This window comes from Natronorubrum amylolyticum (assembly GCF_052040145.1).
GTDB lineage: Archaea > Halobacteriota > Halobacteria > Halobacteriales > Natrialbaceae > Natronorubrum.
This window is the reverse complement of the sequence record NZ_JBPPFW010000003.1, coordinates 1-54,952: the sequence shown is the minus strand read 5'-3', so window position 1 is coordinate 54,952 and position 54,952 is coordinate 1. Positions and strand designations below refer to the sequence as shown.

General features: G+C 64.7%; 57 protein-coding genes and 1 rRNA gene (1 of these 58 cut by a window edge). 28 read left to right on the top strand and 30 right to left on the bottom strand.

The annotated features are described in order from the left end of the window. Window positions 1-1,204, top strand: the 3' portion of a protein-coding gene (locus tag ACSFDB_RS11625; protein WP_440771155.1) for an amidase. It extends 224 nt beyond the left edge of the window; the window shows 1,204 of its 1,428 coding nt (coding positions 225-1,428); its start codon lies beyond the left edge, outside the window; it ends in the stop codon at window positions 1,202-1,204. Between the two features lie 21 nt (window positions 1,205-1,225). Here ACSFDB_RS11625 and ACSFDB_RS11620 read toward each other — a convergent pair whose 3' ends face one another. Then, entirely contained in the window at window positions 1,226-1,852 is a 627-nt protein-coding gene (locus ACSFDB_RS11620) for a trimeric intracellular cation channel family protein (RefSeq protein ID WP_440771844.1), read from the bottom strand. A gap of 206 nt (window positions 1,853-2,058) precedes the next feature. Here ACSFDB_RS11620 and ACSFDB_RS11615 point away from each other — a divergent pair, with 206 nt between their 5' ends. From ACSFDB_RS11615 to ACSFDB_RS11605, 3 genes are all read left to right on the top strand, one after another. After that, entirely contained in the window at window positions 2,059-2,901 is an 843-nt protein-coding gene (locus ACSFDB_RS11615) for an aldo/keto reductase (protein ID WP_440771154.1), read from the top strand. Window positions 2,902-3,014: 113 nt separating this feature from the next. After that, entirely contained in the window at window positions 3,015-3,785 is a 771-nt protein-coding gene (locus tag ACSFDB_RS11610; RefSeq protein WP_090310669.1) for a hypothetical protein, read from the top strand. 85 nt (window positions 3,786-3,870) lie between these two features. Beyond that, window positions 3,871-4,062 (top strand): DUF7333 family protein, encoded by a 192-nt coding sequence (locus tag ACSFDB_RS11605; protein WP_440771153.1) that lies wholly within the window; start codon window positions 3,871-3,873, stop codon window positions 4,060-4,062. A gap of 138 nt (window positions 4,063-4,200) precedes the next feature. Here the strand turns inward: ACSFDB_RS11605 and ACSFDB_RS11600 are convergent, their stop codons facing one another. From ACSFDB_RS11600 to ACSFDB_RS11580, 5 genes are read right to left on the bottom strand one after another with little or no spacing between them, the layout of a single operon-like run. Then, a complete protein-coding gene (locus ACSFDB_RS11600; protein WP_440771152.1) occupies window positions 4,201-5,346 on the bottom strand; it encodes an ABC transporter ATP-binding protein in 1,146 nt (381 codons plus the stop codon). Next, a complete protein-coding gene (locus ACSFDB_RS11595) occupies window positions 5,339-5,482 on the bottom strand; it encodes a hypothetical protein (RefSeq protein WP_440771151.1) in 144 nt (47 codons plus the stop codon). The genes ACSFDB_RS11600 and ACSFDB_RS11595 overlap by 8 nt, the downstream gene beginning before the upstream one ends. Then, window positions 5,479-6,426, bottom strand: coding sequence for a carbohydrate ABC transporter permease (locus ACSFDB_RS11590; protein WP_440771150.1), 948 nt, complete (start codon window positions 6,424-6,426; stop codon window positions 5,479-5,481). Before ACSFDB_RS11590 ends, ACSFDB_RS11595 begins: the two co-directional genes overlap by 4 nt. Before the next feature lie 58 nt (window positions 6,427-6,484). Then, window positions 6,485-7,507: a carbohydrate ABC transporter permease gene (locus ACSFDB_RS11585; protein ID WP_440771149.1), complete on the bottom strand. Its 1,023-nt coding sequence runs from the start codon at window positions 7,505-7,507 to the stop codon at window positions 6,485-6,487. A 21-nt stretch (window positions 7,508-7,528) separates the two neighbouring features. Beyond that, on the bottom strand, window positions 7,529-8,803 hold the full coding sequence (locus ACSFDB_RS11580) for an ABC transporter substrate-binding protein (protein WP_440771148.1): 1,275 nt from the start codon (window positions 8,801-8,803) through the stop codon (window positions 7,529-7,531). Window positions 8,804-9,039: 236 nt separating this feature from the next. Between ACSFDB_RS11580 and ACSFDB_RS11575 the strand changes: the two genes are divergently transcribed. Beyond that, the gene (locus tag ACSFDB_RS11575; protein ID WP_440771147.1) at window positions 9,040-9,672 is read left to right on the top strand and encodes a DUF4013 domain-containing protein; all 633 of its coding nucleotides are present in this window, start codon (window positions 9,040-9,042) and stop codon (window positions 9,670-9,672) included. On the opposite strand, the gene ACSFDB_RS11570 is transcribed toward ACSFDB_RS11575, so the two are convergent. From ACSFDB_RS11570 to ACSFDB_RS11540, 7 genes are all read right to left on the bottom strand, one after another. After that, the gene (locus tag ACSFDB_RS11570; protein WP_440771146.1) at window positions 9,669-10,874 is read right to left on the bottom strand and encodes an AGE family epimerase/isomerase; all 1,206 of its coding nucleotides are present in this window, start codon (window positions 10,872-10,874) and stop codon (window positions 9,669-9,671) included. The genes ACSFDB_RS11575 and ACSFDB_RS11570 overlap by 4 nt on opposite strands. A 187-nt stretch (window positions 10,875-11,061) precedes the next feature. Further along, the gene (locus ACSFDB_RS11565) at window positions 11,062-12,033 is read right to left on the bottom strand and encodes a phosphoadenosine phosphosulfate reductase family protein (protein WP_440771145.1); all 972 of its coding nucleotides are present in this window, start codon (window positions 12,031-12,033) and stop codon (window positions 11,062-11,064) included. A gap of 501 nt (window positions 12,034-12,534) precedes the next feature. After that, a complete protein-coding gene (locus ACSFDB_RS11560; RefSeq protein ID WP_440771144.1) occupies window positions 12,535-13,113 on the bottom strand; it encodes a DUF2150 family protein in 579 nt (192 codons plus the stop codon). Window positions 13,114-13,196: 83 nt separating this feature from the next. Next, window positions 13,197-14,039: a TatD family hydrolase gene (locus ACSFDB_RS11555; RefSeq protein ID WP_440771143.1), complete on the bottom strand. Its 843-nt coding sequence runs from the start codon at window positions 14,037-14,039 to the stop codon at window positions 13,197-13,199. Between the two features lie 72 nt (window positions 14,040-14,111). Beyond that, the gene (locus ACSFDB_RS11550; protein ID WP_440771142.1) at window positions 14,112-15,596 is read right to left on the bottom strand and encodes a sensor histidine kinase; all 1,485 of its coding nucleotides are present in this window, start codon (window positions 15,594-15,596) and stop codon (window positions 14,112-14,114) included. 91 nt (window positions 15,597-15,687) lie between these two features. Continuing rightward, complete coding sequence (locus ACSFDB_RS11545; RefSeq protein WP_440771141.1) at window positions 15,688-18,417, bottom strand: PAS domain-containing protein; 2,730 nt, start codon at window positions 18,415-18,417, stop codon at window positions 15,688-15,690. Between the two features lie 122 nt (window positions 18,418-18,539). Continuing rightward, the gene (locus ACSFDB_RS11540) at window positions 18,540-19,016 is read right to left on the bottom strand and encodes an NYN domain-containing protein (RefSeq protein WP_440771140.1); all 477 of its coding nucleotides are present in this window, start codon (window positions 19,014-19,016) and stop codon (window positions 18,540-18,542) included. Between the two features lie 319 nt (window positions 19,017-19,335). Between ACSFDB_RS11540 and ACSFDB_RS11535 the strand changes: the two genes are divergently transcribed. From ACSFDB_RS11535 to ACSFDB_RS11520, 4 genes are all read left to right on the top strand, one after another. Further along, window positions 19,336-21,450, top strand: a complete 2,115-nt coding sequence (locus ACSFDB_RS11535) for a S8 family peptidase (protein WP_440771139.1) — start codon at window positions 19,336-19,338, stop codon at window positions 21,448-21,450. A gap of 429 nt (window positions 21,451-21,879) precedes the next feature. Next, window positions 21,880-22,983 carry a glycine cleavage system aminomethyltransferase GcvT gene (gene gcvT, locus ACSFDB_RS11530; RefSeq protein WP_440771138.1) on the top strand — a complete coding sequence of 368 codons (1,104 nt, stop codon included), beginning with the start codon at window positions 21,880-21,882 and terminating at the stop codon, window positions 22,981-22,983. Between the two features lie 2 nt (window positions 22,984-22,985). Next, on the top strand, window positions 22,986-23,369 hold the full coding sequence (gene gcvH, locus ACSFDB_RS11525) for a glycine cleavage system protein GcvH (RefSeq protein WP_440771137.1): 384 nt from the start codon (window positions 22,986-22,988) through the stop codon (window positions 23,367-23,369). A 92-nt stretch (window positions 23,370-23,461) separates the two neighbouring features. Further along, window positions 23,462-24,610 carry a GIDE domain-containing protein gene (locus ACSFDB_RS11520; RefSeq protein WP_440771136.1) on the top strand — a complete coding sequence of 383 codons (1,149 nt, stop codon included), beginning with the start codon at window positions 23,462-23,464 and terminating at the stop codon, window positions 24,608-24,610. A gap of 9 nt (window positions 24,611-24,619) precedes the next feature. Here ACSFDB_RS11520 and ACSFDB_RS11515 read toward each other — a convergent pair whose 3' ends face one another. The 3 genes from ACSFDB_RS11515 to ACSFDB_RS11505 all read right to left on the bottom strand — a co-directional run bounded on the left by ACSFDB_RS11515 (window position 24,620) and on the right by ACSFDB_RS11505 (window position 25,865). After that, a complete protein-coding gene (locus tag ACSFDB_RS11515) occupies window positions 24,620-24,817 on the bottom strand; it encodes a hypothetical protein (RefSeq protein WP_440771135.1) in 198 nt (65 codons plus the stop codon). Window positions 24,818-24,822: 5 nt separating this feature from the next. Continuing rightward, window positions 24,823-25,533, bottom strand: a complete 711-nt coding sequence (locus ACSFDB_RS11510; RefSeq protein WP_090310694.1) for a helix-turn-helix domain-containing protein — start codon at window positions 25,531-25,533, stop codon at window positions 24,823-24,825. A gap of 131 nt (window positions 25,534-25,664) precedes the next feature. Continuing rightward, the gene (locus tag ACSFDB_RS11505; RefSeq protein WP_440771134.1) at window positions 25,665-25,865 is read right to left on the bottom strand and encodes a DUF7835 family putative zinc beta-ribbon protein; all 201 of its coding nucleotides are present in this window, start codon (window positions 25,863-25,865) and stop codon (window positions 25,665-25,667) included. A 293-nt stretch (window positions 25,866-26,158) separates the two neighbouring features. Here ACSFDB_RS11505 and ACSFDB_RS11500 point away from each other — a divergent pair, with 293 nt between their 5' ends. Continuing rightward, window positions 26,159-26,509, top strand: coding sequence for an ArsR/SmtB family transcription factor (locus tag ACSFDB_RS11500; protein WP_090310698.1), 351 nt, complete (start codon window positions 26,159-26,161; stop codon window positions 26,507-26,509). Window positions 26,510-26,582: 73 nt separating this feature from the next. Then, on the top strand, window positions 26,583-26,855 hold the full coding sequence (locus ACSFDB_RS11495) for a DUF7521 family protein (protein ID WP_090310700.1): 273 nt from the start codon (window positions 26,583-26,585) through the stop codon (window positions 26,853-26,855). An 18-nt stretch (window positions 26,856-26,873) separates the two neighbouring features. On the opposite strand, the gene ACSFDB_RS11490 is transcribed toward ACSFDB_RS11495, so the two are convergent. The 4 genes from ACSFDB_RS11490 to ligA form a co-directional block, all read right to left on the bottom strand. Beyond that, entirely contained in the window at window positions 26,874-27,620 is a 747-nt protein-coding gene (locus ACSFDB_RS11490) for a competence/damage-inducible protein A (RefSeq protein WP_440771133.1), read from the bottom strand. 70 nt (window positions 27,621-27,690) lie between these two features. Further along, window positions 27,691-28,863 carry a hypothetical protein gene (locus ACSFDB_RS11485; protein ID WP_440771132.1) on the bottom strand — a complete coding sequence of 391 codons (1,173 nt, stop codon included), beginning with the start codon at window positions 28,861-28,863 and terminating at the stop codon, window positions 27,691-27,693. Window positions 28,864-29,393: 530 nt separating this feature from the next. Next, window positions 29,394-29,624 (bottom strand): hypothetical protein, encoded by a 231-nt coding sequence (locus ACSFDB_RS11480; RefSeq protein WP_440771131.1) that lies wholly within the window; start codon window positions 29,622-29,624, stop codon window positions 29,394-29,396. A 50-nt stretch (window positions 29,625-29,674) separates the two neighbouring features. Then, the gene (ligA, locus tag ACSFDB_RS11475; protein WP_440771130.1) at window positions 29,675-31,450 is read right to left on the bottom strand and encodes an ATP-dependent DNA ligase LigA; all 1,776 of its coding nucleotides are present in this window, start codon (window positions 31,448-31,450) and stop codon (window positions 29,675-29,677) included. A 147-nt stretch (window positions 31,451-31,597) separates the two neighbouring features. Here ligA and ACSFDB_RS11470 point away from each other — a divergent pair, with 147 nt between their 5' ends. Next, window positions 31,598-33,151, top strand: a complete 1,554-nt coding sequence (locus ACSFDB_RS11470; RefSeq protein WP_440771129.1) for a glutamate-cysteine ligase family protein — start codon at window positions 31,598-31,600, stop codon at window positions 33,149-33,151. A gap of 59 nt (window positions 33,152-33,210) precedes the next feature. On the opposite strand, the gene ACSFDB_RS11465 is transcribed toward ACSFDB_RS11470, so the two are convergent. Together ACSFDB_RS11465 and ACSFDB_RS11460 are read right to left on the bottom strand one after the other, a co-directional pair. Continuing rightward, window positions 33,211-33,894, bottom strand: a complete 684-nt coding sequence (locus tag ACSFDB_RS11465; RefSeq protein ID WP_440771128.1) for a cupin domain-containing protein — start codon at window positions 33,892-33,894, stop codon at window positions 33,211-33,213. 14 nt (window positions 33,895-33,908) lie between these two features. Beyond that, entirely contained in the window at window positions 33,909-34,676 is a 768-nt protein-coding gene (locus tag ACSFDB_RS11460; protein WP_440771127.1) for a methyltransferase domain-containing protein, read from the bottom strand. A 313-nt stretch (window positions 34,677-34,989) separates the two neighbouring features. Between ACSFDB_RS11460 and cofD the strand changes: the two genes are divergently transcribed. The 13 genes from cofD to ACSFDB_RS11395 all read left to right on the top strand — a co-directional run bounded on the left by cofD (window position 34,990) and on the right by ACSFDB_RS11395 (window position 44,597). Then, entirely contained in the window at window positions 34,990-35,982 is a 993-nt protein-coding gene (gene cofD / locus ACSFDB_RS11455; RefSeq protein ID WP_440771126.1) for a 2-phospho-L-lactate transferase, read from the top strand. Between the two features lie 2 nt (window positions 35,983-35,984). Beyond that, complete coding sequence (locus tag ACSFDB_RS11450; RefSeq protein ID WP_440771125.1) at window positions 35,985-36,746, top strand: tRNA-dihydrouridine synthase; 762 nt, start codon at window positions 35,985-35,987, stop codon at window positions 36,744-36,746. 103 nt (window positions 36,747-36,849) lie between these two features. Continuing rightward, window positions 36,850-37,542, top strand: coding sequence for a nitrile hydratase subunit beta (gene nthB, locus ACSFDB_RS11445; RefSeq protein WP_440771124.1), 693 nt, complete (start codon window positions 36,850-36,852; stop codon window positions 37,540-37,542). Then, entirely contained in the window at window positions 37,535-38,194 is a 660-nt protein-coding gene (nthA, locus tag ACSFDB_RS11440) for a nitrile hydratase subunit alpha (protein WP_440771123.1), read from the top strand. The genes nthB and nthA overlap by 8 nt, the downstream gene beginning before the upstream one ends. Further along, the gene (locus ACSFDB_RS11435) at window positions 38,187-38,612 is read left to right on the top strand and encodes a nitrile hydratase accessory protein (RefSeq protein ID WP_440771122.1); all 426 of its coding nucleotides are present in this window, start codon (window positions 38,187-38,189) and stop codon (window positions 38,610-38,612) included. The genes nthA and ACSFDB_RS11435 overlap by 8 nt, the downstream gene beginning before the upstream one ends. Window positions 38,613-38,849: 237 nt before the next feature. Continuing rightward, a complete protein-coding gene (locus tag ACSFDB_RS11430; RefSeq protein ID WP_440771121.1) occupies window positions 38,850-39,071 on the top strand; it encodes a hypothetical protein in 222 nt (73 codons plus the stop codon). An 86-nt stretch (window positions 39,072-39,157) separates the two neighbouring features. After that, window positions 39,158-40,009, top strand: a complete 852-nt coding sequence (locus ACSFDB_RS11425) for a triphosphoribosyl-dephospho-CoA synthase (RefSeq protein WP_440771120.1) — start codon at window positions 39,158-39,160, stop codon at window positions 40,007-40,009. Beyond that, the gene (locus ACSFDB_RS11420) at window positions 40,006-40,629 is read left to right on the top strand and encodes a DUF447 domain-containing protein (protein WP_440771119.1); all 624 of its coding nucleotides are present in this window, start codon (window positions 40,006-40,008) and stop codon (window positions 40,627-40,629) included. Before ACSFDB_RS11425 ends, ACSFDB_RS11420 begins: the two co-directional genes overlap by 4 nt. A 93-nt stretch (window positions 40,630-40,722) precedes the next feature. Next, window positions 40,723-41,706: a hypothetical protein gene (locus ACSFDB_RS11415; protein ID WP_440771118.1), complete on the top strand. Its 984-nt coding sequence runs from the start codon at window positions 40,723-40,725 to the stop codon at window positions 41,704-41,706. 160 nt (window positions 41,707-41,866) lie between these two features. Continuing rightward, entirely contained in the window at window positions 41,867-42,061 is a 195-nt protein-coding gene (locus ACSFDB_RS11410) for a 30S ribosomal protein S17e (protein ID WP_006087882.1), read from the top strand. A gap of 160 nt (window positions 42,062-42,221) precedes the next feature. Beyond that, window positions 42,222-43,256 carry an aspartate-semialdehyde dehydrogenase gene (gene asd, locus ACSFDB_RS11405; RefSeq protein WP_440771117.1) on the top strand — a complete coding sequence of 345 codons (1,035 nt, stop codon included), beginning with the start codon at window positions 42,222-42,224 and terminating at the stop codon, window positions 43,254-43,256. Window positions 43,257-43,347: 91 nt separating this feature from the next. Further along, the gene (locus ACSFDB_RS11400) at window positions 43,348-43,746 is read left to right on the top strand and encodes a DUF7344 domain-containing protein (RefSeq protein WP_440771116.1); all 399 of its coding nucleotides are present in this window, start codon (window positions 43,348-43,350) and stop codon (window positions 43,744-43,746) included. Between the two features lie 53 nt (window positions 43,747-43,799). After that, window positions 43,800-44,597 carry a TrmB family transcriptional regulator gene (locus tag ACSFDB_RS11395; protein ID WP_440771115.1) on the top strand — a complete coding sequence of 266 codons (798 nt, stop codon included), beginning with the start codon at window positions 43,800-43,802 and terminating at the stop codon, window positions 44,595-44,597. Between the two features lie 37 nt (window positions 44,598-44,634). On the opposite strand, the gene ACSFDB_RS11390 is transcribed toward ACSFDB_RS11395, so the two are convergent. Both ACSFDB_RS11390 and ACSFDB_RS11385 read right to left on the bottom strand, forming a co-directional pair. Next, the gene (locus ACSFDB_RS11390) at window positions 44,635-45,066 is read right to left on the bottom strand and encodes a universal stress protein (RefSeq protein WP_440771114.1); all 432 of its coding nucleotides are present in this window, start codon (window positions 45,064-45,066) and stop codon (window positions 44,635-44,637) included. A gap of 138 nt (window positions 45,067-45,204) precedes the next feature. Next, window positions 45,205-46,176 (bottom strand): D-2-hydroxyacid dehydrogenase, encoded by a 972-nt coding sequence (locus ACSFDB_RS11385; protein ID WP_440771113.1) that lies wholly within the window; start codon window positions 46,174-46,176, stop codon window positions 45,205-45,207. Window positions 46,177-46,370: 194 nt separating this feature from the next. Here ACSFDB_RS11385 and ACSFDB_RS11380 point away from each other — a divergent pair, with 194 nt between their 5' ends. After that, window positions 46,371-47,762, top strand: coding sequence for an NAD(P)/FAD-dependent oxidoreductase (locus ACSFDB_RS11380; protein ID WP_440771112.1), 1,392 nt, complete (start codon window positions 46,371-46,373; stop codon window positions 47,760-47,762). A gap of 172 nt (window positions 47,763-47,934) precedes the next feature. Here the strand turns inward: ACSFDB_RS11380 and ACSFDB_RS11375 are convergent, their stop codons facing one another. After that, window positions 47,935-48,204 carry a DUF7571 family protein gene (locus ACSFDB_RS11375; RefSeq protein ID WP_440771111.1) on the bottom strand — a complete coding sequence of 90 codons (270 nt, stop codon included), beginning with the start codon at window positions 48,202-48,204 and terminating at the stop codon, window positions 47,935-47,937. 201 nt (window positions 48,205-48,405) lie between these two features. Between ACSFDB_RS11375 and ACSFDB_RS11370 the strand changes: the two genes are divergently transcribed. Next, entirely contained in the window at window positions 48,406-49,359 is a 954-nt protein-coding gene (locus ACSFDB_RS11370) for a cytochrome c oxidase subunit 3 (RefSeq protein WP_440771110.1), read from the top strand. A 30-nt stretch (window positions 49,360-49,389) separates the two neighbouring features. Here ACSFDB_RS11370 and ACSFDB_RS11365 read toward each other — a convergent pair whose 3' ends face one another. From ACSFDB_RS11365 to ACSFDB_RS11355, 3 genes are all read right to left on the bottom strand, one after another. Beyond that, window positions 49,390-49,581, bottom strand: a complete 192-nt coding sequence (locus ACSFDB_RS11365) for a hypothetical protein (RefSeq protein WP_440771109.1) — start codon at window positions 49,579-49,581, stop codon at window positions 49,390-49,392. Between the two features lie 286 nt (window positions 49,582-49,867). After that, window positions 49,868-50,479: a DUF7979 domain-containing protein gene (locus ACSFDB_RS11360; protein WP_440771108.1), complete on the bottom strand. Its 612-nt coding sequence runs from the start codon at window positions 50,477-50,479 to the stop codon at window positions 49,868-49,870. Next, on the bottom strand, window positions 50,476-52,758 hold the full coding sequence (locus ACSFDB_RS11355) for a DUF6789 family protein (protein WP_440771107.1): 2,283 nt from the start codon (window positions 52,756-52,758) through the stop codon (window positions 50,476-50,478). The genes ACSFDB_RS11360 and ACSFDB_RS11355 overlap by 4 nt, the downstream gene beginning before the upstream one ends. Before the next feature lie 227 nt (window positions 52,759-52,985). Here ACSFDB_RS11355 and coxB point away from each other — a divergent pair, with 227 nt between their 5' ends. Further along, on the top strand, window positions 52,986-53,765 hold the full coding sequence (gene coxB, locus ACSFDB_RS11350; RefSeq protein ID WP_440771106.1) for a cytochrome c oxidase subunit II: 780 nt from the start codon (window positions 52,986-52,988) through the stop codon (window positions 53,763-53,765). 398 nt (window positions 53,766-54,163) lie between these two features. Here the strand turns inward: coxB and ACSFDB_RS11345 are convergent, their stop codons facing one another. Then, on the bottom strand, window positions 54,164-54,535 hold the full coding sequence (locus ACSFDB_RS11345; RefSeq protein WP_440771843.1) for a DUF7344 domain-containing protein: 372 nt from the start codon (window positions 54,533-54,535) through the stop codon (window positions 54,164-54,166). A gap of 237 nt (window positions 54,536-54,772) precedes the next feature. Next, window positions 54,773-54,894, bottom strand: a 5S ribosomal RNA gene (rrf, locus tag ACSFDB_RS11340). Window positions 54,895-54,952: the final 58 nt, after the last annotated feature.

Genomic DNA, 54,952 nt, shown 5'->3' with positions numbered 1-54,952 from the left:
CCACGGCGTCCCGCTGGCGCTGAAGGACCTCGGGGCGCTCAAGGAGGGTGTTCGCCACACCTACGGCTCGGCACTCTTTTCGGACAACGTGGCTGAAGAGACGTCGGCGATCGTCGAGCGACTCGAGGACGCGGGCGCGATCGTGATCGGGAAGACGAACACGCCGGAGTTCGGCCACAAGGGAACGACGACCAACGAACTCGTGGGGCCAACGGCGTCGCCGATCGACACCGATCTCAACGCCGGCGGCTCCTCGGGCGGCTCCGCGGCGGCCCTCGCGGCGGGAATGGCCCCGCTCGCGACGGGCAGCGACGCTGGCGGCTCGCTTCGGATTCCCGCGGCGGCATGCGGCATCTACAGCATCAAGCCGACGTTCGGCCTCGTGCCCGACGACGGCCGACCGAGCGCGTTCGGTCGGACGACCCAGCACGTCACGAAGGGACCGATGGCCCGCACCGTCGAGGACGCTGCAGTGATGCTCGAGGCGATGGCCGGGCCGCACTCGGCGGACCCCTCGAGCGTCCCCGTCGATATCGACTACCGAGGGGCGGTCGAGACCCCGATCGACGACTATCGGATCGCCTACAGCCCGGATCTGGACGTGTTCCCGGTCGACGAGGCAGTGGATGAAGTCGTCGAGGAGGGCGTCGGCGCGCTCGAGTCGGCGGGCGCGACCGTCGATGAAGTCTCGATCGGCCACGGCTACTCGATGGCCGAGCTACAGGAGGCGACGATGGCGACGTACATGACCTCGATCCTCGAGACCGCGACGATCGTCGAGGAGGCACACGGCGTCGATTTCCGCGACCATCCCGACGAGGTCACCGACAGCCTGCTCGCGATGATCCACATCGGCGAGGGGTTCGGTCCCGAGGAACTCGCCCGATCGGGCGTCGTTCGCACGGGCTTTTTCGACGCCGTCCAGGACGTGCTGGCCGACTACGACCTCATCGTGACGCCGACGCTCTCGCGGGCCGACGTCGGGCTGGAGGAGGACCTCGAGTCCAGCGCGTGGGACTGGCCGCTGACCTGGCCGTTCAACTGGACGGGCCATCCGGTCGGCGCTGCTCCAGCGGGCCTGACGGACGCGGGCCACCCCGTCGGTCTACAGCTGATCGGCTCCCGATTCGAGGACGATCGAGTGCTCGCGGCGAGCGGGGCACTCGAACGGGAGCGGCTCTGGGAGTCACTGTACGACTGGTGAGTAGCCTGGCGTTCCGACCGCTCACCGATCTTTTCCGAACTTCTTGCGCATCGGGCGGAGCGTCTGTGCCGTCGGGAGCGTCCAGCCGTAGGTGACCGCCGCGAGCCGCGTCCCGACCGTGACGGCTGCGCACGCGGCTGCGGCGACGCTGCCGGAGGCGCCGAGAGCCAACACGAGCCAGTAGGTGGCCCCGCCCAGCACGGCACAGCTCGCGTAGAAATCCTCGAAGAGGATGAACGGCGTCCGATCAAGCAGGACGTCCGCGATTGCCCCGCCGCCGACCGCGTTGATCGTCGCGATGGCTACGACGCCGAAACTCGAGACGCCGGCTTCGGTCGCGACGATCGCGCCGGCGGTCGCGAAGGCCGCGAGTCCGACGGCGTCCGAGACGAGCGTGATCGGGTGATCGTCCGGCGACTCGAGCGCGATCGACAGGCCGATCGCTAGCCCGACACCGAACAGCCCAAGGGCGATCTCGTTCGGGTCGCTGAGCGCGAGCGGGACGCGGTTGACCAGGAGGTCGCGGGTGACGCCGCCGGCGAACGCCGTAGCGAGTCCGACGACGGCGATACCGAACAGGTCGAACGACTCGCGGATCGCCTTGCTCGAACCGACGAGCGCGAACGCGACGAGTCCGATCGCGTTCATCGCGACGAACGGATCGGCGAACAGGACGGTTTCGAGCACCTGTACCACTGGTTGTATTCAGAGGTGGGGTCGCCTTGAGCGCTCCGAAGCCCGTCTGTGTTTGCGGTTCGTCGCAGTTGAGCGGAACGACTACGGGAGTCGCGTCGGAACCCGAATCGCTCACCGCAATCCAAACCCATTTTCGCGTCCTGGCCCTCGTCTCGCACATGGGAACAGAAGACGCCGACACCGTCGCGCCGGGAACGTGTCCAACCGCGAACGGGATGCCGATGCTCGGACTCGGGACTTGGCAGAACGACGACCCTGAACAGTGCGCTGAGAGCGTCCGGACGGCGCTGGAGATGGGCTACCGTCACATCGACACCGCACAAATCTACGATAACGAAGAGGCCGTCGGCGACGGGATCGCACGGGCCGACGTCGACCGCGAGGAGGTCTTCCTCGCGACCAAGATCTGGGCGTCGAACCTCGCACCAGACGACGTCCTCGAGACGGCCCGCGAGAGCATCGATCGACTCGGCGTCGACTCCGTCGACCTGCTGTACGTCCACTGGCCGGCCCGAGCGTACGAGGGCGAGGAGACGCTCGCGGCGTTCTCGCAACTGTACGACGAGGGGCTCATCGAGAGCGTCGGCATCAGCAACTTCCTGCCCGAGCAGGTCGCGGAAGCCGTCGAACTGTGTGACGCGCCGATTCTGGCGAATCAGGTCGAACTGCATCCGATGCTCCCGCAGCCGGAGCTTCGGGACGCCTGCGAGAACGCTGGCGTCGAGGTCGTCGCCTACTCGCCCATCGCTCGCGGAGCGGTGTTCGATCAGCCCGAGATCCAGGCGGTCGCCGAGAAACACGACGTCAGCGAGGCCCAGGTTAGCCTGGCCTGGCTGCGCGCGAAGGGCGTGACGGCGATTCCGAAAGCGACGGGCGAAGAACACCTCAGCGACAACTGGGCGTCGCTGTCGCTCGAGTTGGATCGCGAAGATATCGAGCGGATAGACAGTATCGACGAGACGAATCGCGAGGTCGATCCGGACTTCGCACCGTGGAACTGACGGCCGCTGACCGGTAACTGCGGGCTGTGGGTCGGCCGACGTACAATTATTGACCTATCTGTGATCGGGAATAAGCAGGAAAGTTTACGGTAGCCCGGCTTTTTGGCACGCGTATGTCCACCCGCTCACGACAACGTGGCGGTGGTGGGGTCGTCGGTGCGATCCGGACCGACGTACAGCGGTTACACGGTGCCTGGATGGAACTCGTCTTTCCACGGCAACGTGGCCGCGGCCACTCCGTCATGGGGAAGTGGAAACCCGAAACGCTCCCCCAGAAGGTCGGCTACCATAGCTGGAGCATTCTCGGACTGTTCGGCTTACTGCTCCTCTACCCGCTCACCGTCATCGGACTCGCAACCCGCTTCTACGCGGCGAAACTCGACTCGACGCGCACCCGATTCGGCATCGTCGGCGTCACTGGCGTCGCCTTGCTCGGCTGGGGACTGCTGACGGCCGTCTGGGGGGCGATGTCCTACATGGATCAGGCCGACATTCCGCTCGACGCGGTGCTCGCCGTCGCCGCCGCGAGCGGCGTCGCGACGCTCTCGACCGCGCTCGCCGCGACGTTTTCGAAAGTCGGCGGACGTATCGTGACGGTCGTCCTCGCCTATCCGTTCGCGATGACGGCGCTGTTCCTGCCGCCGGTCGTCGCCGCCCTCGTGACGCCGTCGCTCCATCCCTACATCCTCGACCCCAGCTACGAGTTCGCGGCGTGGGCGCTCGACAACGTCCTCTTCGTCGGCGGCCTGAACGAGTATCTGCGCGGTAACTACCAACTCGAGGGGGCTGCCTACGCGGCGATGTGGCTCGGCATCTCGATTCCGCTGGGCTGGTTCCTCGGAACGCTCGTCGCGCTCGCGAATCTGGTTCGGCCCTCGCAGTAGCGTCGGTCGAACGCTCGTTTTCCACGGCCGCAAACGGAGTTCCGATTTCCGATACGATTAGGTGATGGACTGCTAACGATCGGATATGGAGTTCAACGAAGTCACGACAGCAGTCGCGTTCATCGGCCTGATCGCCATCGGTGTCGGCGGCATGATCGCCTCGGATATGATGGCGACGGACACGATCCTCATGATGGTTGCGCCGTCGATGATCATCTTCGGCGCGATCATGCTCGGGATCGGCGTCAAGTTCGGCGAGTACCGAGCGACGAACTGAGCGGTCCGTTCACCGATTTCTTTCGACGACGAAAATCGACCGGCTCGAGCGAGTGCCTCATACGGCTCCCTGTAACGATGTACTGGTGGGAACGCAGAAGGTCGCGGTCCCGCCAGAGATGACTTACAGCGGACCGTATCAGAGACGCGACTCGAGCAGCTCCGCTTCCGCCTCGATCTTGCGGTTGTGGATCGCCGATCCCGTCTCCCGGTCGAAGAGGTGAATCGCGGATTCGGGGACGCGAGCGACGTACTGCTCGCCCTCGTCGATCCGGCGCATTCCCTCGACGGTGACCGTGAACGTCTCGTCGTTCGCCTCGGCGTCGAAGCCCACGAGCAGGTTGTTCTCGTTGCCCATCGGCTCGACGACGTCGACGTGAACGGGGAAGTCGTGGTCGGTCTCGCTGGCCTCGACGATTTCGATATCTTCCGGCCGGATGCCGAGGACCAACTCGTCACGATCGTCGAGTTCGTCCCGAATGGACGCCGAAATGGGGTATTCGAAGCCGGCCCCGATCAGTCGGTCTCCGTCCCGGGTGACGTCGAAGAAGTTCATCGACGGCTCGCCGATGAAGCCGGCCACGAACAGGTTCGTCGGCCGGTGGTAGCACTCGAGCGGCGTCGCGACCTGCTGGAGTCGGCCGTCGTTCAGGATGGCGATCCGATCGCCCATGGTCATCGCCTCGGTCTGGTCGTGCGTGACGTAGACCGTCGTGACGTCGAGTTCGTCCTGGAGTCGCTGGAGCTCCATTCGCATGCCCGAACGAAGCTTTGCGTCGAGGTTCGACAGCGGCTCGTCCATGAGGAACACGGCCGGGTCGCGAACGATCGCGCGGCCGAGCGCGACGCGCTGTTGTTGGCCGCCGGAGAGTTCGCCCGGCTTTCGGTCGAGGAGTTCGTCGATCTCGAGCAGCGTCGCCGTCTCCTCGACGCGCGAGTCCATCTCGGCGTCGTCGAGGTCGGTCGACTCCTCGAGCCCGAACCGCATGTTCTCCCGGACGGTCATGTGCGGGTACAGCGCGTAGCTCTGGAACACCATCGCGATGTCCCGCTGCTGGGCGGGTTGCTCGTTGACAATCTCGGCGCCGATCGAAATCGTGCCCTCGGAGATCGTCTCGAGTCCGGCGATCATCCGCAGGCTCGTCGACTTTCCGCAGCCGGAGGGACCGACCAGGACGAGGAACTCGCCGTCCGCAATGTCGATCGATACGTCGTCGACGGCGAGGATCTCGTCGCCGTCGTCGTCGAAGCGTTTCGTGACGTTCTCGAGTGTGAGCTCAGCCATCGATGGTCACCGTCTCGTTCGTGTTCGCATCCGTCCGTTCGTTCGCGTGCGTAGTCGTGTGGTTCATGGTCGCGCGTCGGGTCGTAATCGTGGGTTCGTCCGCTACCGCGTGTTCGATCGTACTGATTCCGTTCATGATGCACCGGTGATGCCTTTGGCGAACTGCCGTCCGAAGACGACGTAGATGATGATCGTCGGCAAGGCGGCGATGAACGCGCCCGCCATCTGGAGGTTGTACTCCTGTGACATCGAGCCCTGCAGTTCGTTCAGCGACTGGGTGACGACGTAGTTCGATCGCGAGGTGACGAGCACCAGCGAGAACAGCAGGTCGTTCCAGATCTGGGTGAACTGGTAGATCAACACCACCGCGAACATCGGCATCGACAGCGGGAACACGATCCGTTTGTAGATGGCGAAGGCGCTCGCGCCGTCGATCTTCGCGGCCTCGATCATGTCGTCGCCCATCGTCTTGTAGTACGACCGAAAGAGGATCGTACAGATAGGGATCCCGTAGGCCGTGTGGGTGATCGTCAGCTCGATCAGGTCCGCCCGGTTCGCGAGGAACGGAGCGAACGAGAGCAGTCCTGCGAGCCCGACCGTCGACCAGAACTGTCGCAGCGGCACCAGCACCGACTGGTACGGCAGGAAGACGCCGGCGAGGAAGATGACGAGGATCCCCACCTGGCCGCGCCAGGAGAGCTTGGTCAGCCCGTACGCCGCGAGGCTCCCAAACGTGGCCGACAGGAGCGTCGCCGGAATGACGAAGAGAACGCTGTTCAGGAGTCCGCCCTGAACGGTCCCGAACGCCTCTCCCCACGGCTCGAGCGTGGTCGTCGCGAACTCGATACCCAGGAATTCGACCGGGCCGAACGGAAGCGGCGGCGTCAACGGCGTCGTGTTGACGAATCCCGAATCGGTCTTGAACGCCGTCGTTAGCCCGCCCCACAGCGGGGAGAGGTAGAAGGCGATCAACCCGAGCAGAACGGTGTAGAGGGCGACTCGCTGGATGTCCACGTCCTCGAGCGTCGCCGAGAGACGGTCGCCGATCGACTCCGCCTCGGTTCGTTCGGCCGCGGTCATCGACGATCACCGCGGTGTCCGGTTCCGCTCGCTCGAGCGCGTCGTGTCTGGTGTGTCATCACAGGTCACCTCGTTTGTACTGCATGTACAGGTACGGGCCGACGACCGCGAGCGCCATCAGGAAGAGGACGGTCGCGATGGCCGCACCGTAGGCCCACTCGGTCCGCGAGAACGCGACGCGAAACATCATCACCGCGAGGATGTCCGCGGACCGACCGGGGTTGGTTCCGAACATCACGTAGATGAAGTCGAAGGCTTTCAGCGCGAACACCATCAGGACGACCGCCGCGGACGTCGTCGCCGCGCTGAGTTGCGGGACGATGACGCGCCAGTACATCCGGATCGAGCTCGCACCGTCGACTTTCGCCGCCTCGTAGTGGGCGTCCGGAATGGCCCGAAGCGCGGCCAGGTAGACGACCATCGCGTAGCCGCTGAACTGCCAGGTGAGCGCGAAGATGATCGCCGCGAGCCTGGTGCGGGGGTCGCCGATCCAGTCCATCGTGAGGAAGTCCAGCCCGATCCCGCTGAGGACGACGTTTATCGTCCCGGTCGACGGGTTGTACATCCACGACCAGAAGATCGCCGTGACGACGAACGACAACGCCATCGGAAGCAGGTAGATCGTCCGGACCGTGTTCTCGAAGCGGATGTTCTGGTCGACGAGGATCGCCAGCACGAGACCGATAGCCAGCGCCACCACGGTGAACGCGACCAGCAGGACGACCGTGTTCCGGAACGCGGCGACGAACGACGCGTCGCCCGGCATCTGCGCGTACATCTCGAACGTCAGGTCGGTGTACTCCGGCTGGGCGAGCCCGCTCCAGTCGGTCAGCGAGATGAGCAGGTTCCAGCCGACCGCACCGTAGACGAACAGCCCCATCAACAGCGCCGGCGGCAACCAGAACGGCAACGCCTGGACGGCGTCGCTGTGGCGCAACCGCGAGAACCGTCCGCCGCGCTCCGCCGTCGTTCCGCCGTCCGTCCGGACGTTCCGTTCGTCGGATCGGTTCACGTCGGCGGATGCATCGTCGCTCCATTTCCGACGAATACGATCGAATAACCGTCGTATGTCAAAACCCATAGAATACTCGTTGGTGGTTCCTCAGAAGATGTTGATGAGGTCTTGCGTCGTCTCGTCCGGGTCCCAGTTGTCGGTGAACACCGCGAACTCCTCTTCGACTTCGTTCGACAGTCCGGGCTCTAAGCCGCTGCCGTGGGAGATCGACGTGATCTGCTCGGCTGATGCCTCGAAGTCGTCCATCTGGTCCTGCAGGAACGGCGGGAACTCGTCGGTCGGAACGTCGGTTCGCGGCGGAATCGATCCCTTGAGCGGGTTGAACCGCTCCTGGGCATCGACCGTCGAACAGTACTCCATGAACGCTTCAGTCGCGTCGGGCGAGGGGTTGTTCGTCGGCATAACGAACGAGTCCATCACCATCGTGTAGACGTCCTCCGTGCCGGGGAACGGCATGTAGTCCCACTGTTCGCCGTACGCGAAGTCCTCGTCGTCGTCCGCGGCCTGGTACTCGCCGGCCGCCCAGTCGCCGTTGTGATGGAACGCCGTGTCGCCGGTGATCACGCCCGCGTTGGCCTCGTCCCACGACACCGTGCTCGCGTCCTCGTTGAAGTACTCGCTGTACTCCTCGACGAGCGACAGCGACTCGTGAATTTCTTCCTCGAGATCGGCCGCCTCGCCGTCCAGGAACCGCTGGAACGCGTCGACGCCGTGCTGACCGGTGAAGACGACCTCCCAGAGCTGAAGGATCCCCCACGCTTCTTGGGTCTGCTGGGCGAGACCGACGTAGCCCGCGTCGTCGGCGGCCTCGAACGCATCGAGGAGGTCTTCGGGGCTCTCGATCTCCTCGGGATCGATGCCCACGTCGTCGAGCACCTCGACGTTGTAGAACACGTTGTTCAGTCGGTGGATGTTGATCGGCACCGCGACGACGTCTCCCTCGGGGCTGGACGCCTCGACGACGCTGTCGAGGTAGGCGTCGTGTGCGTCGTCCTCCCAGTGATCGCCGACGGGCGCTAAGGCGTCGGCGTCGGTGTACGTCCGCAGCGCTTCGCCGGGCCAGATCTGGAACGTACTCGGTGGATCCTCGTCGAGAACGCGCGTCTGGATCGCGGTGTCGATGGCCGTCCCGGCCCCACCGGGCGCCGGGTTTGGATTTGGCTCGTAGTCGGGATACTCCTCCTCGAAGCCGTCCATCAGAGCCTCGAACGCTTCCTCCTCTCCACCCGCCGTCCACCAGTGGACGACCTCGAGTTGATCCTCGTCGGCCGCCTCGTCCGAACAGCCGGCCAACGCCGCGATACCGGCCGCCCCAGTTGCTTGCAGATACCGTCGTCGCGACAGGATGTCTCCCCTTGTCATAGTACGTAACTATCATCATCGACGGTCCCGATTTATATAATATTATGGCATTTACTCCCGAGTGAGTAGTGATATCACGCATAGTGAGACACCGTGACTATCACGCATAGGACACGTTCTCGAGCGAGACGAGGTCCAGCGGGATCGCGTCGAGGTGGAGTTACTAGGGGCTGTACCAGTCGCACCGACGACTGCATCGCACAACAGGTAAGAACCAGGCGCGGCGAGTCACTCCTATGCGGGAGGCACTCACGTACCCGATTCGCGGCGATCACGCGGAGAAGGCCCTGCTCTCGGCGTGGCTCTGCGTGCTCGCACACGCGATCGTCCTGCCGGTCGTCGCGCTCGCGCCGCTTCTCGGGTACGCCGCAACCGTCCTCTCTCGCGGCCACGACGCCGATCCGCCGCCCTTTCTCGAGCGCGGCGTTCTCTCGCGGAGCGTCGGTGCGACCGCGTTGACGCTCGCCTACGGACTCGTTCCGATCGGAACGGCCCTCGTGACGTTTCGACTGTTCACCGAGGGCGATCAGCCGCCGACGGAGGCCAACGCACTCTTCTTCCTCGCCGGTTCGACGGCGGTCCTACTCGTCCTCGCTCTCTACGCGTACGTCCTGCCGATCGCGCTCGGAAACTACGTCCGAGAGGGGGCGCTTCGGGCCGGCGTCTCGGGACTCCTCGGCGTCGCCGGCGACGCCGCCTACTTCGTCGGCTGGACGTCCGGCATCGTGTTGCTCCTCGTCGGTGTCGCCATCTCGAGCGCGTTCGTCGACCTCGGCGGGCTCTTCGCCGTCGTCGGCTCGTTCGTCGGCGCGTACGCCGTCCTCGTCGCGAGCCGACGGATCGCTCGCGGCTACGCGGTGGCGACCTAACGGTCGTCGGCGAACGCGGCGGGGTCGGCCTCGAGCGCCCGCATCGCGAGCCAACTGTTCGTCAGCGGGTGGTAGCCGGGTTCGACTTCCGGCCCGTGGTTGGGGCCGCTGCGACCATGTTCGCGCGTGAGCCGCTCGTACCAGTTGCCGTACTTGGGATTGATAAGCTGCTCCCGTGCGTACGCCCAGAGTCGGTCGTACCACTCGCCGTACGCGTCGTCGAACCGGCTCAACAGCGCGCTCGCACCGATCGCCTCCGTGTGGACCCAGCCGTACTTGTCGGCGACGATCGGGTCGCCGCCGTCGTCGACCGTGTAGAAGAGCCCGCCGTGTTCGTCGTCCCAGCCGAGGTCGACCGCCGCGTCGAACAGCTCCTGCGCTCGCTCGAGCAGCCACGCCTCCGATCGGTGCTCGGCGAGCAGCGCCAGCAGCTTCGCCCATTCGGCGTGGTGGCCGGGCTGGTACCCCGGCGGACGGAACTGGTGTCGTGGACTGTCCTGGTTGTAGGAGAGGTCAGGCTCCCAGTCCTCGGTGTAGTGTTCCCACAGCAGGCCGTCGGTCACACTCGTCACGTCGCGGGTGAACCGATCCGCGACCGTGTAGGCGCGCTCGAGAAAGCGATCCTCCGCGGTCGCCTCGTAGGCCGCGAGCAGCGCCTCGCAGGCGTGCATGTTCGCGTTCTGTCCCCGATAGGACTCGAGGGCATCCCAGTCGGGAGACGCCTGGTCGGCGTACAGCCCGTGATCGGGCTCGAAGAAACGCTCCTCGAGGACGTCGAACGCTCGCTCGAGTTCGTCCCGTGCGCCGGGAATCCCGGCTTGATGCGCACGCGCTCCCGCGAGGAGGACGAACGCGTGGCCGTAACAGTACCGCCGTCGCTCGGTCGGCATTCGTCCGTCGAGCAGCCAATCGTACCCCTCGTACTCGTCGTCCCAGTGGACGGTCGAGAGAAACTGCAGGCCGTGTTCGGCGGCGTAGCGACACCAGTCGGGGCCGTCCTCGAGCGTGCCGAGACTGAAGTTGTGAACGCCCCGCGCCGTCGCCACGAGATGTTTCGTCCGGGCGTCGTAGACGTGGCCGTCGCGTTCATCGAGTTGGGCGAGGTAGCCGCCGACCGACGTGTCGATGCAGTCCGGATAGTAGAAGTTCAGCACGTCTCTGAACTGGTGACGCAGACCGGCCCGCGTTCGGTAGATGTTCACGGTTGTTTCGTCGGTTCATTCGGAGCGCCATAGCGGTTTTGGCACGACTCCGCCGGGAACCGCCGCCACGGGAGGTCCCGAATCCGTCGGTGAAAAAACGACCCGAGCCTCGGCGACGGGCGCGAGTCAGCGTCGCCCGTTCGCCCGAGCGTTGCCGCTGTCGTAGTCGCTGTTCGTTCCGTCGCGGTTACATGTAGCCGAGGTCGCGCAGGCGCTCCATCAGGTCCTCTTTGTCCTGGGCGCGGCCCGCGCGCTCGGTCGTCCCCTCGAGATCCTGCAGCCAGGCAGGTTCATCTTCGCTCTTTTTCGTCGAGACCTCACTGCCCAGCGAGCGGAAGCCGGCGAAGTACTTCGGCGAGACCGGGATATCCTCCCGTTCGACGCCCTCGGGGAGGTCGTCGTCGCTCTGCGGGACGTAGCCGTCGTCCGGGAAGTTCTCGACGGTGTCCGGAACTACAAAGCTCCAGAACGCCTCCCACACCGCGGCTTCGTCGAACTGCAGGATGGGTTGGATGCGGTCGTGGGGCGGGTAGATATCGGGATCGTGACGCGGTGAGAAGAACGTCTCGTCGGCGCGAGCCTCCTGTTCGTCCCAGCGGACGCCGGAGATGACGGCGTCGATGTCGTACTCCTCGAGCGCGTCGTTGAGCGCGACCGTTTTCAGCAGGTGGTTCCCGACGTAGGTGTCGAGCAGGAACGGGAACGTGTCTTCCTCGTACTCGAGGATCTCCCGAACGTGGTGCTGGTTGTGGTCGGAGAGTTCGGCGATTTCGATTTCGTCGCCGGGCTCGAGGCCGTGTTCGTCGACGTACTCGCCGACGTTATCGTTGCGTGCGTAGATGACTTCGAGATCCCACTCGTCGGCCCAGTGGTCGACGAAGTCGTGGATCTCGTCGAAGTGCTGGTAGTGGTCGATGAAGACCGCGGGCGGTACTTCGAGGTCGAAGCGCTCGGCGACCTCCTTGATGAAGTACAGCGTGAGCGTCGAGTCCTTGCCGCCGGTCCACATTACGGCCGGGTTCTCGTACTCCTCGAGACCCTTCCGGGTGACCTCGATCGCCTTCTCGATTCGATCCTGAACGTGCGGGTAGTCCTCGGGATCTTCGCCCTTACCATCGTCGTAATCGACGTCGACGTACTCGGGGAAGTTCTCTGTCATGCAGTGTAATGAGATATAATTACCACATTTAAACCCTTTGGGGGACCGGAAACGTCTGACGGGACCTGAGACGATCGGTCGGCGTCGGTGCTTGCGCGTGCGTCTCGGGTCGATGGATGTCGGGATAGTCGTCGACATTCGGGTCCGAAAGTCCCTGTGCTGCCACTTCGACGGCCCAGCCGTCGTTGCTCGGCGGGGAGGAATCGACAGCTATCCCCGTGTGGATCGGTCACAATACGGCCAGTCCGGCAGCGGGGGAAGGAAATATCCCCGACGACAATATGCGGTCAATATTGACAGTACCCCAATTCGGAACGTGCCCAGAGATGCTCGAGTAGCTCCCGCCCGTTCGGTCCAGAACGACGGCGTGTCAGTCGCTGGACGTAACGAACGGCACGAAGAATCACGTTCGCCGAACGGCGATCGGATCGAATCCCCGGTTCGGACTGCCCCGGTCGTCGGAGGCCACATCGCTCACTCGAACGACGGGACCCGACGTCGCTACTCGTCTTCTTCGACGACTTCCGGATCGCTCATCGCGCTCTGGAGGCTGTCGAGTCCGTTGATCCACTCCGTGACGAGCCCGTACTCGAGATCCTCCGCGACGCCCATATCCAGCGCTTCGCCGTCGATGATGAGGGTTCCTGCCTGTGCGGCGTAGCCGAGCGCGGCGTCAAGTTCCTCGTCGGCCTCTGCGTCGGCCGCGGCGCCGAGATAGTCGCCCACGCTGCCTTCTTCCGGTGGGCCGCCGGCGATGAACTCCTCGGCGGCGAAGAAGACACAGACGAGACTCGTCTGGACGCCGTCGACGAGGATCAGTTTCTCCTCGTCTTCGATATCGACCTCGCTGAGGACGATTTCGCGGACCTTGTTGATCTCCTCGAGCGCGTTCTCCTGTTCGAGGTCCCCGTCGTCGTAGGCGGCGACGATCTTCGCGATCGCGATCGCCGTGTCGTCCTGCAGGTTGAGCAGGAGTCGGGCCGAGTCTTCGTCCTCCGGATCGATCTCTTCGTCTTTGATTCGGTCGATCCAGTTCTGCCAGCGTTCCTCCGAGTAGAACTCGGTCGGGGGATTGCTCATACAGACACCTACACCGGCCGCTTGAAATGCCTTTCTCTACTGTATGCCGAACCGAACGAAGCCGTACGGACGGCCTATGCCGGTTAGAGAGTTCCTTCCGTGTCGATTCCGTACACGAGTTCCGGTGTCTCGACGTGTGCGTTTCTGACCGCATTCTCGTGACCGTTCTCGAGCAACCACCGCACGCGCCGCGGGACCGTCTTCGGTCCCAGAACGGCTCCGGGCCGGTCCGGGTCGTCGATGTAGTCGGTCTCCATCAGGAACGGCTCGCCGCGTTCGGCGGCCGTCTCGAGGGCGTCCTTTTCACACATGACGCTCGGAATCGGCCCCGCGAGTCGGCCGCCCGCGTAGTGTTTGACGACGCTCTGTCGCGGGAGTCCCGCCTCCTCGGCCCACTCCGCCACTTCGGTCAGATCCTCGCTGGCTTCGGTGTGGAGTTGCACGGCGCAGTCGAGATCGGCGGCGCGCTCGAACGCTCGCCGCATCACCGCGTTGGAGGCGTCCCAGACCGCGTCCTCGACGTCGTAGTGTGGACGACCGGACTTCAGCGCCAGCGCGTCGCCGGCCTCGACGTACTCGGCGGCGACGTCGATTCCCGCTTGCATCAACTCACGCGCCTCTTCGGAACTGAATCCGCGGTCGTCAACAAGCCGCGAGACGAGGCCGGGATGAACGCCCAGCACGGGCCAGGCTCGCCCCTCGAGTTCCTCGCTCGCCGCCGCGACGACCTCGATGGTTCGCTCGAAAACCGCCCGGAAGTCCGCGCCCGTCTCGGCCTCGACGCCGAGGTGCCAGGAGGGCTTGTTCACCACGAGCAGGTGCGTGCCACCCATGTGGGCGAAGTCCCGGACGGCGTCGATGCCGCGGTGATTATCCGGATCGAGGTGGAGGTGGTTATCCAGTACCGGCGTCTCGTCGTCGATCATAGCCGACGGTGGGCGGCCCGCGCGGGAAAAATCTCCGACTTCGGGTCGAACCGAGGCGACCGACACCCGTGACTACGTCTCGGAGCGCGCCGCTGGCAGCACCACCGAGAACGTCGATCCCTCGTCCAGTTCGGAGTCGACCCAGATCTCGCCGTCGTGATTGGTGGTGATCTTCCGACAGATCGCCAGACCGATCCCGGTTCCCGGATACTCCCCCTCGGCGTGGAGGCGATTGAACACGTCGAAGATCTGGTCGGCGTACTCCGCCTCGATTCCGATCCCGTTGTCCGCGACGGTGAGCCGCCAGTAGGGGCCGTGTTCCGTCGCGTCGATTTCGATCCGCGGCGGCTCCTCGCGGCGATACTTGATCGCGTTGGCGACCAGGTTCGAGAACAACTGCTCGAGTTGTGTGCGATCCCCGCGAACCGTCGGGAGCGATCCCGTCTCGATCGTCGCCCCGTTCTCCTCGATCTGCACCTGGTGGTCGGTAACGACAGTTTCGATGACGTCGGCACAGTCGACCGGTTCGAACGCCGTCTCCCCCGTATCGATCCGGGAGAACTCGAGAAGTCCGTCGACCATCTCGCGCATACGGTCGGCGCCGTCGACGGCGAAGTCGATGTACTCCCGCGCGTTCGAATCGAGCTCCCCTCGGTAGTTTCGCTCGAGCAACTGCAGATACGTCGACACCATCCGCAACGGCTCCTGTAAGTCGTGGGAAGCGATGTAGGCGAACCGCTGAAGCTGTTCGTTGGATTCCGCGAGTTCCTCGATCGTCTCGTCTCGTTCGACCTTCGCCGTCGTCCGTTCGTGGAGGGTTCCGAGCATTCGATCGATCTCGCGCTCCGGCCGGTCGCGGCCGAAGAACTCCGACGGCGGCGTGTAGTAGAAGTTGTGACAGACCGCGCCGTCGTAGACGAGGTGTGGGTGGGTGCGGACGATGTCACAGAGGATCTCCGCCGGAATCACGTTGCGATCGTACTGACAGAGCGCGATACAGTCCTCGCCGTAAAAGAGATCGTTCACCCGGCTCTCGTACGCCATGAACTTCTCGAGGCTCGTCCCCTCGTCCAAGATCCACGTCGTCTCGGCACTGATGCGCAACCCTTCGTACTCCGCTTTCGCCTCTTCGATGGCTTCCGCGTAGCACTCGAGCATGTCGTCGGGATCGAACGTGCCCGTTCTGAGGTAGGTCTCCTGAATCGTATGGAACGTGAGCGCGCCTGAGTCGAGGGCCGCATCGACGTCGATCCCGCCCGCCCCCATCGCCTCGGTCATCTCGGCTACCGAGTGCTCGTTGACGACGTACATACAGCGTTCGCCGCGCTCGAGACCCTGACGTATGAACGGAACGACGGCCGCGAACTGCTCGTCCTGATCCTCGTAGATCACCGCGAGGTGTTCGTTGGGGTCGTGATCGCCCAGCGACTCGACCGGGCCACGGAACTCCGGGCTCGAGCGCAGCGCCTCGAGACCGCTCTCGAGTCCGAGCGCCCCGCTCCGGTCGCTCGCCCGCGTACCACCGTCGGTCAGCTTTTCGTGGCCGTGAGAACACATTCGATCCCGATAACGCGGCGACGAGTATGAACCCGTTGTCACCACCGGAGGGACAACAGTCGACGTTCGGTCGGTCCCTACGGACCGTCGGTCACTCGCCGCGGGTCGCCGGCAGCACCACCGAGAACGTCGAGCCCTCGCCGGGCTCGGAATCGACCCGGATCTTTCCGTCGTGGCGTTCGACGATCCGCTGACACAGCGCCAGTCCGATTCCCGTTCCCCGATACTCGTCGCGAGCGTGGAGGCGCTCGAACACCTCGAAGATGCGATTCTGCTCGTCGGGTTCGATGCCGATCCCCTCGTCGTGAACCGAAACGATCCACTCCGCACCCGCCCGTTCCGCCGAGACGCGCACTCGCGGCGGTTCGTCCCCGCTGTAAGTCAGCGCGTTACTCAACAGGTTCTGGAAGACCTGTCGCAACTGTCCGGCGTCGCCCCGAACCCGGGGCAACGATTCGACGGCGATCTCCGCCCTTTCCTCCTCGATCTGGAGCCGGAGTTGCTCGCGGGCCGCCGCCACGACCGAGTCGAGCTCGACCGACTCGAACGGATCGCCGCGCGTCTCGACCCGCGAGTACGCGAGCAGCCCCTCGATCATCGCACGCATGCGATCGGCGCCGTCGACGGCGAACTCGAGGAACTCCTCGGCGTCCGAATCGAAGTCGTCGCCGTACCGATTCTCGAGTAGCTGGAGGTAGCTCGAGACCATCCGCAACGGCTCCTGCAGGTCGTGGCTGGCGGCGTAGGCGAACTGCTCTAAGCGTTCGTTCGACGCCTCGAGTTTCGAAACCGTCTCTTCGAGTTGTCGCTGGTACTCGCGCCGCTCGGTGACGTCGGTGAGCGTGACGACGCCGCGACGGACCGCCCCCGTTTCGTCCCTCACTGGCATCCCGTGTGCCAGCACGATTCGCTTGTCGCCGTTACCCCCCTCGAGTTCGTAGACGTGGGGCTCCGTGAGTGCCTCACCCTCGAGCACCCTAACCATCGCCCACTCGTCGTCGGCGACCGGCTCGCCGGTGTCGGCCCACCGTCCCGAATGCCGGGAGTAGTCCTCGATAGCGTCCGTTTCGGGGGGTCCCTCACCCCAGATCTCGATCGCCGTCTCGTTCACCTCGAGGAGTCGACCGTCCGCGTCCGCGACCTCGACGCCGACGGGTAACACCTCGAACAGCGTCTCGAACTGATCTTTGTGATCCTGCAGGGACTGCTCGACGCGCTTTCGGTCCGTGATGTCGGTGACGGCGCCGAGAAACGTCTCGGGGTCGCCCTCGGCGTTGCACTCGACGTGGCCGCGGGAGACGACCCACCGAAGATCCCCGTCGGCGTTCCGGACGCGGTACTCCGCCTCGTAGGTGCCACAGGTTTCGATGGCCTCCTCGACGGCTTCGTCGACCCGCTCGCGGTCGGCAGCGTGGATCGACGACATGATCTCCCCGTCGTCGACACCCTCGTGTGCCGCCGCGGGATCGACGTCGAACAGATCGGCGAACGTCGCGTCCGCGACCATCCGGCCCTCGGTAAGGTTCCACACCCAGGTCCCGACCGCACCGGCTTCCGTCGCCGCTTCCAGCCGCGCTTTCGTCTCCCGCAGGTCTCGCTCGCGCGCTCGCCGCTCGGTCACGTCCCGTGCGATCGCGATGCCGGCGAACACCGTGCCTCGATCGTCGGCGACGGGAACCACGTTAATCTGCCACGTTCGACCGGCGTACTCGAGTTCGGCCGTCCGTTCCTCGCCCTCGAGTGCGGCCCGACAGATCGCTTCGGCCGAATCGCCGAACTCGCCCTTCCAGACGGCTCGAACGTGTCGTCCCTCGAGGACGTCGGGATCGACGGGGAGTTCGTCGAACCCCTTCCCCGCCGCCAGCGTGTAGCGGAGGTCGTCGTCGAACATCGTGACGATCCCGTTCGGGAACTGTTCGGCGAGCGTGCGGTAGCGCCGTTCGCTCTGGCGGAGTTTGCGTTCTCGCTCCTTTCGGTCGGTGACGTCCCTGAAGTAGACCGAGAGCCCGGTTTCGGACGGATACGCTCGCACCTCGAACCAGGCGTCGAGCGGGTCCGGATAGTACTCCTCGAAGGCGACGGTCTCCTGTCGGTCCATCGCGTACCGGTACTTCGATTCGAACTTCCGCTCGACCGCGTCCGGAAACGCCTCCCAGATGTTCGTCCCGACGAGTTCGCGGCCGCTCGGATTGATGAGATCGTGAGCAGACGCGTTCAGATGGGAGAACTCCCACTCCCTGTCGAGCGAGAAGAAGGCGTCCGAGATTCGGCCGTACATCTCCTCGAGTTCGGTCTGTGTCCGCTCGTTTTCGACGGCCGACGCGAGGACGTTCGCGACGCTCTGGACGAAGTTCGCGTCGTGTTCGGTGAACTCTCGAGAGTCGGTCGTGTGCGCCCCGAGGACACCCCACGGCTCCTCGACGGAGCCGATGACGACGCTGATCCCGCTGACGACGTCGTGATCGCGTAACAGCTCCGGTCCGGAAAAGCGCACCTCGGTTCGGAGGTCGTCGACGACGACGGGCTCTCTCGAGATGAGGGTGTAGCCCGCCTGCGAGTCCAGATCGGTCGGAACCGTCGCCGACCCGACGAGCCCCTCCCGCCAGCCGACGCCGTTTCGGAGGGTCACTTCGTCCCCGCCGGGGAGGAGTTCGAGAACCTTGCAGTACTCGACGCCTAGCGTCTTGGCGACGGCGACTGACGCGGCGTGCATCAGTTCGTCGAGGTCGTCGAGTTCCAACGCCTTCTGTCCGAGGTCAGCGACGACTTCCTGCTGGTGGATCCGCACTTGGAGCACCCCATCGGTCGCCGACGTATCCATGCTACCAGCGATAGTGATGGGATCAGTGTAAGCGTTACTCTTGAACACCCTCGCCGCGAACCGTCGTCTTTCGTCGACGATCCACGTCACGGATCGGACGGGTAACTCGAGTGAATCGGCCGTCAGCTGCCGAGCGTGATCGCCTCGTCGGCCGCGTTCTGCAGCGCGTCCGAGCGACCGTGTGACCCCGGCGCGACGGCGATCGTTTCGACCCCGACGGTCCCCGCGTACTCGAGGGCGGGTTTGAAGTCCGTATCGCGGGAGGCGACCGCTAGCCGGTCGATGGTTCCCTCGCTGCACAACGCGGTCGCGTCGACGGCGAGTTTGACGTCGACATCGCCGCTAGTGATGATCACTTCGAAGCCGCGGGCCTCGGCGGCCTGAATGAGCCCCGGCGTGGCGTGTTCGTCGAGATAGAGGCGGATTACGCCGACGTGCCCGAGATCGCGGGCGACGTCGCGAAGATCGTTCAGGTCGACGTCGAACTCGTCGCGCAGGACGTTCGGCCCGTCGACGAGCAGGCCCACCGTCGGCTCGGTCTCGAGTTCGGGATCGGGTCCCGCGAGGCGGGCAAGACGGGCGCGAACGCGGTCGAACATGCTCGAGCGTTTCCGGGGCCACGAAATAGGTGTGACGGAACGCGGCGGCGCTCCGAACGCGTCCGACCGACGGGTGAGACGCTCCCGCTACCGGCCCGCCGTCGTGACCGAATCCGCGACACTAGTGTCAGCTCCGGAAACAACGTCAGGTGCGTTGTTTTGATACGTTACGATCGTATAAACGGATAACTGCATATATTCATCGTTCATTTGCCAATTATCTTCCGTGCTGATACGTTCTCCCCCAAACAATGTTGAATAAACAAACTTTCAGTTCGGTAAGATTTTACTAATTTCAGTGTTTGATGACTGTCAGCGGATGACACAAGACGATTCGGCGGACGACGGCTCGAATACGACGTACAATCGGCGGCGATTCCTGACTGGGACTGGAACGATCGCCGCAGGCGGACTAATCGGCTCGAGCGGGCTGGCGAGCGCGACGCCGGGTCGCAACCCGGGTCCGAAGAAGGACGAACTCATCATCGGTATCTCGCCGTCGGTGTCGGACATCGAGAGCGAAATTGGACCGCAGATTCCCGGCGACGCCTGGATCGAGCACACGAACGAGACGATCCACTACGCGCTCATTTCTCTCCCGGAAGAAACGCCGGAGTCGACTCGCGACTCACTCGTCGACACGCTCACGAACATCGATCAGATCGAGTACGCAGAAGAGAACGCGACGCTCGAGGCGCTCAGCGCGCCCAACGATCCCCACTACGGCTCCCAGCACGCACCCCAGCAGGTCAACTGCGAGACGGCGTGGGAGACGACCTACGGGAGCGACGACGTCACGATCTCCATCGTCGACCAGGGTATCCAGTACGATCACCCGGTGCTCGAGGAGAATATGGACGACAGCGTCTCGAACTACGGACGCGAGTTCGTCGGCGGCGGCAGCGATCCGTACCCGATCGCCGGCGACGAACAACACGGGACCCACGTCGGCGGCATCGCCGGCGGCGGAACGAACAACGGCACCGGCCACGCCGGGATCAGCAACTGTTCGTTGCTCTCCGCTCGAGCGCTCAATCGGCAGGGTCGGGGATCGCTCTCCGACATCGCCGACGCGGTCCAGTGGTCGGTCGACGCCGGCGCGGATATCGTCAACCTCTCGCTTGGCTCCTCGAGCAACCATCGAACGCTCCGAGCGGCCTGTCAGTACGCCGCCGACAACGACGTGTTGCTCGTCGCGGCCGCCGGAAACTCGGGGTCGTACGGCGTCGCGTACCCGGCGGCCTACGAAGACGTCGTCGCCGTCTCGGCGCTCACCGCCAACGATTCGCTCGCATCGTTTTCCAACAGAGGCTCCCAGATCGACCTCGCTGCGCCCGGTACCCGTCTCATTTCGGCAGTCCCCTGGGACAGCTACACCAGAATGTCGGGCACGTCGATGGCGGCTCCGGTCGTCGCCGGCGTCGCCGGACTGGTGCTGTCGGCCTATCCGGATCTTTCGGGTGACGAGCTACGCGAGCACCTGCAGTCGACCGCCGTCGATGTCGGCCTCTCCTCGAACGCGCAGGGTCACGGTCGCGTCGACGCCGGCGAAGCGGTGACCACCGTTCCCGACGGATACGACGGTGACGAGCGCGACGGCGAGGAGGACGAACCGGACGACGACGAACAAGATGACGATGAACAGGACGATGCGGCGGGTCGCCTGCTCGCGTTCGTCACCGAGCCTGACGCCGACACCGCGCGTTACGAGTTCACGGCCGAGGGTGCCGTCGAGTTCGCCGACGCGCCGTACGACAGCCCGTCCGGCAGGAATATCGAGGGCGGAACGTATAGGGCCGAAGACTTCATCGACGAAGAGGGTGAGACGGTCCGCGCCGGCGGAATCACCGGCGGCGGATACGGCGACGCGTTCTACGTCGACGGCCCCGTAACGTCGATCGATGTCGACCAACCCGACGTGATGTGGATCGAACTCGACAGGGAGGAGCTGACCCCTGAGGAGGTCATCGACGAAACCGGTGGTGACCCCGACGAGCCTGATGAAGGCGAACCCGACGAACCCGACGACGACGAGCCTGACGAGGACGAACCTGACGAAGACGAGCCTGACGAACCCGACGAAGACGACGAGGAGTCCAGGTGCGGCAACGAAACCGCGAGCGAACGCTTCGACGGTGAACTCGACGCCGGCTGGACCGGCGACGGCAACCGGCACACGTACTCGCTTCAGACGGACGACCCGTGTTCAGCGACGCTCACGCTCGAGGGACCGTCGGACGCCGACTTCGACCTCTACGTGACTATCGGGGGTCTCCCGCCGAGCAGATGGATCCACGACGAATCGTCGACGGGGTCGGGCGCTTCCGAAGAACTGTCACTCGAGCTCTCGGGCGACGGAGACCTCAGAATGCAGGTCTACACCGACAGTGATAGCGGCGAATACGAGCTCCGTATCGACGAACGGGGTCGATAACCGGGTTGGAGCGACACCGGCTCGACGGACTCAGTCTCGTCTCGGTGGATCGGTTGCTCACTCGCTGAGCGTACGGCGGTAAAACTTCTATCCGTTTCAGATGATGGGTGTAGCGTCGTGCTGCACCCACAGCGCGGATGCGGTACAGGGTGAGACGAAATTTGCGAGGGCTAGTGATCGCTCAGTACAGGCTGAAGCGTTACCGCTGCGGTCGGAGTACAAGCGCTGCACCCGCGAGCGACCAACGGGAGCGAGCGGTCTTTTTAGCGTAGATTTTTGCGCCGAGAGGTTCCGAACGAAGTGAGGAATCCCGAGGCGCAAAAAGGTACGTATGCACGAGTCCGAACCATCAGTTGAACTGCAGGAACCCCCCACGTTCGCCGCCGACCGACGAAAAGACATTACTACTCCGCGGGCGATGACCCGCATATGCCGCTTCAGACGCCGCCGTTACGTGGGGTTCACGCCGAGCGAGGCGCGAAGTTCACGGAGTTTGGCGGCTGGGATATGCCGGTCGAGTTCGATTCGATCCGGACGGAACACGAGGCCGTCCGCGAGGACGTCGGCATCTTCGACGTCTCGCACATGGGCCAGATTCACGTCACCGGACCGGACGCGACCGAGTTGATGCAACGGCTCACCTCGAACGACGTCAGCCGGCTCGAGGTCGGTGACTCCCAGTACGCCGCGATCATCGACGAGGAGGGACACATCATCGACGACACCGTCGTCTACCGGCTGCCGGACGACGAAGCCGTCGGCGAGCCGACCTACCTCTTCGTTCCCAACGCCGGAACCGACGAGGCGACCCACGAACGGTGGATCAGCTACCGCAACGAGTGGGACCTCGAGGCGACCGTCGACAACCGAACCGACGAGTACGCCATGTTCGCAGTTCAGGGACCGAACGCGGCCGACCTCGTCGCGGACGTCACCGAGGAGTCGGTCACCGACCTCTCCCGGTTCGAGGCCCGGTACGGGACGGTCGACGACGTCCGCTGCTGGATCGCCCGCACGGGCTACACCGGCGAGGACGGCTTCGAACTGATCGTTCCCTGGTCGGAAGCCGAACGCACCTGGTCGCTGTTCGACTGCCAGCCCTGCGGACTCGGCGCTCGAGACACGCTGCGGATCGAGGCCGGGCTCTTGCTGGCCGGCCAGGACTTCGACCTCGAGTCGAACCCGCGAACCCCCTACGAGGCCGGCATCGGCTTCACGGTCGCGCTGGACACCGAGTTCGTCGGCCGGGACGTCCTCGCGAAGGTCAGCGAAGAGGGAAGCGAGGAGCGACTCGTCGGCTTTCAGCTGATCGACCGCGGCGTCCCCCGCCACGGCTACGACATCACGAACACCGAGAGCCGGGTCGTCGGCGCCGTCACGAGCGGGACGATGAGTCCGTCGCTCGAGAAAGCGATCGGACTCGGCTACGTGCCGACCGAGTACGCGGAGCCGGGGACGACCTTACAGGTCGTCGTTCGCGGCCAGTCTAAAAAGGCAAGAGTTGAAACGACACCCTTCATCGATACCGTATAACTATGAGTTTCGAAATTCCCGACGACAGACGCTATCTGGAATCGCACGAGTGGGCACTCGAGGAAAACGGCACCGTTCGAGTCGGCATCTCCGACTTCGCACAGGACGAACTCGGCGACGTGGTCTTCGTCGAACTCCCCGAGACCGGCGACGACCTCACGCAGGAAAATGAGTTCGGCGTCATCGAATCCATCAAGGCCGTCTCGGACCTCTACGCGCCGGTCAGCGGCGAGGTTACGGCCGTCAACGAGGAGCTGTTCGACGCCCCCGAACTCGTCAACGAAGATCCGTTCGGCGAGGGCTGGATGCTCGAGATCGACGCCGACGATACCGACGAACTCGAGGCACTGCTGAGCGCCGAAGAGTACGAAGACCAGATCGCCTGAGCGCCGCTGCGCTCCGACCGACAACCTCGGTCTGGTCCGTTACTTCGAAAAGTGTACTTTCGCCCACAGCACAGTGTCCACAGTAGCACACTATGTCGATCCCGTCATCGGACGTCCTCGCGTACTCGTCGATCACCGGATTGGACCTCCTCGCACTCCTCTTGCTTCTCCACGTCTGGCTCGTCGGCGTCGGCCTCGCGGCCTACAGCGAGAGCTCCGGGCTCCCCTGGAGTCAGCGTATCGATCTCAGCATCCGCCAGTACGCGTTGCTCGCGTTGCTCGCGACGGTCGTCGCCTGGCTCCCGTTCGCACTCGGCGGCACGTACCCGATCGCGCTCGGCGGCGCTCGAAGTGAGCGACGGCTCGCTATCGTCCTGTTGATCGGAAGTTTCGCCGCGGTCTGGGCCGGATTCTACTACGCGGGCGGCGCGGTGACCGCCCTCCGATCGTACGCCGCCGTCCGACGAACGCCCGTCGTCGACGCTGCCGCGGTCGAGACGGGCCGCGTTCAGGTTTCGGGAACGGTCCGAGCGTCGACGGACTCGCACGAAGCCCCGCTCTCGGGTCGCGACGCCGTCTGTTACGAATTGACCGTCGCTCGAGACCTCGTCGAGGACGAGTCGACGTCGGACGGCGACGACGTCGAGACCGGCGGTTCGACCGGCCTGCTCTCGTCGGCGTTTCGGGAAACGATTCCCATCGATGACGTCCGAACGACGTTCGTCCTGGAAGACGAAACCGGTCGGATCGCCGTCGACCCGACGGACGCCGCGCTCCGACTCGAAACCGAGACGACGAAAGTCGTCCCCAACGGTGACCGTCCGTCCGGCTCGCTGCTCCGGTATCTCGTCCGTGAGACCGAGTACGAGGCGACCGAGCGCCGAGAGCGCTATCGAGAAACGAGGATCGAACCGGGTGACGAACTATCGGTCATCGGCGTCGCTCGTCCCGACTCGTCCGTCGAATCGATCGACACCGCGGAACTGACCGCACGAGGAGAGTCGGGGGACGACCGCGAGAGATACGCCGAATCCAGACCACCGTCGAAGGCCAATCCGCGTCAGACGTCGTTCCCGACGATCACGGCCAGCGACTCGTTCGGCGAGTTCGTCGTCGCCAGCGGGTGCGAACGCAGCGTCGACCACCAGTTTCGGCGAACGATCGCCGGTTGTGCGCTCGCGGCGGTCGCGTTGACGGGGACGGGGATCAGTCTCCTGTGGCTTCTGGCGGGCCACGGCTGACCGGTCAGCTCAGTCGTCGGCTTCGTCCGTCGACGAGTCGGCTCGGTTCATCACGACCAACGCCGTTCCCGACAGCAGTACCATCGCGGCTCCCCAGACGACCCAAACGATCGCGCTCTCCGTTTGCAACGTCACCAACAGGGTGATGGTGAAAACAACCGTCAACGCGACCGTCAGTCGTTCGGCCCGGTCGAGTCGGTCGAGCATGTCGATCACTCGAGGCTGGCGAGTCGTTCGAGCATTTCGTCTAACCCGGCGTTCGTCACGGCGAGCGAGTAGCCGTCGATGCGGGCGAGCTCCGCCGCGTGATCCCACAGTTCGTCCTCCTCGAGGCCGTGAAGGATCACGGCGTTCGGCGTCGGGTTGAGCACGCGAAGGGCGATGCCGACGCCTTCACCGCGCGTGACGTTGGTGAACACCAGCACGCGGTTCGTGCTCTGGCCGTAGAGTCGGAAGAACTCCTCGCTCGAGAGGCGGGTAATCGCCTCGATGCTGTCGATCACCGTGTGGCCGCTGATGTGATCGGTGTTGCCCGGAGAGACCACGGTCGCGTCGAGATCGTCGTGGAGTCGCGCGAGCGGGATCGAGGTCGCGTACTCCTGGAGGTCGTAGACGACGTCGCTGTCGAAGCCGGCCGACAGGACGCGGCCGTACTGTCGGATGCGGTCTCCGCCCCGTCGTTCGTCGATCGCCAGCAGCCCCCTGACGAGTCGGCGCACGACGCCGATGCCGGGACTTTCCCGCCGGCCACTCTCGTAATCGGAGATGACCGACGAGGAGATGTCCAGCTCCGACGCCAGATCGGTCTGGGAGATGTCGAAGTCGGTCCGCCACTTGCGCAGGGTGGCACCGGGGTCGTCGCTCAGCGTAATCTCCCCGGCTATCTTCTCCGCGAGTTCTCGTTTTGGCCCACGGCCGCTCATATGCGACGGTCGGACGGTCGACTCAAGTACCTACTGAAGACGAGTCGCCGCCAGTTACGTGTCGGTCGCGTCCTGTCTCCTCGAGACGACGCGAAACGCCGAGAAAAACCAGTAAGGGAATACGAACTGGTTTAGGCGTTGTTCATTCGCTGACTATCGCGGTTGCCACACCGTGTACACTCTCGGACCCGGTAGGGTTCCCGGGAGTACTGCGCGTTATCTTCGTTCGTGCTTTCTGTCACGAGCTGAATGCTGACTTCGTGCAGTGTGTTGGTTTCACAGACGTCACACGGTTCGGTCATCCCGTTTGATACGCCACCTGTCGTTGCCATACCTGCCCATTAGAGCCGTCCACGATATATCACCGACACTGACTTCGGAGCGAGAGAAGGGGTATAAATAGGTGTTCTCGCGATCTGAAGACGCCCTTTCTGATCGAGTACATATCAAATTTTAGCCATGTGGATTACGGCGAGCTTGGGTACCGAATTCACCCCTCCGGTTGCTCGTGGAAGGCGCTCTCCGACTGTCGTATCGACAATCCTCCATCCGAAACTGTTGACGAAAATGAAGCTCCTCGACACTCGGAAAACCTTTTGCTATGAGTCCCCCAACGCAATAGCATATGGATGAAGAGTCCTCCATCGAGGAAATTCTGAATACGATCGGGGACGAGCACGCTCGAACCGTCCTCGCCTCGATCAGCCGCGAACCCGGCTCTGCGAAAGAACTCGCCGAGCGCCTCGAACTCTCTCAGCCGACGATCTACCGACGCCTCGAACTTCTCGAGGAGAACGAACTGATCGAGGATCGAACCCTCGTCGCTGACGACGGGAACCACTACAAGGAGTACACGTGTAACTTCAACAGCACCGTAATCTCACTGGAAGACGACGAGTACGACGTCCGAATCTTCCGAGAGGAGAACCTGCCGGACCGGTTCACGAAGCTCTGGGACGAACTCGGTGTGAAATAACGCCCGTACAGATGCACGGTACAGTTCACGCCCGTCGCGGACACACACACCAGTCGCGGATCGGTGAGTACGAATGAACGAAATCGTCGACGCGGTGCTCATGCTGATGCAGATGGCCGTCTTCGCCCTCTCGCTCGGACTGACGCTCATCAGCTTTCAGTCGTACACGCAAACCAAATCGAAGCGGCTGGAATCGGCGTTCATCGGCTTTGCCTTCCTCAGTATGGGCGTTGGGCTCACGACGATCAACTCGCAACTCTCGTCGGCCCCGACGCTGTTTTACATCGCCGAAACGGTCCCCTTTATCGTCGGGTTCGGCATGCTCTACCTCTCGCTCTATCGCTGATCCCAACCCAGTTTCCCGTCACTCGGACGCAGTCGATTCCGTCGTTTCGACACGCTCTCGGAGCCACGCTATCGCCGCCTCGACCGCGCGCTCGTCCGTTCCCCGTACGCGCAGTCGGCCGGGTCGATTCTCGCTGCGGGGATAGCTGCCGACGGTGACGTCGAACTCCTCGGTCACGCCCTCGAGCGCGTCGTGCAGCGATCCCTCGGGTGCGGGCGTGTAGATCGTTCGGGCGACGGCGTCGCCCTGAAACTCGTCGGCGACTTCGGCGAACGTGGCCTTCATCTCGTCGGGGATGCCCGCAAGAACGTAGACGTTCTCGACGACACAGCCCGGGGCCCATCCCGCGTCGGTGACGAGCGGCGTCGCACCTTCGGGAATCGACGCTGCGGCATCCAGATCGAGGTTCAGGTCGTACTCGTCGACCAGATCCGGGTTCTCGTCGCGAAACGCGGCCGCCTTCTCGAGCAACCGATCCCTGATTCGCTTGTGGACGACGAGGTCGCGTCCCAGTCCGTCCGCAACGGCTTCGATGGTGACGTCGTCGGGCGTGCCGCCGATCCCGCCGGTAACGATGACCGCGTCGAACGCGTCGGCCCAGCGAGCGACGTAGTCGCCGATGAGCGCTCGGTCGTCGGGAATCGTCAGGATCCGTTCGACGGTGCTCCCGCGCTCGGTGATCTGGGTCGCCAGCCAGGCGGCGTTCGTGTTCGTCGTCGTCCCGGCGAGCAACTCGTCGCCGACGGTGACGATCGCGACGTTCATACGGGCCGTTCGGCGCCACGACAGTTAGCGCCTGCGCTAGCCGCCCCCTCGAATCGTCTCTGCGGCCGGATCACTCGACCGTCACCGTCCGGCAACTCTCGTGGGCCCCCGTATCGACGCAAACCGGGAACGACTCGCTGTCGCCCGCCGGGTGGCCGGCCTGGAACTCGAGCGTGAGATCGGCCGTCTCGCCGGCCTCGAGCGTCAGCATCTCGCTGTCCTCGATGCTGGGGTCGTGGCCGATGACGAGGTCGACGTCGGTCGTTCCCGCCTCGTCGCCGACGTTTTCGATCGTCGCGTCCACCGTAAGCAACTGGCCGCCACCGACGGGCGAATTCGTCGACATCGACGCCACCTCGAACGTCGCGGGCGTCGGCTCCCCGTTCTGGCCGGTCTCGTCTTCCCACTCGGATTCGAACTCCGCGAGGCAGTCCTCCGCGTGCGGGTTCGAGTGGGTGATGCCGGCCACGGCGAAGTCGTCCGGGTCGGTCGTCAGCCCGGTGATCGCCGTGCCGTACTCCCCGTAGTCGGGGACGGTGACCGTAACCCCGTCGACGCCCTCGGTGACGGCCCCGCCGTCCGAAATTTCGAAGGTGATCGTTCCGGTAAACGGCGCGACATCCTCGCCGATCGTGACCCCGTCCTCGATGATCGTGTTACCGAAGCCCGCCTCCGTGTAGAACCCCGTACTCGCATAGGCAATATCGCCCTCCTCGAACGAGCCACTCACGGTCGCTCGCTCGCAGGATTCGAACGTGACGTCCGGTCCCGGGTCCGGTTCGCCGTTCCCGTTCTCCGCCTCCCCGACGGCGACCGTCTCGCAGGCCTCGTGGGCGCCCGTGTCGACGCAGACGGGGAACTCCTCCGTGTCGCCCGCCGGGTGGCCGGCCTGGAACTCGAGCGTGAGATCGGCGGTCTCGCCAGCTCCGAGCGTCAGCATCTCGCTATCCTCGACGTTGGGATCGTGACCGACGACGAGATCAACGTCGGTCGTTCCCTCCTCGTCCCCGACGTTCTCGATCGTCGCGTTCACGACGAGTAGCTCCCCACCCCCGACGGGGGAGTTCGTGGCCATCGACGACACTTCGAACGTCGCAGGGACCGCTGATTCCTGGGGCTCTTCGCCATCGTTGATCGCTGTCGTCTCGTCCCCTTCGTCCGCGGTACCCCCGGCGTCCAGACAGCCAGCGACCCCGATTCCGATCCCGGTTCCCGTGGTCGCGATAAACGTGCGCCGTTCCATAGCCGACGTATCGTGGTCACCACACATCAAACCATGTCTAATCTGTCACATCTGGTTATTTTCATCAACTCCTATTTGACCTGTCCACAGCGGCGTATAACGGGGTTATTCAACATTCACGTACAGAATACATCAACCCTCTCAAATATATCCGGGGCGCACTGATCGGTTCCACAGGGGTTCACTCACCGGACGTGACGCCGGGGCCCGTGACCGGTTATCGGTTTCCGTTCATGTGTGTTCGAGCGGTCGATCGATTCGCACTGGCACCGAAACGTCCGGTAGCTATTGTTCAAGAACCGCTACTCACGACGTACGCTCCGTCTACAACCGTTGGCGACGAGGAGTCACGCCTCGAGGCTTCGGCTGCACCCGTAACGGTTTTTCCCGTCGGCCAAGAGACACAGTGACCCTCGAACGGGTGGGCTGAAGCTCTTCGAACTGAGGGGGCGGTTCGAAGAACACGTCTTCGATCCCTGCTACTATGCCTTCGTCTCCGAGATCACGGCCGATTCACCCGAAAATCGTGATCACCAGAGGCTCACGAACGCGACGAGCAAAAGCGCCCACTTGCAGAACGTCAGCTCACGCTCGTAGCCGTCGATTAGGGTGCGGAACGTCTCCGAATCGTGCTCTAAGACGATCAGCATCGCAAACTGCAGGAGACAGGCGGCAGCCAGCAGGTCGGTGGTTACGACCGATACCGCAATCGCGACTGCAACCATCGCGACGACGAGTTCCAGAAGCCGTCCGAGATTCATCGGTAGTAGACGGGAAAGCGGCCCTCATAGTTCTTCGTGGTTGGAGTCGGTCAGGCCTCCCGAAGTCGCTCGAGTCGCTCGAGGGAGTCGGCATCGACCGGGTCCTTGTCGTGGCGTACGGCCTGGAACCGCGGGAATCGAAGCGCGTAGCCCGACGAGTACGTCGGCGAGGTCTGAATCTCCTCGTAGCCGACCTCGAAGACGACTTCGGGCTCGAGGTCGACCGCCTGTCCGTCCTCGCTCGCGATGTACGGTTCGAGTAACTCGGTCAGCTCCTCGAGTGTCTCGTCGGTGATCCCGGTCGCGACTTTTCCGACGGTCTCGAGGTTCTCCGAGTTCACCGCAGAGCCCGAGGAACGTCGTTCCTCGCTGTCGTCACCAGCGCGCACGGAGAGTTCGAACGTCCCCAGGAACGTCGCTCGACGGCCCTCGCCCCACTCCGCGCCCGTGACGACGCAGTCGAGCGTCTCGACGTCCGGCTTGCGCTTTCGCCAGTGTTTCCCGCGTCGGCCCGGCGAGTACGTCGACTCGGGGTTCTTGAGCATGATCCCCTCGTGACCGCCCTCGAGGGCCTCGGCGTCGATCGACTCGATCTCGTCGGGGTCGTCGGTGCGCCACAGCAGCGAGAGTCCCTCGATCTCCGCTGCGTTCGGCTCGGGGCCGTCCGAATCGGAAAGTACCGCCCGCAGTCGGTCGTGCCGGGTCGTCAACGGCTCCTCGAGCAGGTCGTCGCCCTCGGCGTGCAGGCAGTCGAAGAAGACCGGCCGGACGGTCACGTCCTCGCGGGCCTTCTCCACGTCGTGTTTCCGCCGGAATCGTTTGAGAACCTCCTGAAACGGCAGCGGATCACCGTCCTCATCGATCGCGACGACCTCGCCGTCAAGAATCACCGGCTCCTCGAGCGTCTCGTCGGCGTACTCGACGACCTCCGGGAGGGCGTCGGTGACGTCCTCCATGTTGCGCGAGAAGACGCCGGTTTCCGGGGCCGCCTCGTCGGACTCCGCGGGGCGGTGGTGCAGTTGGATCCGCGCCCCGTCGTACTTCCACTCGACAGCCGCCTCCTCCCACTCCTCGAGCGCGTCCGTCACCGTCCCGGCCTGGGCGAGCATCGCCTGAACGGGCCGGCCGACCTCGAGATCCATCGCATCCAACCCGTGGATCCCCTCGTCGCGAGCGACCCGAGCGACCTCACCGTAGTCGTTCGACACCTGCAGGGCGCGCTCGACGCCCTCGACGGGGACGTCGAACGCCTCGGCGATGGCGTCCCGGACCGACCCCTCCCCGACGCCGATGCGCATCTCCGAGAGGACGAGCCGAGCGAGATATCGGGCTTCCTCGCTCGAGCAGCGATTGAACAGTCCAAAGAGGAGGTCGGTCTTGCGATCCTGACTGCCCGACCCCTCGGCGGCGGCCAGTTCGGAGAGCGTCTCGAACACCTCGCGAACGGTCAACTCGTCGCCGGCTCCGCCAGCGCCTCCCGAGTCATCGGTTCCGGCCGTAAACGCACCCAACCCCTGTTGTCCGCCGAACTCGTAGCTCGCGGCCACCTCGCCGATCTCCCCCACCTCGGCGAGTCGGTCCTCGACGTCGTCGCTCCCCACGTTCGTCCCGGCCGCGCGAGCGATCGCCTCGTAACAGCTGTTCGGACCGATATCGAGCGTTCGCGACCGCCAGGCCGGGAAGACCCGCCCCTGGACGAATCGGGCGACGAGCTCCAGATCGGCGTCCGACTCCTCGAGCATCTCTCGGACGAGATCAACGATCTCGAGATCTGCGGGCTCGGCTTCGATCGCGGCGGCGCGGTCGGCGAACGTGGCGAACTCCATCGGCGGTGTGTATCGGCGGCGAGAGTAAAACGGTTCTGAGATCGACGAAGCCTCGTGTCGAGGGTCTGTGACAACGACCCGTGTGTCTTCACCACGACGTCATCTCGAGGGGCAGACTTTAAAAACAGCCGGGCCGCACTCGGAGGTATGCCAGAGGAGGAACTCGCCGCGCGGGTCGCGAACGTGTTGGCGGTCGACGCCGAGGAGTTTCGCGCTCGGGCCGAGGCCGACGCAGAGGTGATCACGGACGCCATCCACGACGGCGTTTTCGACAACCCACAGGCGATCATCGGCTTCGAGTACGAGTTCTACGCGATCAAGAACGACGACTGTGCGCTGCGGCGGGTGCCGCGTCGCCTCCTCGAACTCATCGGCTTCGAGAAGGAACTCGGGCTCCACAACGCGGAGATGACGACCAGTCCACAGCCGCTGAACGGCCACGGACTCCTCGCCCAGGAATCGGAGATCAAAGCCCGTCTGCAGACGGCGCTCGACGTCACGCAGTCCGAACGCATGCGTCTGGTCAGCGACGCGCTCTGGACGATTCCGCCGGAAGGCGAGGACGCCGCGACCTATCTCACAGACAGCGTCGAACGGACGATGACCGACGCGAACGGCGAGGAACGATCGATCCGCGTCGCGACCAACATGAGCGACTCGGCGCGCTATCACGCGATGGCGAACACCGATCAGGCAGAATCCGCCGGCATGCGCATCGAGGCCCCGAACGTCTCGCTGCAGGCCGACACGGTCATGCCCGAGAGCCTCATCACCTCGATCCAGCCCCACTACCAGGTGGCCCACGCCCCCGACCTCCCGCTGTACTTCAACTACGCGCTGCGCGCCGCGGGTCCCCTCCTCGCGCTCGGCGTCAACTCCCCGTTCTTCCCCGCCGATCTGTACGACGACGACGCGACTCCCGAGGAGATCCTCGCGGACGCTTGGATGGAACACCGGATCAGCGTCTTCGAGACTGCGCTCAACGACCCCGCCGCGGCCGAGGGGAAAGTGCGATTCCCCCGCGACCTCGGGAGCGTCGAGGAGGCCGTCGACCGAATCGTCGACGACGACACCATCGTCCCGATGCCCGTCGAACCGGGCGAGCGGTTCGACGACCAGTTCCCCCACTTCCGCCGCAAACACGGCACCTACTGGCGGTGGGTCCGCCCGGTCTTCGGCGGGCCGACCCGTTCGGCCGCCAACGCCCGCATCGAATTCCGCCCCATTCCGGCCCAGCCGACCGTCCGCGACTCCGTCGCCTTCCTGGCCGCCTTCGCCGGCGTCCTCGAGAGCCTGACCCGACTCGAGCACCCCGTCGTCGAACTCGACTGGCAGATCGCTCGCGAGAACTTCTACGGCGCGATGCGCGACGGACTCGGGGCCGACCTGACGTGGATCACCAACGACGGCAAGGAGACGACTGACAGCCTCGAACTCTACGAGGATCTGCTGGCCCACGCCGAGGACGGCCTCACGAACCGCGGACTGACCGAGGAGCAGGCCGCGAAGTACCTCTACCCGCTCCGGCGGCGCGTCCGCCAGCGGGTGACGCCCGCCCGCTGGAAACACGAGCAGGTGAGCGAGGCGCTCGAGGACGGTGCGTCGCTCGAGGAGGCGATCACGACGATGCAACGTGGCTACGTGCGCCGACAGGAGGAGACGCTGCTCGAGGGGAGTTTCGCGGACTGGATCGGGGACTAATCGGTCGGACCAGCCGTCGGTCGAAACCGGTGGCGCGGCTCCGAGGAGCCACGGTGACCTCAACACTCGACCGGTTCGACCCACTCCGTCGCGGGCTCCCCGTCCGGAATGCCCAGGAAGGTCACGTAGGCGGTCGCACCACCGTCGCTCGCCGCGGTGTGGACCTCGCCGGGGTCGAAGAACGATTCGCCCGCCGCGTACGTGCGGGGGACGCAGTCGTGCTCCCACGTGACCTCGACCTCGCCGTCGACCATATTGACGATGGAGACGCCGGGGTGTCGGTGCCAGCCGGACGTCCCGCCTTCCGTCCAGGTCACTTCGGCGACGATGACCGTCGATGCGTCGTCCAGATCGACGACGATGGCGTCATCCGCGGCGTCATTGGTGTCGCCGTTCGCTACAGCATCGTCGGTCGTGTCGGCGGCTTCAGCATCGGCGTCGTCGCCGGCGAACGTCAGTTCGAACGTGGCCGCCAGTTCGTCGGGGAAGGGTGCGTGTTCTGCGATCACGTCGACGTCGAAACCGTCGGGTTCATCGACCGCGGGTTCCTCGGAAGCGTCACCGTCGGCATCCGTCTCGTGGTCGTCGCCGTGTGTGTCGCTTTCGTTGTCCTCGAGTTCGCCGTTTTCGTGTTCATTGGCAGTTGCGGACGTGCTCAAGCCGAGCGTACCCGCCGCAACTGCACTCGCTTTCAGTACCGTTCGGCGCAGGACGCCGTCGATCCGTTCTGTGTCGCTACTCATGTATTCTCGTGTTCCTATTTGTGTGCGGTCAGCGAGACGCTCTTCACGCCGTACTTCTGGCACGCTCCCTGAGCCTGGTCCGAGGTAAACTCGTACTGCGTGTTTTCGCGGACCTCGGTCACGTCGAATCCCGGCATCTCGATCAGCGACGTGTAGTCGTCGACCTGCTCGGCGCCGCCGATACACGCCGCCCAGAGATCCGCGTTCGTCTTGATGCTCTCGGCCAGTCGCTGCTCGCTGATGATGTCCGAGATCGCCAGCCGGCCGTCGGGTTCGAGCACGCGACGCACCGCCTCGAAGACGCGGTCCTTCTCGGCGGAGAGGTTGATGACGCCGTTGGAGATCACGACGTCGAACGACTCGTCCTCGAACGGCAGGTCCTCGATGTAGCCCTTCTCGAAGGAAACCTGTTCCATCCCCGCCGCATCTCGTAGCTCGCGCGCTTTTGCTAATTGTTCGTCCGTCATATCCAGGCCCGTGACGCTCCCCGCCTCGCCGACGTGCAGCGCCGCGACGAAGACGTCCGTTCCGGAGCCGCTGCCGAGGTCGAGTACGCGTTCCCCTGGCTGCAGATCGGCAAGATCGAAGTGGTAGCCGACGCCCGCGAAGGACTCGAGGGCGTCGTCCGGAATCCGGTCGAGATCCGCCGGTGGGTAGCCGAGTCGCTCCGCCAGCGGACGTCCCATCTCGAAGTGGAACTCGCCGTCCGGTTCCGTCGCAACGTTTCGATAGACTGCCTTTACCTCCTGCTCGAGTTTGTCGACGTCGAGTGATTGTGACATGGGTTCGTCCCTCCGGATCTCTCGACCGAGCCGGTTCCGGAGCCGCTTGCGATCGCGTCGAGGGTCCGTCCGAATCGGACTCCAGCTTCGATATGCGTCGCTCTCCGTACGAATGCCGCGCTACGGGCGTGGCCTGAGATCCCACTAGAGGCCGACGAGACAGCGGAATTTGTAGGCAACTGCTGGCGTTCGGGCAGCCGGTGACCGAAGCGCAGCCGGTGGAACGGCCGATCCCGTCGGTCGACGAGGAGCGCCGTCGATCCCGCAGCGGCGGCCGCAAGTGATTAAGTACCCACGCTCGAGAGTGTCGACTATGGTAACCTTCCTCTCCGGGGGCACCGGAACGCCGAAGCTGTTGGACGGTGCTGCCGCCGCGTTCTCGCCGGAGGAAACCACCGTCGTCGCGAACACAGGCGACGACGTCGAACTCGGCGGGCTGTTCGTCTCGCCGGACGTCGATACGCTGTTGTTTCAGGGTGGTGGGGTACTCGACCGCGAGACGTGGTGGGGAATCGATGGCGACACGCATCGGACCAACGCGGCGCTGTCGGACATCGCCTCGGCCGCGGGGCTGCCCGACGGCCCGCAGTATCTGCCGGACGAAAAACAGACCGCGGGACGAGACATCGCCAACTGGCGCCGGTTTTCGGGGACCGGCGAGTTCATGACGATCGGCGACCGCGACCGAGCCGTCCACATCACGCGAACGAGTCTGCTGGACGAGGGACTGACGCTGAGCGAGGCGACCCAGCGGCTGGCCGGCGCCTTCGGCCTGACGATCGATCTGTTGCCGATGAGCGACGATCCCGTCGCGAGTCTCATCCACACCGACGAGGGGCTGATGCACTTCCAGGAGTACTGGGTCGCCCACCGGGGCGAGCCAACCGTCCAGACCGTCGAGTTTCGGGGATCCTCGAACGCCGAGCCCGCACCGGGCGTGATCGACGCCCTCGAGGACACCGTCGTGATCGGGCCCTCGAACCCCGTCACGAGCATCGGCCCGATGCTGACGCTGCCGGGCGTGGCTAACGCGCTCGCCCAGTCGACCGTCGTCGCGGTCTCACCGTTTCTCGGCGACGATGCGTTCTCGGGGCCGGCGGGCGACCTCATGGCGGCGGTCAACGCCGAGCCCAACACCGAAGGGCTGGCGACGGCCTACCCCTTCGCTGACGCGTTCGTCGTCGACAACAGCGACGACGCGGCGTTCGATCGGCCGACGATCCAGACCGACATCCGGATCGACTCACCCGAGGACGCCGCACGGGTTACCCGCGCAGTCGAGAGCGCGATCGATATCGTCGACTGACCATGTTCGCCCCACCGCTCGCACTCGCGAGTCTCAGCGGCGAAGCGGACGCCCAGTGGGCCCGTGCGGGTGCCGACTACGCGGGCGCAGCGTTTCTCGGCGGCATCGCCCTCGACGACGACTCGAGAGCCGCAGCCCGAAAACTCGTCGCGCGGGATCGCAACGAGTTCCTGCCGGACGATCCCTTCGCGTTCGTCGACCGCCAACTCGCCGCGCTCGAGGACGTCCCCGTCCAGCCGGCGTTCAACGTCCGGAGCGCGACACCCGATCCGATCCCGGACGCGGCGCGGATCTGCCGGAAACACGACGCCTTGCTCGAGATCAACGCTCACTGCCGACAGGACGAACTGTGTGCGGTCGGCTGCGGCGAGACGCTCCTTCGGGATCCCGAACGGCTCCGCACGTACGTCGAGCGAGCCGCCGAGACCGGTGCTATCGTCGGCGTGAAGGTCCGGGCGGAGGTTCCCGACGTCGATCTGCCGGCGCTCTCGCGGGTGCTCGAGACCGCGGGCGCATCGTTCGTCCACGTCGACGCGATGGACTCCGAGTCGGTCGTCCGCGACATCGTCGACGCGACCGACCTGTTCGTGATCGCTAACAACGGCGTCCGTGACGACGAGACGGTCCGCGAGTACGCCGACTACGGGGCCGACGCGGTCAGCGTCGGGCGACCCAGCGACAACCCGGTCGTCCTCGAGCGAGTGCGTGGCGCCGTCGACCGACACCTCGGCGTCGAGGGTGAGGTTAGCGCATCGTCGCAGTGAGCGGAGTACACGTGGTGGTCCGTTCACGATTGTCGTATACTCGGCGTTCTAACAGGTTTTGACGGCCCTAGAGCTTATTCGGGTTCCCGTGGAGATCACGTCCATGAACGGAATCCACGATCTCGGCGGGATGGACGGGTTCGGCTCGGTGGCCTACCCCGATACACCCGAGACCTTCGATCACCGGTGGGAGGGCGAGACGTACGCCACGTTCGTGGCGACGCTCGGCAACGAGATCGCTTCGATCGACGAGTTTCGTCACAGTATCGAGCGCATGCCGCCGGCGCAGTACCTCGACTCGTCGTACTACGATCGCTGGACGACCGCGATCACGCGACTCTTGCTCGAGAACGACGTGATCGATCCGGAGACGTTCGTCGAACGGACGGCGGCACTCGAGGCCGGCGAGGCGACCGTCCCGGAGCGCGAGGAGCCCGGGTTGCTCCCGGAACTCGCGGCTGGAGTCGCGGCGTCCTACGAGTCCGACGCGCCCGCCGAATCGTCGACCTTCGCGGTCGGCGACACCGTGGTCGTCCGCAACGACCATCCCGACGGCCACACCCGCTGTCCGCGATACGCGCGCCGCGCTCGCGGCGAAATCGTCGCCGATCGCGGCGCGCACGTCCTCCCCGACGCCCGCGCCCACGGCGAAGACGCGGCCGAACCGCTCTACCAGGTTGCCTTCGGCGGTCGAGAGCTGTGGGGTTCGGACGCCGACGGCGACCTCGAGGTCACGATCGACCTGTGGGAATCGTATCTTGATCCGGTCGACGAGGTGGAGAGCACCGATGACTGACGAGACGCCAGCCGCGAACGATACGGAATCCGAGCCGGACGAGTTCGACGTCGACGAACACGCCCGCGAACACGATCCCGAAGCGCGGGTTCGCGCACTCCAGTCGCTGCTGATCGAGCAGGAACTGCTCTCGAGCGACGCCGTCGACGACATCATCGCGACCTACGAACACGAGATCGGGCCGAAAAACGGCGCTCGAGTCGTCGCTCGGGCTTGGACGGACCCCGACTACCGCGAGCGACTGCTCGCGGAGGGGATGTCGGCCGCAGCCGAGGTCGTCGACGTGGACGAAGACGTCGTCGATATCGAAGTCGTCGCGAACACGCCCGACGAACACCACCTCGTCGTCTGTACGCTCTGTTCCTGTTACCCGTGGGCGCTGCTCGGACTGCCGCCGACGTGGTACAAGACCCCTGAGTATCGCTCGAGGGCCGTAAAGGACCCACGCGGCCTACTCCGCGAGGAGTTCGGGACCGACCTCGACGACGACCTCGAGATCCACGTCCACGACAGCACGTCCGAACTCCGATACATGGTGCTTCCGCAGCAGCCACCCGAAACCGAAGGGATGACCGAAGACGAACTGGTCGAGCGCGTGACCAGAGACGCCATGATCGGCATCGATCGACTCGCCGAGGGACAGAATGGCTGACCACGACGATAGCCCGGCCCCCGGACTTGCGGCGCTCGAGGGCGAGGACGCCCCCACGTTCGACGCGCCGTGGCAAGCCCGCGCGTTCGCCATCGCGGTCGCGCTCTCTGCCGACGGTGCCTACGAGTGGGACACGTTTCAGGATCGGCTGGCCACCGAGATCGAGCGGGCCGACGGCGCCGCGGTTCCGGCCGACCGAACGGCCTCCGAGGCGGACTACTACCGTCGGTGGCTCGCCGCCCTCGAGCGACTGCTCGTTTCTGATGGAGTCCTCGAGTCGGGAGCGCTAACCGAACGGGCGCGGGAGTTCGCGGTCGGTGATCGCGACGCGTCCGAGTGGGTCGAGGGCGAACACGACCACGATCACGGTGCTGGCGGTTCCGACGCTCACGACCACGATCACGACCACTCCCGGTAACGATCGACAGTATCGAGAGCTAGCTCGACGATTGAGTACTCCCCGAGGGGAGACGTACCGGGAGCGAGAGATTCGGGAGCGAGAGATCATCTGTGGACGCCGTACGCCACGGCAGTATCGAAGTGGGTAGTGTCGCCGACGGGAGGGTGAAAGCGTCCGGCGACTGCTAGCGATCCTAAAGCGTCACTATGTGTGTGCGGAGGGCTTTCAGTGGTGAGGACAATCCGAACGTAGAGTATGACGAGTTCGGACGAACATGCGGGTGATATGCGCTGGGGCTGGACCTGTCCACGCTGTAACGCGGATGTCCCAGTCCACAGAGACGACGAGTCGGAGACGTTTCGCTGGGAGTGTCCGATCGACGACTGTCCGTCGGTCGGCTTCGGCTTCACATCGCGGCGCCGGGCGCGGATCGCGCTTCGGGAGTACCGCGAGGCGTATCGGAACATCTACCGCTGATCTCGCTCGGCAGGTCGCCTCGAGTGTCCACGCCGAACGGCACCGGGATCCACAGCCATTAACCCGCCCGAATCGTAGGCATCGGTATGCGAACGCCGGCGCAGAACGCACATCTGGCGCTCCTCCTCGAGGTCGCGGGGACGCCCAAACCAGGTAACGTCGACCGACACCGAGACCTCGAGGACCTCCTGTTCGAACACTTCCTCGCGGGCGCGGTCGGGGCTCAGGCCGGTCTCGAGCAGGCGGCCAACGGCGGTGCGGTCGGTCCCGCGTTCGAGCGCAGCGTCGAAGGGATGGCCGCACAGGGCGGCGGCAACACCCAGTTCGGAGCGCTCCTGTTGCTCGTCCCGCTCGTTCGGGCCGCTGCCGACGACCTCTCCCAGCCCGTCGTCGAGGCGATTTGTGAGGATACTACCGTCGCGGACGCCGCCGGCTTCTACCGCGCGTTCGACCACGTCGACGTCTTCGTCGGCGAGCCACCCGCGGAGATGGAACCGCTCGACGTCCGCCGCGGGAGCGACGCGGTGCCCGCCCTCGAGGAGCGCGGACTGACGCTACGTGATATACTGGAGCAGAGCGTCCCCGGGGACGACGTCGCTCGCGAGTGGGTTCGGGGTTTCGAACGGTCCTTTATCGCCGCCGAACGGCTCGCCGAGACCGACGGGCCGCTGACGGAGCGCGCCGCGGCCGTCTTCCTCTCCTTGCTCGCCGAGCGACCCGATACGCTCGTCGCGACCCGCAGCGGTGAGGGCGTCGCACAGGAGGTGACCGAATGTGCGGCCGAACTGGTCGAGCGCGACGCCCTCGAGACCGACCAGGAGACCGTCGAGCGCTTCGCCGACGAACTCGTCGATCGAGGCGTCAACCCGGGGACGACGGCGGATATCACGGCGGCGGGATTGTTCATCGCGCTCGAGCGCGGGGCGATCACCGTATGACGGGCGAGGAACTGTCGCCGAACGGCGATCTCGATGCCGAGCCGACCGCCGAGTGGCCCGTCTCCCTGTCGGGCGTCACTGAATCTATCGTCGCGACGCTCGGCCCAAACGGCCTGTGGAACCTGGCTGCGCTCGGTCTCTTCGCCGCGGATTCCGGAGACGGTTCGATTACCGCGCGAACGTGGGGCAACACCCGGACCCGACGCAACTTCCACCGCCAGGGCGAGGGCTACGTCCTGTTCGTCGACGACCCCGTCGTCTTCGCCGACGCCGCGCTCTCGATCGTCGAGCACGAGGTGCCCGTACTCGAGTCCGCGCACGCGTGGGCCCGCGTCTCGGTCGAGCGGATCGACTCGGGGACCGACGACGGGACCGACTGGGAGCAGTGGGCGCTTCGCCCCGTCGAATCCGCCGTCGAGGCCGAGACGGTGCCGACGGTCGACCGCGGCTTCGCGGCCGTCGTCGAAGCGACCGTCGCCGCCTCCCGCCTCGACGTCGCGGGCTACGACGAGGACAAACTGCGCGAGCGACTCGCGTACTTCGCCGCCGTCGTCGACCGGGCCGGGAGCCCGCGCGAGCACGAGGCGCTCGAGCGCGTCCGCGAGCACTCAGCGTGGTAAACCAGGCGGATGGTAAGTCGGAACGGTCTCGTCTGTGCATTCGCTATTACCGAAGCTAAATTTAAATAGGAAGCCGAGGCCAAGCGCGGCTACATGGTGCTCCACTTCAGACGGGCGACGAGTATCTTCGCGAAAACCATGCCGTTCGTACTGCTCAGACTGGGGATTGGTGTTCTACTCGGTGTGCTCAGCGTCCTCTACTTCGGCGTGGTTCTCTACGTCGGCTATAGGTTGCTCGGCGCGGGGACGATCTCCGGCTGGATCGCGATAGCCGGCCTCCTCGTAGCAATCGGGTTGTTCGCCTGGCTCTGGCGACTGTTCAGCAGATACGTGCTCTATCTGATCAAAGCGGGCCACATCGCCGTCATCGCCCACATCGTCGAGACCGGCGAGGTCCCCGACAACCAGATCCGGTACGGCAAAGGGCAGGTGACCGAACGGTTCACCGAAGCGAGCGCCCTGTTCGCCGTCGATCAGGTGATCAAAGCCGTCGTCAAGCAGTTCAACAGCGGCGTCGTCTCCTTCTCGAGGTTGTTCAGTTTCGTGCCGGCGCTGAAGAAACTGATCCGGATCGTCGGCAAAGCGATCGCTATCGCGGCCTCCTACATCGACGAGGCGATCATCGCCCACATGTTCGTCAGCGACGAGGAGAATCCGTGGCGATCCGCCCGCGACGGCGTCGTCCTCTACGGGAAAAACTGGAAGCCCGTGCTCGGCTCGACCATGCTCATCGTGCTCGGACTGTACGCGGCCGCGTTCGCGCTCTTGCTCGCCCTGGCGCCGATCGCGAGCGTCCTGAGTGGACTCTCAGCAACGGTCGAAGTCGCCGGCTGGGTCGTCGTCGGTGGGCTCTTTCTGACCCTCTACACCGGCTTCCTCAAACCGTGGGTGAAGACCGTCGTGATCACCACGTTCCTCGTCGAATCTCGAGACGAGACGCCGGACAGCGAGACGATGGAACGGATCGCCGCGCGATCCGACCGATTCCAAGAGCTCGTGAGCAAGGCCGACGACGACACGCCGGCCGAACGGCCGACCCAGTCCGAAGAGCAGCCCGTCGCGAGTAGCGGGGCGTAGCCCTTCGCTCGGCTCCGCGTCGTCGAATATTCGTCTCGTAATCGGTTACGGCGCGAACGGTCTCGAGCGGACGAGCCGCCGCTCGCCAGTGGCGACGGGGGTGGGTTTCCGTAGCGCCAAAGAGAAAGGGATTAAGAGCCTCTGGACGGAACCTTCCTCCATGGCAATCAAACCGGCCTATGTCAAGAAGACCGGGAACCTCCTCCTGGAGCGCTACCCGGAGGCGTTCACGACCGACTTCGAACAGAACAAAGACAGCGTCACGAAGCTCACCAACGTCGAGTCCAAGGGCGTCCGCAACCGCATCGCCGGCTACGTCACCCGGAAGAAAAGCGCCCAGACGGCCACCGCGTAAGCTCGCTTTTGTCCTCGAGTTCCTATCGTCGTGAGCGACGGCAATGGTGACCGATACGATCGAATCGTAGCGGACACGACGGGGTGTTCGTCTCTCGCTGACAGTTGCTGTGCGACGGAAACCCAAACGGTTTTGCGCACACAACTCGGAGTCCGGGAAAATGGCAGTACGAGTTGGCCTCCTCGGTGCGACCGGTGCCGTCGGACAGCGTCTGATTCAGCTTCTCGACCCCCACCCGGAGTTCGAGATCGCCGCACTGACCGCGAGCGAATCCAGCGCCGGGAAGAGCTACCGGCAGGCCGCGAAGTGGCGCGTCGACAGCCCCATTCCGGCGGACGTCGCGGAGATGACCGTCGTCGAAACCGACCCCGGCGAGGTGCCGGACGACGTCGACCTCATCTTCTCGTCGCTCCCCTCGAGCATCGGGGCCGAGGTCGAGCCCGGCTTCTGTGAGGATGGTTACGTCGTCTCGTCGAACTCCTCGAACGGCCGGATGGACGACGACATCCCGCTGGTCATCCCCGAAGTCAACGCCGACCACCTCGACCTGCTCGAGGTCCAGCGCGACGAGCGCGGCTGGGACGGCGCGATGGTCAAGAATCCGAACTGCTCGACGATCACCTTCGTTCCCACGCTCGCCGCGCTGGCGGAGTTCGGTCTCGAGACGGTCCACGTCGCGACCCTCCAGGCCGTCTCCGGCGCGGGCTACGACGGCGTCAGCTCGATGGAGATCATCGACAACGCCATCCCCTACATCGGTAGCGAGGAGGACAAACTCGAGACGGAGTCCCGAAAGCTCCTCGGCAGCTTCGACGGCGCCGAACTGAGCCACAACGAGATGGAGGTCGCGGCCTCCTGTAACCGCATCCCGACGATCGACGGCCACCTCGAGAACGTCTGGGTCGAAACTGAAGACGAGCTGACCCCCGACGCGGCCGCCGAGGCCATGCGGGAGTACCCGTCGCTCGACCTTCGCTCCTCGCCCGACCCGCTCATCCACGTCTTCGAGGAGCCCGACCGTCCGCAGCCGCGGATGGACCGCACGCTCGGCGACGGCATGGCCATCGCTGCGGGCGGGCTCCGCGAGTCCGCCTTCGGACTGCAGTACAACTGTCTCGCGCACAACACCATCCGCGGTGCGGCGGGCGCAAGCGTACTGAACGGCGAACTGCTGCTCGAGAACGGCTACCTCTAAGTCGTTTTCACTCGGGTTTTAGTAATTTCTTCGTCACAGACCCTGCGTGGTTTGGCAGGGCCCACAAGTAGGGATGGACCCAACGGAGCGTATGCTTCCCGTGATCTCCGATCCCGAATCCCTGACACCGGTTTCCGCGACTGCGTCGACGGGGTCCGCCGACGAGACGGGGCGAGCGTTCGACCTGCTCGCCGATCGGCGCCGCCGAGCCGTCCTCGAGTATCTGGACGACACCGACGAACCGGTCTCGCTGAACGAGCTAGCGGACCACGTCGCCCTCGAGGAGCAAGGTTGGGCTCGCGGCGCGATCGCGGGTTGTGGCGACGCGCTGTTGGGAACTCGTCGACGGGTCCGGATTTCACTCCGACACCACCACGTGCCGAAACTCGCCGCCGCCGACGTCGTCGAGTTCGACCTCGAGGCGAACACCGTTTCTGTGCGGGAGACGGGTGCCGATCTACTCGCTCGACTGGAGACAACTACCGAGTAGCGTGGCGGCTGCAAGCACCACGTCCAGTAGTCAGCCGAAAAATGCATGGAACGATGCCTACTGAGGAGCAGGCGGTACAGCTCCTAGTCGAACTGGGACTCACGGAATACGAGGCTCGCTGTTTCGTCGCGCTTTCGCGCGTCTCGACGGCGACGGCGTCGGAGGTCGCCACCCTCTCGGACGTGCCGCGCTCGCGGGTGTACGACGCGGTCGACCGGTTGCACCGGCGTGGACTGGTCGACATCCAGCAGTCCGAGCCGCGCGAGTACCGGGCGATTTCGAAGGCGGCCGCGCTCGAATCGCTGAAAGAACGGTACAACACGACGCTCGAGGCGGCCGACGACGCCCTCTCGGAACTCCGTCGTTCAAAGGCTGGAGACGACTTGGAGGAGGGCGGAGCGTGGGCGATCACCGATCACGATCACGTCACCGATCAGGTCGGACGCTTTCTCGAGGAAGCGACTGAGGAGGTGTACGCGCTTCTCGCCGACGAGAGCGCGCTCGATCGACAGTTTCTCGAGCAGCTCGCCGCGGCGAGCGAGCGCGGTGTCGATACGCGGATCGAAGTCTCTTCCGAGGAGGTCGAAGCACGAGTACAGGATGTCACACCGGAGACCACCGTCGTAGTCACGGACCTCGCGGACGACCCCGCCTCGCTGAACGTCAAGCGCCTCGGTCGGATCGTCATGGTCGATCGTCGGTCCGTTCTCCTCGCTGCGGTCGCAGACCGAACCCGTCCGGGGCAGATCGAAGAGACGGCGATCTGGGCCAGTGGACCGGATCACGGGCTAGTCGTGGGTCTCCGACACGTTCTCGGAGCGCGGATCGATTCTCAGACCGTCTTCGCCTGAAACGAGTTCTCCGGGCGATCTCGCGCTCACCGAAAACTCAGGCGTCCGTCTGTGGCAGCGCGACGACCGGGACGGACGCTTCCTTGACCATCCGTCGTGCAACGTCGCCGGTGAGGAGTTCCGCTAGTCGGTTCCCCTCCCGTGCCGTGAAGACGACGGCGTCGGCGTCTCTCTCCTTCGCTTCGGCGAAGATTCGCTCGACGATATCGGTCCCGTAGAGGACGTCCGTCTCGACCGTCGCGTCGGTCGTCTCGAGCGCGCGCCGGATTCGCTCGAAGATTTCGTCGGCGTACTCCTCTCGCTGTTCCATGGGCGCCTTGTCGATCCCGCCGCCCGACTTTTCGATCACGTTGACCGCGATGACCGTACTGGTCGGTGTCAGATGCGGAGCGAGCGCCGCAGCCGTCCGCTCGCCGTCGTCCGGATCCGCCGCCGGGACGACGACCGTGCCGTCGAAGGCGAGCGTCATCGGGACGCCTCCGCGCTCTGCGTCGCTCGATTACGAACGATCGTCGGATCGACAGTCGGAGTCGGTGACAGCGCCATACCCGAGATTCGAGCCGGTCACTGAAAAAACTGCAGTCGAGGGAGTCGGCCGACGGCCGGCTCAGGGACGCACCTGATTCCGGAGCTCCGTCTCCGGGTCCTCGCCGAACCGTCGGGCGTTTTCCGCGACGATATCAGCGAGTCGCTCGTAGTACTCGGGGGTGTGGCCCGCGTTGTGGGGCGTGATCTGTACGTTCTCGAGCGTCCATAGCGGATGTTCCTCGGGGAGCGGTTCGGGGTCGGTGACGTCCAGTGAGGCGCCGCGGATCCAACTCGAGCGCAGCGCCGCCACGAGCGCGTCGGTGTCGACGACCGGGCCACGGGCGACGTTGACGAGCACCGCATCGGGATCCATCGTCACGAACTCGTCGTGGCCGATCAGCCCGCGAGTGGTGTCGGTGAGCGGACACGCGAGCACGAGGTAGTCCGTCCGCGCAAGCGCGTCGTCGAACGCGTCGTCCTCGAAACCGATCACCTCGTCCGTCGGCCCGCCCTTCTCGGGGGAGTACCGCACGCCGATCGTCTCGACGCCGAACGGCTCGAGCCGTTCCGCGACGGCCTCCCCGATCGCGCCGAGGCCCACGATCGTTACCGTCGATCCCTGCAACTCGTAGGCCTGGTAGTGGCGCCACTCCCGGCGCTCCTGTCGGCGCGCGCCGACGTGGAACCGGCGCGTGTATCGGAGAATTGCGCCGAGGACGTGCTCCCCGATGTTCGGACCGTGCACGCCCGAGGCGTTCGTGACCGCGACGTTGCGCTCTTCGAGTTGCTCGAGTGGAAGGTGGCCCGTCCCCGCGTAGGCACAGGCGAAGACCTCGAGGTTTTCGGCGGCCTCGAGGAGGTCCTCGTCGAGGGTCATCCCGGTGACGAACCGGACATCTTCGATTCGATCACGTTCTGCGCCGGGCGTGCGCGCGAGTTCGACCGTCTGCTCCGGCAATCGCTCGCGGATCGCGGCGACGTACTGTTCGACCGGCATTCCGTGGGTTCCGGTCCGGAGGACGAGAACATCCGGTTCGTCAGTGTCACTCATGTCCGTGGCGTCGGTCGGTGCGAGCAAAAGCGTTCGTCTCCCGGAACGGGTCTCGAGGGACCACTGCAAGTAACGCGGGCCGCATACACGGTTCGCCGACCCGCGCCGAACAGCCCATCGTCGCCCTCGAGATCGGTTCCCCTCACCGAGACGTTCAGGCAATTTAATAATGGGCCACTGAGTTCCAACGGAGTATGGAACGCGTAGACGTCGCGATCGTCGGTGGCGGCCCCGCTGGGGCATCCGCGGCCGAGCGGGCCGCGGCACACGGTGCCGAGACCGTCCTCTTCGAACAGGGCGTCCCGCGGGAGGACCGCGACGGACTCGGCCCCGACTCGACCGACGCCGCCGGCATGCTCGACTACTGGATCGACATCATGGACTTCGACTACCGGGAGATTCCCGACGAGGTCATCCATCGGGAGCTCGAGGCGACCGAGTTCGTCGGTCCGAACAGCCGCGTCGAGCTACGGACGACCGGGATGGAAGCCAGCTACCCGAAGTTCGGCTACACCTTCCACCGCGCACGGATGGACGACTGGCTCTACGAGCGCGCCGAAGACGCCGGGGCCGACCTTCGGGTCGGAACGGGCATCAAAGACCTCGAGACGGACCTGCGCGCAGACAGCGCGAAGGGGCCCGTTCACACGCTGACCCTCGCCGACGGCGACCAGCTCGAGGCCCAGTACGTCGTCCTCGCCGACGGCCCGCAGCGACGGATCACCCTCGACGCGCTGGACCAGTTCACGGCCCCCGGCCGCAGCGTCTCGGACCACCTCTCGCCGCCGACGGCCAACCACATCGCCTACCAGGAGTATCGAGAGTTTCCCCCCGAGCTGTTCGAGGAGTTCGAGGACACCCTCAAGTTCTGGTGGGGCTACATGCCCGGCGAGACCGCCTACCCGTGGGTGTTCCCCAACGACGGCACGGTCGCCCGCGTCGGCCTGACGATGCCCATCGGGATGGAACTCGAGGACGTGACGAACCCGGGCGCGTACAAACTTCTTCGTCCGGACGACGACCGACTACCCTCCGGCTCGGAGTACATCCGTCGCCTGCTCGAACAGGAGTACGGCGACGAGTACGATATCGAGGAAGAGATCCCGATCGTCGAGGACCGCGGGAAGTCGAAGGGGACCGAGACGTATCCCATCTCCTCGACGCGACCGATCGAGTCGCCCGTCGGCGCGAACATCGCCGTCGCCGGCGGCGCGATGGGGACGACCTCGGCGTTCCACGAGGGCGGCTACCACGTCGCCGTCCGAACGGGGAAGATCGCCGGCCGACTGGCCGCGACGGACTCGCTCGAGAGCTACAACGACGTCTGGAAGCGCGCGATCGGCGACGAGATCCTCCGGAACGTCGCCTTCGCAGATATCGTCAAAGACTACGAGCCCGACGACTGGGATTGGGCGTTCGATACCATCACCGACATGCAACAGGGGGCTTCCGGCGGCAACCTGATCAGACGGAGCTACTCGGCCGGCCTCGGTGCCTCGAAGATCATGCTCGCCTACAAGCGACGGAAGTACGCCTACCGCAACGGCGGCTACGTCCAGCTGAAAGAAGACGACTACTTCTACTGAGCCTCGGTTTTCGACTCGAGTTCGTTCAGCACGTGGCGAACTCGTCGGCCCGACTGTCCCTCCAAATGATGTTTCGCGACTGTGTCCGAACCGCCGGGTCTGACGGTCGACGTGGACTGCGCTGAGCGCGAGAACGCGCGACGGAATCAATGAGGAAGGACGGACGATCCGTTCAGGTGGACGCGGTATCGAGGGTCCAGCCGGGATCCTGCCCCGTCCGTTCGATGTGATCGGCTCGGCACGCCGGACAGTAGTCGGGTGTGGCAGTGTCGCCCCGAGGGACGTAGACCGCACCGCTACACTCCACGCACGAGTCAGAAACGATGGTCGTGCAGTCGGCGCAGATGTTGAAGTCGTCGACCGTGAGTCCGCGCAGGGGTTCGAGTTGTTTATCCAAGAGGTACTCGTCGATGACCGCCTGACAGTGTTGGCACGGTTTCATACCGGTACACTCGGTACCATGTCACAGTACTACAAAGGTCTGACGACCCGATACAAATTCGCCGTCACCGTGGGGAGACCGTACGCACACGCTTCCCGGAACCGGTTCGGGCCGGATATCCGAGCTGTACGGTACTGTACCGACGACCGACCGTCCTGTAAGCGGGTATCCTTTTTCCCACTCGAGGTGGAGGCCAAACGTATGAGTGCTCCGTTCGACGGCTCGGCCGGTCGGGACGACGAGCCGTCCGAGACGGCAGCGACTCGAGCGGACGGCGCCGGCCACGCGCGAGACGATCAGGGAGAGCTCACCGATCCCGACGGCCCCGTCGGCCCGGACAGCCCATACGAGCCGAGCGATCACGGCGACCACGACGAGCACGAACACCGCAGCCGCTGGCCGCTCGTCACCGGACTCGGAGCCGGGGGGCTCTACGGCGGCGTCGCGATCTACCTGCTGGGAGCCGCGGCCGGCGTCGTACCGCCGCTTCTCGGCATCGGACTCGCCGTCGTGGGGACCATCGTCCTGTTGGCCGGGGTGGCGGGCTGGGTCGACGAGGCGTTTCTGGCACCCGCTCGAGAGCGTGCCGGGCAGACGAAGTCGCGAGAGTCGTACGTGTCGACGACGGTGCTCTTTCTCGTGACCGACGTCTCGACGTTCGGCGCGCTGTTCGTCTACTACTTCTTCGTCCGGCTGGGCGCCTGGCCGCCGGAGACGCTCCCTCCGCTGTTGACGTCGCTCGTGTTGGTCAACACGCTGATCCTAATCGCCAGCAGCGTCACCATCCACTACGCTCACGAAGCGTTGCACGACGACAATCGACGGCGGTTTCTGGGGCTGCTCGGAGCGACCCTCGCACTCGGCGTGATCTTCCTCGGCGGACAGGCCCTCGAGTACTACGAGTTCATTATTCACGAGGGCTTTACCCTCGGCAGCGGCGTCTTCGGCAGCGGCTTCTTCGCACTGACCGGACTCCACGGACTGCACGTCGCACTCGGCGTCGGCGGCATCGCCGTGGTGTTCTGGCGGGGATTGCAAGGCCACTACGGGCCCGAGCGAGACACCTCCGTCGCGACCGTCTCGCTGTACTGGCACTTCGTCGATCTCGTCTGGGTGTTCCTCGTGATCGTCCTCTACGTCGGGGGCACGCTCTGAAGAGTTACTGAACGGAGCGCTACCGCGAACTCACGACAGGTCGTCGCCCGCGTCGAGATTCTCCTCGAGCACGCGGAGCGGCGGATCGGAACAGTCACAGAACGCCGACTGACCGAGCGGTTTGCGCTGGCCGTCGGGCCAGATCTGAACGATTCCGATCTCGCCGCAGCGCTCGCACTTCGCCGCGGCCCGTCGCTTCTCGTCCTCCTCGTATTCACCCACTGGGCTCACCTCGGTCGAGTGGGCCGTACCAGCGCCAGCGGGTAAAACCCCCGGTGGGAATCGTGGTTGGTCATCCCGGTTGATTTGACGGTCGAGGCTATCCATCGGTGCCGGACGGATCAGCAGTAACAGCCCGGAGCGTGGGGAGAAATCGGTTGGAGAGGATGTGGCCATCGTCGTTGCCAGTGGGAGCAGCATGCTTTCCCCTTCGAAAACCACGGGATTGCCACGCCAGCAGCCAACTCACCGTTCCAACCGGTCTCGAGTTCAGAGACGCTCGCTATCGTCATCGATCCCGCTGAATTCGCTCCTCGAAGCCGGCCATCTTGCGGTAGATTGGCGGCGTCAACACGCCAGCGATCCCCACCAGAATCGCCACCGAACCGATCGGGAACAGCAACGGCTCGGCCTCGAGACAGGAGTTCAACGACGCGATGCGCACGTAGTACTCCTGGCCGTCGACCTCGATGACCACGCCCTCAAGCAACGCCGCCTCGTTCTCCAGCCCCGCGCCGTCGACCGTCGCCTCCTCGAGCGGACTGTCGATCGCCTCCCGAAGCGCTCGCTGTTCGGTCTCCGACAGCTCGTCGTACTCGAGCTCGTCGACGGTAGAGGCGGGTCGGTCGCCGTCCTCAAGGGCCCGGATCTCGATGTCCGGATCGCCGCAGAGACCGAGCGTGTCCTGCATGACGACGTAGCCGCCGACGAGCGCGATCGGGATTCCGGAGGCGATCAGGAGCACGCCGAGGAAGGGGGCGGCGTACGTTAGGAGGTACGACTCCTCGGATTCCGTCGGCTTGCCGGTCGCCGGCGGATCCTCCGCTGGCTCCGCTCCGTTCTCCATATCACTCCCGCCGTCCTCCGATCGATCCGACGGCCCGCCGTCGTCATCGCTCATCGTCGGTCCTCCGATGGTGTCCGGTGACGACCACCTAGATACTCGACCGTCCCCGCGAGCCCTAGCCCGTAGATCCAGTGGGCCAGCAGGACGAACACGAGGTAGCCGACGAGTTCGAGTCCAACCTGATCGGTGTGGAACGCGATGGCGAAGCCCGAGGCGATGACCGTCGAGAACCACAGCCCCGTGACGAACGAGAGCTCACCGGGGAGATACTCGCCGAGCGCGAGGAAGAGCAGCGGCCAGGTGAGCATCCCGCCCGCGAGGAACACACCATAGCCGAGGGTGACGCTCGCCGGGAGGCCGACGAGCACCGCGAGACCGGCGAACGACTCGAGGTCGAACACGCCGATGACCACCGCCACCGCGAGCACGAGCGACATGAGGAGGGTGCCGACGAGGCCGCCGACGGCACCCGACCCCGCGTCGTTCGCGACCGTCCGCGCGACCGGCTTGATCCGCCCGTACAGCGACGGCGGCTTCCCCTCTTGGGCGGGTACGTAGGATCGGCGCACCTCCTCGGGTTCGGACGGCGGGATTCCGCGCTCGCGCTCGAGTTTCCGCTCGAACCACTGCCACTCCGGGGTGAACTGGTTGGTCGACTTGAGGTCCCACGGATCCGCGGTCTCGACCCGTTCGCCGTGGAAGTACGACCAGATCATGTTGTAGAACCAGAGCAGGACGCTCAGCCCGATGATATACGAACCGACGGTGGCGACGACCTGCAGCCACTGGAAGTCGGCGGGGTAGGTCGCATAGCGCCGCGGCAGTTCGAGAAAACCCAGCGCCATCAACGTCATGAACGTGAGCGCGGAGCCGGCGACGAGCAGCGAGGACTGGAACAGCGCCAGTCTGCGGTCGTAGAGTCGTCCCGTCAGTAACGGATACCAGTAGTAGCTCGCGGCGAACATCATCAGGGGGATGATCCCCATCACGATGAGGTGGAAGTGACCGACGACGTAGTAGGTGCCGTGGTAGATGATGTCGACGGGGATCACGGCGAGGAAGATACCGGTGACGCCGCCGACGATGAAGAGTCCGATCGAGCCGACACAGAGGATGGTGGGGGCCGCGAGTTTGACGTTCCCGTTCCACATCGTCGTGATCCAGTTGAACACCTTGATCGCGCTCGGAACGGCGATGGCGATGGACGTCGCCATGAAACTCGCTCGGATTCGGGGATCGATCCCGGTCGTGAACATGTGGTGGGCCCAAACGCCGAAGGAGAGGACCCCGATCGCGATCGTCGAGTAGACGATGAACTTGAAGCCGAACAGCTTCCGACCGACGAATTTGGGGAGAATCAAGCTCATTAGCCCCGTCGCGGGCAGGAAGATGATGTACACCTCGGGATGACCCCAGAACCAAAACAGATGTTGCCAGAGGATCGGTCCGCCCCCTTCTGTCGCGAAGAACGTCGTTCCGAAGTTCCGATCCAACAGGAGCATCAGGAGGGCCGTCCCCAGCAGCGGGAACGCAAAGAGTGCGATCGCGCTCGTGACGAGCATGGTCCAGGAGAAGATATCGAGGTTCGCCCAGCCGATCGCCTCGTCGCGCTCGTAGATGACCGTCGTGATGAAGTTGATCGCCGCGATCGTGGTAGCGATGCCACTCAGGTGGAGCCCGAGTAACAGGAAGTTGATCTGCGGATCGGGCGAGGTGGACGACAGGGGTGCGTACATGGTCCACCCGATCGCCGGTTCCCGTAATGCGAACAGGAACGACAGCCACGACTCGGGCACGACCACCGCGAGTGACTTCCCCGTCACCTCCGCGATGATCCCCAGTCGCGACAGCAAGAGCGCCGGCGGCAACAGCCAGAAGCCGACGGCGTTGAGCCGCGGGAACGCCATATCGTCGGCGCCGAGCAACAGCGGGAGGAAGTAGTTCCCGAGGCCAAAGAAGACGGGGGCAACGAAGAATATCAGCATCGTCAGCCCGTGCATCGTGAACAGTTCGTTGTACGTCTGCTCCGTCCAAATGTCCGCAGCTGGAGTCAGGAGATGCGTTCGCAGCATCATCGCGTCGATCCCGCCCCACACCGCAGCGACGGTCCCGAATGCGATGTAGAGTAATCCGATCTCGCGATGATTCGTCGTTGTCGTCCAATGGACGATCACCGCCTTCGCTTCGTCAAGCGTGAACTCGCGCTCAGTGATCGCTCCGTAGCCGCCATCGGGTGAGGGATCCGCTCTGAGGCGTCGCGCTGCCAACAGCGTGAGGAGACAGCCGACGGCCACGAGCGCGAACAGCGACACCTGCACGAGCGCCCGACTCATCGTCGCTCGCCTCCCCCAGTGGCAACGCTCTGACCGCCGTGGTCGCCGGCCTGCATAGCCGACTTCTCATCACCGACTCCAATAAGGCCACTCCACGATTCGACGACTCTCACGGACACTAACAGTCGCGATCCGCCGGAGTACCGGCTCGAAGAACGTCACGAGCTCGAGACACTTCAGTCATCGATGCAGGCCGTATAACACGGCCGTCGTAGAACCCCACTGCAATGGGTCGTCGACGAAGCGGTCTCGCGCTCGCGGCGGGTGGAGTCGCCGGAGTGCTGGCGCTCTCGGGAACGGTCGCCGCACAGTCCGAAAACCGCGAACTCATCGACGGGCTCGAGGCCCAACTCCTCTACGTCGCCCTGCCGCTGACGCTGTTCGTCCTCATGATCCTCGTCTACGCGGCGGTCAAGTTCCACGACAACGACGATCCCAAACCGACCGCGGAGGATCCCGCCCTCGAGATCACCTGGACCGCCGCGACGGCGATCATCCTGCTGTTCGTCGGTATCGCCGGCTACAGCGTCCTCGTCAGCCCCTACGTCTCACCCTCACAGCCCGGTGACCTCACCGGCGACGGGGACATCGTCGACGACGAGATCGAGTCGCTCGAGGACCTCCCCGAAACCGACGACGAGGAGGTTGTCGTCCGGGGCTACCAGTGGGGCTGGGAAGCGACGCATTCCGAACATAATGTGACGACTCGAGACGAGATCGTGATACCGGCCGACGAGGACGTGACACTGTGGCTGACCGCCGACGAAGTTATTCACGCGCTGTTCATCCCCGAACTCGGTATCAAACAGGATGCGTTCCCGAGCGAGTTTACGCGTGTCAGAACTGTCGCCTACGAGACCGGCCTCTACGATGCGGTCTGTACGGAGTTCTGTGGGGCCGGTCACTCCCGAATGGACGCCGACGTCGTCGTCGTCGACCCCGAGGTGTACGACGAGTGGCTCGAAGACAACGAAGGCGAGCGAGCGACGGCACCCGATCCTTCGTGAGTGACGGTCGGCACCCGGTCGACGCTGCCGAGCACTGAAAGGGTTAAACCGCGGACGCACCTAGTTCGGGTGCGTGCCTTCAGTCCCCGTCCGAGCAAACCCATTCGGGTGCGATGACAGCACGGCGAACCCGGGCACGCGACAGTGATTCGGTGGGCGTCGCCCACCCGACCGAAGAGCGCGAAGCTCTTCCGCCCGGCACGAGGGTTAGCCAGCCGACGCGGCATGCCGCCACGGGATGAGGCTGGACGTTAGTGTTCCGGGTGACACCGTTTCAATACAATAGAGCAACAGCGCCAACGGTTGGACGACCGATCGAGGAGGCGGCGCTTCCAGTCTCCGATCGGATAGCTGCGAGCGCTAGCCCTCATACGGAATGATCTTTGGCGAGAATACAGTCAGTTATCCGCGTTCGAGGGCTGCGTGAGCGGCTCGCTGTACAGGAACGATTCGATGGAGGAGCCGGTCACTTCGACTTCCTCTTCTGCTGCTCGGGCGCGGCTGATCGTCGTCCGAATCTCGTCGAACCCATCGGCGACGATCACGTCACCAGTTCGTCCGTCGTACTCGATGAGGCCGTGGTCCTCGAGTTTCGGGAGATGACTGTGAATCAGCGACGTCGTCACTGATTCCTTCATCTCCTCCGTGATCGCATCGACAGTTACGTCCTGACTCCAGGCAGCGATTTGCAGAGAGAGGGATTCGATATTCGCATGATCGTTCTCTAGGAAGTAGTACAGAACGTAACGACGGCGAGACTCCGATAGCATCCCGTATATCGTATCCAGGGAGAGCGCTGATACTGTCATACTACGGGCTTTCTGCCATACCTGAATAAGTCCCGCTCCAAAAGTATTTGGTACCGCTAAACCGCACGTTATGCAGCCATGATGGCCGCGATGCTGTTCGTGCGTTCGTGTGTTCAACATGCAAAAAACCCACAGAGCCAACGCTGTGGCTCCGTGGGTAATGTGCGTGGCGATCCCGAGGGGACCGCCGAGTATGAGTGAAGGCGGCGAATCGCATTTCCCAGAGGCTCGCGCACTCCAGTACTCCGCGATACGCAGGTGAGCTTATCTTCCGTGTTCGGGATGGGTACGGGAGGAACCTCACCGCTCTGGCCGCCGTAACGCCGATCAACGGAATCGAACCGTCGTCAAACCGTAATCGGTGGTTACTGACCGTAG

Excerpts from the sequence above, each read along its gene's own strand:
- ACSFDB_RS11620 (WP_440771844.1), bottom strand. The coding sequence starts at position 1,852 with ATGAACGCGATCGGACTCGTCGCGTTCGCGCTCGTCGGTTCGAGCAAG.
- ACSFDB_RS11615 (WP_440771154.1), top strand. The coding sequence starts at position 2,059 with ATGGGAACAGAAGACGCCGACACCGTCGCGCCGGGAACGTGTCCAACC.
- ACSFDB_RS11610 (WP_090310669.1), top strand. The coding sequence starts at position 3,015 with ATGTCCACCCGCTCACGACAACGTGGCGGTGGTGGGGTCGTCGGTGCG.
- ACSFDB_RS11605 (WP_440771153.1), top strand. The coding sequence starts at position 3,871 with ATGGAGTTCAACGAAGTCACGACAGCAGTCGCGTTCATCGGCCTGATC.
- ACSFDB_RS11600 (WP_440771152.1), bottom strand. The coding sequence starts at position 5,346 with ATGGCTGAGCTCACACTCGAGAACGTCACGAAACGCTTCGACGACGAC.
- ACSFDB_RS11595 (WP_440771151.1), bottom strand. The coding sequence starts at position 5,482 with ATGAACGGAATCAGTACGATCGAACACGCGGTAGCGGACGAACCCACG.
- ACSFDB_RS11590 (WP_440771150.1), bottom strand. The coding sequence starts at position 6,426 with ATGACCGCGGCCGAACGAACCGAGGCGGAGTCGATCGGCGACCGTCTC.
- ACSFDB_RS11585 (WP_440771149.1), bottom strand. The coding sequence starts at position 7,507 with ATGGGTTTTGACATACGACGGTTATTCGATCGTATTCGTCGGAAATGG.
- ACSFDB_RS11580 (WP_440771148.1), bottom strand. The coding sequence starts at position 8,803 with ATGACAAGGGGAGACATCCTGTCGCGACGACGGTATCTGCAAGCAACT.
- ACSFDB_RS11575 (WP_440771147.1), top strand. The coding sequence starts at position 9,040 with ATGCGGGAGGCACTCACGTACCCGATTCGCGGCGATCACGCGGAGAAG.
- ACSFDB_RS11565 (WP_440771145.1), bottom strand. The coding sequence starts at position 12,033 with ATGACAGAGAACTTCCCCGAGTACGTCGACGTCGATTACGACGATGGT.
- ACSFDB_RS11560 (WP_440771144.1), bottom strand. The coding sequence starts at position 13,113 with ATGAGCAATCCCCCGACCGAGTTCTACTCGGAGGAACGCTGGCAGAAC.
- ACSFDB_RS11555 (WP_440771143.1), bottom strand. The coding sequence starts at position 14,039 with ATGATCGACGACGAGACGCCGGTACTGGATAACCACCTCCACCTCGAT.
- ACSFDB_RS11550 (WP_440771142.1), bottom strand. The coding sequence starts at position 15,596 with ATGTGTTCTCACGGCCACGAAAAGCTGACCGACGGTGGTACGCGGGCG.
- ACSFDB_RS11545 (WP_440771141.1), bottom strand. The coding sequence starts at position 18,417 with ATGGATACGTCGGCGACCGATGGGGTGCTCCAAGTGCGGATCCACCAG.
- ACSFDB_RS11540 (WP_440771140.1), bottom strand. The coding sequence starts at position 19,016 with ATGTTCGACCGCGTTCGCGCCCGTCTTGCCCGCCTCGCGGGACCCGAT.
- ACSFDB_RS11535 (WP_440771139.1), top strand. The coding sequence starts at position 19,336 with ATGACACAAGACGATTCGGCGGACGACGGCTCGAATACGACGTACAAT.
- gcvT (WP_440771138.1), top strand. The coding sequence starts at position 21,880 with ATGCCGCTTCAGACGCCGCCGTTACGTGGGGTTCACGCCGAGCGAGGC.
- gcvH (WP_440771137.1), top strand. The coding sequence starts at position 22,986 with ATGAGTTTCGAAATTCCCGACGACAGACGCTATCTGGAATCGCACGAG.
- ACSFDB_RS11520 (WP_440771136.1), top strand. The coding sequence starts at position 23,462 with ATGTCGATCCCGTCATCGGACGTCCTCGCGTACTCGTCGATCACCGGA.
- ACSFDB_RS11515 (WP_440771135.1), bottom strand. The coding sequence starts at position 24,817 with ATGCTCGACCGACTCGACCGGGCCGAACGACTGACGGTCGCGTTGACG.
- ACSFDB_RS11510 (WP_090310694.1), bottom strand. The coding sequence starts at position 25,533 with ATGAGCGGCCGTGGGCCAAAACGAGAACTCGCGGAGAAGATAGCCGGG.
- ACSFDB_RS11505 (WP_440771134.1), bottom strand. The coding sequence starts at position 25,865 with ATGGCAACGACAGGTGGCGTATCAAACGGGATGACCGAACCGTGTGAC.
- ACSFDB_RS11500 (WP_090310698.1), top strand. The coding sequence starts at position 26,159 with ATGGATGAAGAGTCCTCCATCGAGGAAATTCTGAATACGATCGGGGAC.
- ACSFDB_RS11495 (WP_090310700.1), top strand. The coding sequence starts at position 26,583 with ATGAACGAAATCGTCGACGCGGTGCTCATGCTGATGCAGATGGCCGTC.
- ACSFDB_RS11490 (WP_440771133.1), bottom strand. The coding sequence starts at position 27,620 with ATGAACGTCGCGATCGTCACCGTCGGCGACGAGTTGCTCGCCGGGACG.
- ACSFDB_RS11485 (WP_440771132.1), bottom strand. The coding sequence starts at position 28,863 with ATGGAACGGCGCACGTTTATCGCGACCACGGGAACCGGGATCGGAATC.
- ACSFDB_RS11480 (WP_440771131.1), bottom strand. The coding sequence starts at position 29,624 with ATGAATCTCGGACGGCTTCTGGAACTCGTCGTCGCGATGGTTGCAGTC.
- ligA (WP_440771130.1), bottom strand. The coding sequence starts at position 31,450 with ATGGAGTTCGCCACGTTCGCCGACCGCGCCGCCGCGATCGAAGCCGAG.
- ACSFDB_RS11470 (WP_440771129.1), top strand. The coding sequence starts at position 31,598 with ATGCCAGAGGAGGAACTCGCCGCGCGGGTCGCGAACGTGTTGGCGGTC.
- ACSFDB_RS11465 (WP_440771128.1), bottom strand. The coding sequence starts at position 33,894 with ATGAGTAGCGACACAGAACGGATCGACGGCGTCCTGCGCCGAACGGTA.
- ACSFDB_RS11460 (WP_440771127.1), bottom strand. The coding sequence starts at position 34,676 with ATGTCACAATCACTCGACGTCGACAAACTCGAGCAGGAGGTAAAGGCA.
- cofD (WP_440771126.1), top strand. The coding sequence starts at position 34,990 with ATGGTAACCTTCCTCTCCGGGGGCACCGGAACGCCGAAGCTGTTGGAC.
- ACSFDB_RS11450 (WP_440771125.1), top strand. The coding sequence starts at position 35,985 with ATGTTCGCCCCACCGCTCGCACTCGCGAGTCTCAGCGGCGAAGCGGAC.
- nthB (WP_440771124.1), top strand. The coding sequence starts at position 36,850 with ATGAACGGAATCCACGATCTCGGCGGGATGGACGGGTTCGGCTCGGTG.
- nthA (WP_440771123.1), top strand. The coding sequence starts at position 37,535 with ATGACTGACGAGACGCCAGCCGCGAACGATACGGAATCCGAGCCGGAC.
- ACSFDB_RS11435 (WP_440771122.1), top strand. The coding sequence starts at position 38,187 with ATGGCTGACCACGACGATAGCCCGGCCCCCGGACTTGCGGCGCTCGAG.
- ACSFDB_RS11430 (WP_440771121.1), top strand. The coding sequence starts at position 38,850 with ATGACGAGTTCGGACGAACATGCGGGTGATATGCGCTGGGGCTGGACC.
- ACSFDB_RS11425 (WP_440771120.1), top strand. The coding sequence starts at position 39,158 with ATGCGAACGCCGGCGCAGAACGCACATCTGGCGCTCCTCCTCGAGGTC.
- ACSFDB_RS11420 (WP_440771119.1), top strand. The coding sequence starts at position 40,006 with ATGACGGGCGAGGAACTGTCGCCGAACGGCGATCTCGATGCCGAGCCG.
- ACSFDB_RS11415 (WP_440771118.1), top strand. The coding sequence starts at position 40,723 with ATGGTGCTCCACTTCAGACGGGCGACGAGTATCTTCGCGAAAACCATG.
- ACSFDB_RS11410 (WP_006087882.1), top strand. The coding sequence starts at position 41,867 with ATGGCAATCAAACCGGCCTATGTCAAGAAGACCGGGAACCTCCTCCTG.
- asd (WP_440771117.1), top strand. The coding sequence starts at position 42,222 with ATGGCAGTACGAGTTGGCCTCCTCGGTGCGACCGGTGCCGTCGGACAG.
- ACSFDB_RS11400 (WP_440771116.1), top strand. The coding sequence starts at position 43,348 with ATGCTTCCCGTGATCTCCGATCCCGAATCCCTGACACCGGTTTCCGCG.
- ACSFDB_RS11395 (WP_440771115.1), top strand. The coding sequence starts at position 43,800 with ATGCCTACTGAGGAGCAGGCGGTACAGCTCCTAGTCGAACTGGGACTC.
- ACSFDB_RS11390 (WP_440771114.1), bottom strand. The coding sequence starts at position 45,066 with ATGACGCTCGCCTTCGACGGCACGGTCGTCGTCCCGGCGGCGGATCCG.
- ACSFDB_RS11385 (WP_440771113.1), bottom strand. The coding sequence starts at position 46,176 with ATGAGTGACACTGACGAACCGGATGTTCTCGTCCTCCGGACCGGAACC.
- ACSFDB_RS11380 (WP_440771112.1), top strand. The coding sequence starts at position 46,371 with ATGGAACGCGTAGACGTCGCGATCGTCGGTGGCGGCCCCGCTGGGGCA.
- ACSFDB_RS11375 (WP_440771111.1), bottom strand. The coding sequence starts at position 48,204 with ATGAAACCGTGCCAACACTGTCAGGCGGTCATCGACGAGTACCTCTTG.
- ACSFDB_RS11370 (WP_440771110.1), top strand. The coding sequence starts at position 48,406 with ATGAGTGCTCCGTTCGACGGCTCGGCCGGTCGGGACGACGAGCCGTCC.
- ACSFDB_RS11360 (WP_440771108.1), bottom strand. The coding sequence starts at position 50,479 with ATGAGCGATGACGACGGCGGGCCGTCGGATCGATCGGAGGACGGCGGG.
- ACSFDB_RS11355 (WP_440771107.1), bottom strand. The coding sequence starts at position 52,758 with ATGAGTCGGGCGCTCGTGCAGGTGTCGCTGTTCGCGCTCGTGGCCGTC.
- coxB (WP_440771106.1), top strand. The coding sequence starts at position 52,986 with ATGGGTCGTCGACGAAGCGGTCTCGCGCTCGCGGCGGGTGGAGTCGCC.
- ACSFDB_RS11345 (WP_440771843.1), bottom strand. The coding sequence starts at position 54,535 with ATGCTATCGGAGTCTCGCCGTCGTTACGTTCTGTACTACTTCCTAGAG.